We start from the raw sequence: 55,242 nt of genomic DNA on the forward strand, positions 1-55,242 counted from the left end.
TGCTGGGCCGGATCGGCCGGTCCTTCGACGGTGCCCGCGTGGGCATCTCGGGGTCGGGCAATGTGGCGATCTATGCGGCGCAGAAGGCCCAGGAGCTCGGTGCCACCGTGGTCACGATGTCCGACTCGAGTGGCTACATCGTCGACGAGAACGGCATCGACCTCGACCTGCTGCGTGAGATCAAGGAGCAGCGCCGCGGCCGGATCAGCGAGTACGCCGAGCAGCGTCAGGGCGTGAGCTTCTCGAGCTCGGGCTCTATGTGGGAGGTGCCGATGGCCGTCGCGCTGCCGTGCGCGACGCAGAACGAGCTCGACGCGGACGACGCGAAGGCGCTGGCGAAGAACAATTGCGTCGTCGTCGCCGAAGGCGCGAACATGCCCTGCACGCCCGACGCGATCACGATCCTCGACACCGCCGAGGTCGCCTTCGGTCCTGGGAAGGCCGCGAACGCCGGCGGCGTGGCCACCTCCGCCCTGGAGATGCAGCAGAACGCCGCCCGCGACAAGTGGAGCTTTGAGCAGACCGAGCGTCGCCTCGAGGAGATCATGGTCGGCATCCACGAGACCTGCGCCGAGACCGCCGAGGAGTACGGCAAGCCGGGCAACTACGTGCTGGGCGCGAACATCGCCGGCTTCATCGAGGTCGCGGACGCGATGCTCGCCCACGGGGTCATCTAGAGCCGGCTGCACGACACCCGCGGGAGCGGGCCAGGAAGGGACGACGCTCATGACGCAGAAACCGCTTCGGCTGGGATACAAGGCATCCTCCGAGCAGTTCGCTCCTTCGGAGCTGCTGGCGTACGCCGTCGAGGCCGAGCAGGTCGGCTTCGACTCGGTGTTCATCTCCGACCACCTGCAACCGTGGCGGCACACCGGAGGGCACTCCCCGGCCGCCCTGCCGTGGCTCGGCGCGCTCGGCGCCCGTACCGAGCGGATCCAGATCGGCACCTCGGTGCTCACCCCCACCTTCCGGTATCACCCTGCGGTGATCGCGCAGGCCTTCGCCACGCTCGGTTGCCTCTTCCCTGGCCGCGTCATTCTCGGCGTCGGGTCCGGTGAGTCGCTCAACGAGGCGCCGCTGGGGCTGGAGTGGCCCGCCGGCAAGGAGCGCTTCGCCCGCCTCAAGGAGGCGCTGCAGCTGATCGATGCACTGTGGTCGGGCGAGCGGGTCAACTTCGATGGCACCTACTACCAGACAGCGAACGCCACGATCTACGACCGCCCGGAGCAGAAGGTGCCGGTGTACGTCGCGGCGTCCGGCCCGGCCGCCACGCGGCTCGCCGGACGGGTCGGCGACGGCTTCATCACCACCTCCGGCAAGCCTCGCGAGCTCTACACCGACACGCTGCTCCCGGCGCTCGACGAGGGCGCCAAGAAGGTCGGCCGCACCGTGCACGACATGGACCTGATGATCGAGATGAAGGTCTCCTACGATCACGACGCGGCCCGCGCGCTGGAGGACACCCGGCACTGGGGTGCACTGGCGCTCTCCAGCGACGAGAAGACCGGGGTCGAGGACCCGATGGAGATGGAGCGGCTGGCCGACGCGCTGCCGGTCGAGCGCACGAAGTCCCGCTGGATCGTCTCCACCGAGCCCGACGAGCACGTCGAGAAGATCATGCAGTACGTCGAGTGGGGCTTCACCCACCTCGTCTTCCACGCGCCCGGCCCCGACCAGTCGCGGTTCCTGCAGCTGTACGGCGAGGAAGTGCTCCCCCGGCTGCGCAACATCGGCGTCGCATGAGCCGGGAGCTCAGTCGCGAGGAGGTCACCGAGCGGCTGCTGTCCTTCAAGTACGTCACCGTCGACCACGGCGTCCGCCGCCGCGCCGCCGTCGTCATCGCGATCGCCGAGGACGACGGCGTGCAGGGCATCTGGCTGACCAAGCGGCAGCCGACGCTGCGCTCGCACTCGGGCCAGTGGGCGCTGCCCGGCGGACGCATTGACGAGGGCGAGACCGCAGAGCAGGCAGCATTACGAGAGCTTGCCGAGGAGGTCGGCTACCTCGCCGAGCCCACCGACATCCTCGGTCGGCTCGATGATTACGTGACCCGTTCGGGCTACGTGATGACGCCGTACGTCGTGTGGGTCGGCGCGGGCGCGCAGTACCGGGTGAACCCCGACGAGGTCGTGCACCTGTTCGACATCCCGTTCGACGAGCTGGATGTCGACCCGATCTTCCTGCAGATCCCCGAGTCCGATCGTCCGGTGATCCAGCTGCCGCTGCTCGGGCGCAGGATCCACGCCCCCACCGCGGCGGTGATGTACCAGTTCCGCGAGGTCGTGCTGCGTGGCCGGCCGACGCGCGTGGGCCACCTCGAGCAGCCCGTCTTCGCCTGGAAGTAGCGGCCGGAAGGACCCGACGCATGGAGCTGCCGGCCACGGTCTCGCACTGGCTCTCGTCGCTGACCGCCAAGTCGAATCGGATCTGGCTCACGCCGGCGGTCTGGTCGGTGCTGGCGGTCGTCTTCGCGCTGCTGGCCTCCTGGCTGGGTCGCGTCGACCCCGAGGTGGGTCCCCGAGATCGAGCTAGCCACCCTCGAGGGCCTGCTGGACGTCGTCGCGTCGAGCATGCTGGCGGTCACGACCTTCTCGCTGTCCATCATGGTCGGCGCGTTCGCCAACGCGGCATCATCCACGACGCCGAGGGCCACAACGGTGGTCATGAGCGACGACGTCACGCACGCCGCGATCGCGAGCTTCCTGTCCGCCTTCGTCTACGCGGTCATCGCCAAGACGGCCCTCGGGCTGGGCTACTACGGCAACGCCGGCGGCTGGTGCTGCTGATCGGCACGCTCATGGTGCTGGTGCTGCTGATCGGCACGCTCATGGTGCTGGTGTGGCTGATCGTGATGCTGATCCGCTGGGTCAAGGCCCTGTCGTCGCTCGGCCTGGTCAGCAACACTCTCGACAAGCTCGAGCGCCAGGCCCGCGAGACGCTCGAGTAGCACCGCCGCGATCCGGCCATAGCTGACGAGGCCCGCAGGCAGTCGTCGCTGGCGATGGAACGTGCCCGCGAGAAGATCCCTACCGGCCACGAGCTCGAGTGGGTGAGCTCGGCGCAGCGTGCGGCGTGGGCGATGCCCACCTAGCCTGACCGGCGTCGGCCGGCGCGCTCAGCGCTCGCCGGGCTCGCCGAGCCCCAGCAGGTCGAGGATCTCCAGCAGGCGCCCTTCGAAGAACTCCTCGGCATCCTCCAGCGCCCAGTTCAGGTGCCCGAACGCCTCGGTGCACACCGCGCCGTACAGGCTCTGCCAGCAGTACAGGAACAGCACCGCGGCGTCGGTCGAGGCCGGCATGCCCATCCGCTTGATGAGCGCGTCGACCTGGTCGGTCAGCCGCTGCGGCAGCGGGTGGGGCCATCTCGGGCTGGCTCCCGAGGCGTAGATCTCTGCGAATAGCTCGAGCCACACCTGACCGAACGACGGCCCGGCTGCGTCGTGCTGATCCTTGTCGACCACGACCCCCGGGATCGGCGCGCCGAACAGCAGACCGAACTCGGACCGGTGCTCCAGCGCCCAACGCCTGAAGGCGCGTGAGGTCGCGACGAGCCTGGCGCGCACGCTCTCGCCGGGGGCGGCGTCCCGCGCCTGAACCAGGTAGTCGGCCAGCTCGAGGTAGAGGTCGCGGATGACCCGCTCGAGCAGGGCCTCGCGGCTCGGGAAGTACCGGTAGATCGCCGGACCGGTCATCCCGGCCCGCGCGGCGACCTCCCGAATCGTCACTGCTTCCGGGCCCCCGTCCACGACCAGCTCGCGAGCTGCGGCAGCGAGTTCGTTCTGGGTGTCACCGAATATTCGCTCTCGACGGGTCTGCGGGGGGTTGACGGCGGCCATCTGCTTATTATAGTTGATCGCGTACGTGAACAGCGTTAACTATCGATTACATCGTTCATTGGAGAAACCAATGTTCAACTGGCTCGCCGCTATCACCATCCGCTTCCGCAAGGCGCTGCTCGCGCTCACCGTCGTCGGCGCCGTGGCCTCCGCGGTCTGGGGGCTCGGCGTGTTCGACCGGCTCGGCGCCGGCGGCTTCGATGATCCCGCCGACGAGGCAATCCTGGCCGTCGAGCACCTCGACGAGTCCCTCGGACGGGACGCCGCCGACCTGGTGCTGATCATCGAGTCCCCCACCCAGACCGTCGACGACCCGGCGTACCGCGCAGACGTCCAGGCGGCTCTTGACCAGATTCCGCCGGACGCCTACGGATCGGCGCGCTCCTACTGGAGCACCGGTGCCGAGACCTTCGTCGGCGACGACCGACACGACACCTACGTCGTCGTCAGCCTGAGCTCGCCCACCGCTCTCGAGGGACGGACGCACGTGGTCCAAGACGTCGAGCAGGTCCTCGCCGACCGTGGCTACGAGGTGGCCGCGGGCGGCCAGGCCGCCACCTTCGCCGCGATCAACGAGCGAGTCGGGGCAGACATCGGCCGCGCGGAGGGCATCTCTGCGCCCGTGCTGCTGATCCTGCTGATCGTCGTGCTCGGCGGCGTGATCGCCGCATCCCTGCCGCTGGTGATCGGGGCGCTGTCGATTGTCGGCTCCTTCGCCGCACTCCGGCTGATCAGCGAGTTCACCGACGTGAGCTCCTTCGCCATCAACATCATCACGATCCTCGGGCTGGGTCTGGCCATCGACTACGGCCTGCTGATCGTGGGCCGCTGCCGCGAAGAGCTCGCGGGCGGGCACGATTCGAGGGAGGCCCCCCGCCGCACGGTGCTCACGGCGGGCAAGACGGTTGCCGTCTCGGCACTCACGGTGGCCGCGGCGCTCTCGGGCCTGCTACTGTTCCCGCTGACCTTCCTGCGCAGCATGGGCTTCGGCGGGGTCAGCGCGGGGCTGATCGCGGCATTCGCCGCGGGCGTGGTGCGGCCGGCGATCCTGGCCTCGATCGGCACCGGCGTGAACCGCTGGACGGTGCGCAAGGTCCGCAGCACCGAGTCTCCTGATGGTCGGTGGGCGCGGCTCGCCCGGACAGTGATGCGGCGTCCCGTCGTCTTCCTCCTCGCGGCCCTGGCCTTCCTGATGTTCCTGGCCGCACCGTTCCTCGGCGTCCGCTTCGGCGGCGTCGACGAGCGGGTGCTGCCGGCAGACGCCGAACCGCGCCAGGTCAGCGCCCAGCTCGAGGACCAGTACGGCGTGGTCGGCACCGACCCCATCGTTGTGGCGCTCGACCTGCACGAGCAGGCCACCTCGGGCGGCGGACAGCAGGCGATCGCCGGCTACCTCACCGACCTGCAGCAGCTGCCGGACGTCGAGACGGCGCAGCTCACCGGTGCCGCCGGGACGGTCGCCCGGGTCGAGATCGGCTACGCCGGAGAGGGCCTCGACGACGCGGCGAGGTCCGCGGTCGACCAGGTTCGCGAGCTCGGCCCGACCGCCGGCATCGAGCGTGTTCAGGTCGGCGGTCCGACGGCGGCGCTGATGGATCGTCTGGACACCATCGGCGAGATGCTCCCGTGGATGGCGCTGGTGGTGTTCGGTGCGACGTTCGTCGTGCTGTTCCTCGCCTTCGGGTCGGTGCTGCTGCCGCTGAAGGCGATCGCGTTGAACCTGGTGACGCTGGCCGCGACGCTGGGCGTCGTCACCTGGATTTTTCAGGATGGCAACGGTGCCGGCCTGCTGGACTTCACCTCGACCGGTTTCGTCGAGGCGAGCATGCCGCTGCTGGTGATGACGATCGTGTTCGGGCTCAGCATGGACTACGAGGTGTTCCTGCTGTCCCGTATTCGCGAGCAGTACGACCGCACCGGCGACAACTCCACGGCGGTCGCCACCGGGTTGCAGCGCACCGGCCGCATCATCACCTCCGCCGCGCTGCTGATCCTCGTCGTGATCGCGCTCTTCTCGACGTCGTCGATCTCGTTCATCAAGCTGATCGGCGTGGCGATGATCGTCGCGATCCTGCTTGATGCGCTCTTGGTCCGGATGATCGTCGTCCCGGCGGCGATGCGTCTGATGGGCGGGCTGAACTGGTGGCTGCCCGGGCCGCTGCGGCGGCTGTACGACCGGATCGGGTTCCGCGAGGAGCTGCCCGACGGCGACCGGCCGCGAGGATCTTCGCCGACGGATGCCGATGAACCCCACAGCGGTGGACTGCAGGCGCCCGAGCCCGAGCTCGCGACTCGCTGAGACAACGACGACGCCCCGGCCGGTTCGGCCGGGGCGTCGTCGAGCTTGGATCGGCGCTAGGGCTTGACCGCGAGCACGTCGCAGTTGGCATCGAGCAGGATGCGCTGCGAGTTGGAGCCCATGATGAGCTTGCCGACCGGCGAGCGGCGGCGCAGCCCGATCACGATCAGCTTGGCGCCGATTCGGTCGGCTACCTCGACCAGGTCACCGGCCGGGTCCTTGCCACGCACCAGGCCATGGACCTCGTGGTCGACACCGTCAGCCTTGAGCTGCTCGGTGATCTTCTCGAGCTCCTCGTCGAACTTCGCGCCTTCCTTGGCAAAGGCCTCCCCGCCCTTGCTGGACTCGACGACCACGAGCTTCTCGCTGCGAAGCTTGGCTTCCTCGATCGCACGATCGAGAGCGGCGCGGCCTTCCTTGGTGGGGATGAATCCAACGACTACGGGCATCTGAGCGTCCTCCTTGCCGGGCCGGAGGCGATCGCTCCGGCAGCTGGTGCCTGTGGGCGGTACTGCCGCAATGCTGTCACATGCGCTGTGGAATCGAAAACACTATGCGCGCCCGGCAGGCGGCCCGGGTGCCACGACCGCCTGGACGTCGAGCATCGGACGACCCGGCCGCACGATCGTCCCTCTACCGGGTGGCAGGGACGCGGGTCGTACGCCGAGTATCGGCCCCTCCTCCCCCGCGTTGCTGAGCACGAGGGCGTGGGCGCCGAGGTCCCGCAGCAGCGAGAGGGTGTCGTCATACAGCGCTCGACCGGCCCCGGCCGAGCGCCGGGCGATGCTCACCCGCAGGCCGATGTCCCCGGCGTACGGCAGGTATGCCCGCAGCGGCGCGAGCGTGGTCCCGCCGAGGGTGAGCAGGTCGTAGTCGTCCACGATCAGGTGCAGCTGCGGGCCGTTCCACCACGACCGGTCGCGGAGCTGCTCGGCGCTGAGGTCCGCCGGCGGCATGCGTCGCTGCAGCCCGGTCACCAGCCCGGCGAGGGCGTCGGACGCGGCTGCCGGGGTCGGGGCGTGCGCGAGCACGGCGTCCGCGGGCAGGTCCCCCAGCAGGGTGCGCCGTGGGTCGAGGACGACGAGGCGGGTGCCGCGTGCGGCGTCCTGGTGCCCCAACGACCGCAGCACGGAGGTGCGCCCGGAGCCTGGGTCCCCCACGACGAGCAGGAAGGGGTTTCGTGCGTCCAAGGTGATCGCGCCCAGGGTCGGCCGCTCGACGGCGATGCACAACCCGTCGTCGAGGACCTCGGGGGCGATGTTGGCCGGGGTGATCATCGCGGGGAGATATGGCAGCCCGGGAGCGCGCGGACCGCTCCAGCACCGGGTGATGGCCGCCGGTAGGTCGAGCCGTTGATCCTGTGGGCGCCCGCCGTGGGCGAGGATCAACGGCCGGCCGTCGGGACCGATGCCGTGCCCGGGCCGGCCCACCGGAACGAGGGCGGCCGCGCGGCGGTCGATCTCCGACTCGATCGGGTCGCCGAGCCGTAGCTCGATGCGGCTGGCCAGCTGGTCGCGTAGGGGGGCTCGTAGATCGAGCCACCGATGGGCGGTGCACAGCAGGTGTACCTGCACCCGTAGCCCGCGACGCGCGATATCGACGAGCACCGCCTCGAGGTCCTCGTGCTCGGCCCGTAACCGCGCCATCCCGTCGACGGCGAGGACCACGTCAGGGTGCGGCCCCGGATCGCGCTCGCGGTCGTCGATGATCCGCGCGACGTGGCGGATCACCGCCCGCACTCGCTCGGGCCGGCCGCCGGTGGCCAGCGCACCGACGTGCGGCAGAGCGGCCAGCGCGCCGAGCTCCCCACCCGACAGGTCGACCAGGTACAGGTGCAGCTCCTCCGGCGTGCTGCGCAGCGCGAGCGACAGCAGCAGGGCGTGCGCTGCGCAGCTCACCCCGCTGCGGGTCGCACCGGCGATGCCGACATGCCCACCACCCCCGCGCAGGTCGATCCGCCAGACGTCGATCGACTGCCGGTCCGGCCGGTCGACCCACCCGACGGGGACGACGAGCCGGTCGCCGGCGACGCTCCCGAAACCGCGACCGGGCCGCTCCTGCAGGTCGTCGTACAACTCGTCGAGCGTCGGTGAGCGGGTCGGTGGCGGCACCCAGATCGGTCGCGCCCGGGAGGTCGCGCCTCGGGCCGCCTCGACGGCGGAATCCAGGATGCTCGCTGCCTCGGGCTGCTGCCCGGCTGCCAGCGGCCGGCCGTTGGCATAGTGCAGCCGCCGCGTGCGCGCCGAGGGCGAGATTGCTGGGCGCTGCTCCGGCGACCCGCTGTATCCCGCGGTGAACCGGATTGGCTTGCCCCCGGCCGCGAGATAGCCGTGTCCGGGAATCATGGGCAGCTCGGCCGCCAGCGTGCGGCCGATGACCGCACGGGACTCGGCGGGGCTCTGGCAGCGCAGGGCGATCCGGTACGACAGGTGCGAGTCGAGCCCCTTCAGGCGTCCTTCCTCGAGCCGCTGGCTGGCCACGAGCAGGTGCACCCCGAGCGAACGGCCCAGCCGCCCGATCTGGGCGAGCACGTCGATCATCTCGGGTTGCTGCACGAGCAGCTCGCTGAACTCGTCGACGATGACCAGCAGCCGTGGCAGCACTCCGGGCGGGAGGCCGGCGATCGAGGCGGCCCCGTGGCCCTTGATCACCCGTTGCCTGCGGACGAGCTCGGCCGCCAGCGCCTGCTGGGCGCGCAGGACCAGCCCGGGGTCGTCCTCGAGGTTGGTGATCGCTGCCGCCACGTGCGGCAGACCCTCGAAGGGCGCGAAGGTAGCGCCGCCCTTGAAGTCGACGAACGCCATCGTCAGCTGGTCCGGCGAGTGCGTCTGCAGCAGCCGGCAGACCAGCAGCCGCAGCAGCTCGGACTTGCCCGAGCCGGTGGCGCCGATCAGCAGGCCGTGCGGGCCGACCCCGCCCTCGCCGGCCTCCCGCAGGTCCAGGACGACGGGACGGCCGGCGGCGTCGGCGCCGATGACCGGGCGCATCGGCTCGGACGTCGTCGTCCACGCCGGGGCTTCCGCGGGCGCGCCACCGCCGTCGCCGGTCGCCGCGGCCGCGCGCGCGGCGCTCTCCAGACGTGCCGGGCTGCACAGCCGCGGCACCGCCTCGGGGACCGCCGTCCCGTCGAGGCGGAGGACGCCGTCGGCGTACGCGATCGACGGGGTCTCGCCTTCGATCGCGGCCCGCACCGTCCACGTCACCCGCAGCGCGGCAGCGGAATCAGGGCGCGGGCGGTCATCGATGAGCAGCACTGGGCCCGGGACGTCGTCGAGCAGTGCCGAGAGCTCGGCGGTGGTGCGCGCGGCGAGGCGCAGCGGCCCGACATCATCACTGCGTCGGGGGTGTCGGTGGTGCGGCGCCCACTGCAGCATGCGCCAGCGCGAGATCTGCTCGGCGAGGACGGCCACCCGGACCGCCGCGCACGACGGCGACTGCAGCACCTCCGCCACGACCTGACGCAGAAGTGCGCTGCGCTCGGGACCACCCGCGTGCAGGGTGAGCGCTTCGCGGGCGGCCGCCTGCAGCGGCACCTCGGCGACCTGCTTTCGGCGCTCGACGAGAAGACTCGCCTTGGTCGCGCAGAAGGGATCCGCGTCCTGGTCGATCTCGACGGCGAGCGGCGGGTGCCGGGTGGCCGGACCGTCCGCGACCGTCACATAGAGCAGCTCCCCGTCGATGACTGCAGCGCCGCCCGCCCGGTGACGTTCGTCGTCGTCCGCGAGCAGCCCCCGGAAGGTCGCGAGCTCGGCGAGGTAACGACGCCGAATCGACCCGATGGACTCGCGCCGCTGCGCGCGTCCCCGGACCACGATCGCCACCACCATGCCCAGAGTGGTCAGCAGGAACAGCACGCCCGCTATATAGATGAACGGCGATCTAGGGGCCATCGCGAGCAAGCCGATCGATCCGAGGCCGCCGAGGGCCGGGAGTGCGCTCAGCCACAGCGGCGTTGCTGCGCCCGGCACCACTGCAGGCGGCGTCGGCACCTCCAGAGCGCCGGCGGGCGATCCCGCGGGCGCTGTCGCCATCCCTTGGACCTGCATGGCCGCGACCGTACGTGCGCCGCTGCACCGGCGGTGCGGTCATCCACAGGACTGCGGGTGGGACGCCGGTTGTCCACAGCCCGGCTCGTCCGGACACGTCCCAGGTCGCTCCCGCGGGCTAGCGTCCTGCAGGCCGGCGCAGCATCAGCCGGCAGGAAGGGGGATACGCGGTGGAGCTCACCTTGCTCGTGGCCGACCGGCAGCTCGACCTCTCGCTGCCGCCGCAGCTGCCGATCGTGCTGCTCGAGCCCGATCTGCGTTCGCTGACCGGGTTGAGCCGGCTGCGGTTGTGCTCGCTCACCGGTGCGCCGCTCGATCACGACCGGTCGTTGTCCGAGAACGGGGTGCGCAGTGGGGCGTTGGTGCGATGCGAGCCCGCCGAAGCCCGGCTGATGGTCTACGACGACCCGGTAGACGTGGCCCCGCGGCGCGAGACCGCGGCACCGAGCGTCCCGTTCACCGGCGGCGGGGTGTTCGCGGCCGTGCTCGCAGCTCACCTGCTGAGTGGGCTCACGGCCCCGATCGCGGAGGCTCTGGTGCTGCTCGGCGCGAGCGCGACCGGGTGGTGGCAACGCGGCGCGGTGCGGCTCTCCGGCGCGACACCCGACGACGATCCTCGAGACCCTCGGGCCCTCGGCCGGCTGGCGGTCGCCTCCCGCGCGGCCACGTGGGGTCGATGGGCCCTGGAGCTGCTGGCGCTCGCCGGCGGGCTGGCGCTGCTCACCCGGCCGGGCGCGTGGAGTGCGCCGGCCGGCTGGTGCTGCCTGGCGATGATCACCCTGCGCGCTCATGGGTCGGATCCGACGATGCTCCGAGTCGGTCTCGGTGCGCTGGCGGCCGGGCTGGCGCTGACCCTCCAGCTCGGCGTCCTCCCGGGCCCGGTCCTCACCGGGCTGGTCGGCGTCCTGGGCGTGCTGCTGGCGATCGTCGCCCGTCCGTCCGCCGGGCCGACCTGCGAGCTGTGGACGGAGCGGGGCGCTCTCGCGCTCACCATCGCCGCTCCGGCGCTCGCGCTCGTCGGTAGCGGGTTGCTGCCTGGGGTGCCGTGAGGTGGTCGACCGCCTGATGACCAGCCAGCTGCGCGCGAGTGAGGCGAGCCGATTCGGGCGGCGCCGGCTCCGGACGGCGATCGCCGGCCCGGCTCCCCGCGGCGGGATCGCTGCGCTCGTCGTCGCCGGCCTGCTCGCCGCTGCCCTGCTGGTCAACGACGCGGTTCGCTCTCGTTCTGCAGTCCCCTCGATCGAGGACGGCGCTGTGGTGCTGACCGAGCACGGCGAGCTCTACCTCGTCGAGGACGGCATCGCGCACCCGCTGCCGAACGTGACCTCGGCACGGCTGCTCGCCGACCAGGTCCGCAGCGTGCCGGGCGCGGCGATCGAGGGGCTGCCGCGCGGGCGGCCCCTCGGCATTCCCGGTGCACCGTCGTCCCTGCCCGCCCCGTCGGCACTGCTGGATGGCAGCTGGCAGCTCTGCTCGGACGCGGCGGCGGACGGCCCCGGGATCACGCTGACCTTCGGTGCCGCACCCTACCTCTCACCGGCGTCCGGTGAGGCAGTCGTGCTGGACGACGGCCAGCAGCGCTGGCTGGTGCACGACGGGCATCGCACGCCGGCATCGTCGACATCCACCGCGCCGGTGATCGTGACGATCCCGGAGATCGCGGAGGCGCTCCCGCTCGCTCCCGCCGGCTCGACCGGGAGTGACCTGAGGGCCGGCAGCCCCGGCACCATCGCGTGCGTGCAGTCCGACCCGGCCGCGCCCTTCGCGCGGCCGTCGGTCGCGGCCGTCGTCCGCTCACGCAGCAGCGACGGCGTCGTCATCGAAGGCATCCGCGGGCGGGTACGGCTGGTCATCCCCCGCGGCGCCGGAGTCGTCGCCCGTCAGCCGGACGGCGAGGGCTACTGGCTGCTTACGTCGTCCGGCGAGCTCGCGCCGGTCGCCGACGACCGTGCGCTGACCCAGCTCGGCTATCACCCTGCCTCGTCGGTGCGCATCCCGGTCGACCTGACCGCCCTGCTCCCGGCCGGGCCGGAGCTCAGCGTGCAGGCCGCTGCGGATGGCTAGCCACAGGCCGCCTGGTGCAAGGTCTCCCAGGTCTTCGGTCCGACGATGCCGTCGGCTTCGAGACCGAAGTCCCCCTGGAAGTCCTTGGCGACCTGCTCCACCCCGGCGGTGTACTGGCCGGTGGGGGTGATGTCGTACCCGAGGTAGGCCAGCAGGGTGGTCAGCGCCTCCACGGGCGCACCGCTGTCAGTCCCCCATTGCGGGTCGCTCGACACCCGGTTGCCTTCGCCGTCCGCGGCCCGCTTGCAGGCCGCGACCCGCTGCTGCTCGCTGATCCCGTTCGTCGTCTGCGGCGGTGTGCTCCCGGGACCGCTCGGCTCCGCGGCGGGCGGTTCCACGGTCGATGATTCCGCGGGCGGCACCTCGGACGACGGGGTCGGGTTCGGGGCGGCCGTGAACTGGTCGCCGGCCGAGGGGCTGGCGGACGGATCGCTCACGGAGGCTGCTGCAGAGGCGCTCTCACCCGACGTCCCGCCCGCAGACTTCTCGTCGTCACCGGGCCAGAGCAGCACCGCAGCGAGCGCGATCGCGGCGAGCAGGAAGACAACGAGGGCGGCGAGCAGCCAGGGCCGCACCGGATCTCTGCGGGGCGGCGGCGGGCCGGGCGCCGGAATGGCGGGCAGCGACGGCAGCGGCTCGCCGTACGGGTTGTTCGGGTTCACCACTCCTACCTCCGGTGCATCGAGCGTATCGCTCTGCCTTGGAGTGCCCTCACGACATTCCAGATCCATTTCTGCAACTTATTGCAAAGAGCGTTCGGCGGACGTTATCGTCGATCCATCCGCCCGACTCCAAGGAGCACACATGGCGCTGCCCGCCGCCCTCACCCGACCGATGTCCCTGCCAGTGCTCGGCTCCCCGCTGTTCATCATCTCCGGCCCCGAGCTCGTCATCGCCCAGTGCCAGGCCGGGGTGATCGGCTCCTTTCCCGCGCTCAACGCTCGCCCTCAGCCGCTGCTGAACGAGTGGCTCGAGCGGATCGAGGACGAGCTCGCCAGGTTCGCAACCGAGCACCCCGACAAGCCGGTCGCGCCGTACGCCGTGAACCAGATCGTGCACCGCTCGAACGACCGGCTCGATCAGGACGTGCAGTCCTGCGTCGACTTCAAGGTGCCGATCGTGATCACCTCGCTCGGCGCCCGCACCGAGGTGTACGACGCGATCCACTCCTACGGCGGCATCGTGCTGCACGACGTGATCAACAACGAGTTCGCGCACAAGGCGATCGACAAGGGCGCCGACGGCCTGATCGCGGTGGCTGCGGGAGCCGGTGGGCACGCGGGCACCCAGTCCCCGTTCGCGCTGCTGCAGGAGATCCGGCAGTGGTTCGACGGGCCGCTGCTGCTGTCCGGCGCCATCGCGCACGGCCGGAACATCCTGGCCGCGCAGGCCGCCGGTGCCGACTTGGCCTACATCGGCTCGGCGTTCATCGCGACCGAGGAGGCCAACGCCGACCCCGGCTACAAGCGGATGCTGGTGGACTCGGACGCTTCGGACATCGTGTACTCGAACCTGTTCACCGGCGTCCACGGGAACTACCTGCGCGGCTCGATCGTGAACGCCGGCCTTGATCCGGTCGCGCTGCCGGAGTCCGACCCGTCGAAGATGAACTTCGGCTCCGGCGGCAACATGAAGTCCAAGGCCTGGAAGGACATCTGGGGCGCCGGCCAGGGCATCGGGGCGATCAAGGACGTGCCACCGGTCGCCGAGGTGGTCGCCCGGCTCGCGCGGGAGTACGACGACGCGCGGGAGTCGCTGCTCGGCGCGGCGTCCGTCCAGCCCGCCCTCGCCGTCTGAGCGTGTCGCTGCGGTTCGCGATCCTCACGGCACTCTCCGAGAAGTCATCGTCCGGGATCGAGCTCGCCCGCCGGTTCGACCGGTCCATCGGCTACTTCTGGCCGGCTTCGCACCAGCAGATCTACCGCGAGCTCGACACGCTGCTCGGCGACGGGCTGATCGAGCAGCTGGACGACGGCACACCGCCCTCGCGAGGCAACCCGCGCACCTTCCGGGTCACCGCCGACGGGACGGCCGCGCTCCGCGCGTGGGCCGGCCGGCTTGAGGACCGGCCCAAGGTGCGGGACGCGCTGATGGTGCGGATCCGGGCAGCAGCGGCACTCTCGGACGTCGACCCGCGGGCGGCCCTGGAGCACCGGCTCGCCACCCACGAGCGCACGCTCGAGGCGTACGAGGCAATAGATGCTCGGCAGTTCACCGGCCCGCTCAACCGAGCCGCTCGTCTGCAACGCCAGGTGCTGCGCGCCGGCATCGCTTCCGAGCGAATGTGGGTCGCGTGGTGCCGCGATGCCCTCGCCGAGCTCGACCGGGCCGAATCCTGAGGCACCTCCGGACGCGGCGCCGCGGCGGAACCATTAGGTATCGATCTTGGCCAGGCCAACCGAGCGGCTGCCGTCGTCCGCGGTCTGCACCATCAGGCCGACCTGGGCGCGGGCCTGCTCCAGCACCGGGGTGCTCGGATCGAGCACGCCGAGGTACTCCTGATGCTCGGCGAGCGAACGCACCGCCGCCTCGACGTCGTCCTCGGTCACCTCGACGCGGTGAGTGGGGTACGGCCCGTTCTCGAAGGCCTGGACGCTGATGCCACTCTCACCGATCGCCTGTACGACGGCGTTTCCGAGCTCGGTGTGGTCGCTCTGGTTGGGCTGCCCAGGAGCCCACTCCGGGCCGCGGTACAGCGTGAGCACGACCTGCGGACGGCGCTCGGTGAGGGCATCGATGATGTGCCTGCGCAGCTCGGCGGAATTCTCGATGGCGCTGTCGGGGAATCCGAGAAAGTCCACTCGCGACACCCCGACGACCCGCGCCGAGCGCCGCTGCTCCTCCTCGCGCACCGGGCCAGCCTTCGACGGATCCATGCCCTCGATGCCGGCCTCCCCGCTCGAGGCGAGGAGGTAGTCGACCTCCTTGCCCTCGCGGGTCCAGCGGTTGACCGCCGCCGCCATGCCGTACTCCGGGTCGTCCGGATGGGCGACGACCACGAGGGCCCGCTGCCAGTCGGCGGGGAAGGTCTGCTGCTGCGTGGGAGTGCTCATTCCTCCAGGCTCCCGCAAGCCCCATAGCCTGTCCAGGGATCGTCGGTGATCGACGTCGCGCGCTTCTTCGCGCTGATCCCGACGCTCGCGGACGGCTCGGCCGCGACCGTCACCGGGACGACGGTCGCGACCGGGCAGTTCACGAAGGTGATCACCCGCGCGGCGGGGTGATCCGGACGCCGGTCACGACTGGCTGGTCGCGACCTGCTTGCCCTCCTTGGCCTCGCTCATGTCGATGATCTTGTCCCAGTTGTCGGCCATCTCCGCGAGCGTGGCGACGTGGTCGAACTGGTGGCCCTTGCTGGCGTAGTAGGCCACCCGCTGCACGAACCCGCCCCCGGCGATCAGCACCGACGCCGTGTCGGTCGACTCGTCGCTCATCAGGTAGCCGACGACCGGGGCGACGTGATCCGAGCCGAGCTGCTTGAGCCGCTCCTCGGGCATGAGATCGTTGGTCATCCGGGTGGCGGCGATCGGCGCGATCGCGTTGGCGTTGATGTTGTACTTCGCGCCCTCGATCGCCAGCGTGTTGATCAAGCCGACGAGGCCGAGCTTGGCCGCACCGTAGTTCGCCTGGCCGAAGTTGCCGTAGATGCCGCTGGTCGAGGTGGCGACGACGACGCGCCCGTACTTCTGCTCGCGGAAGTGCGGCCACGCGGCGCGGATGACGTTGTAGCCGCCGTAGAGGTGCACCTGTAGGACGGCGTCCCAGGCGGCGGAGTCCATCTTGCCGAACGACACGTCGCGCAGGATGCCCGCGTTGGCGACCACGCCGTCGATGCCTCCGAAGGCGTCGACGCAGGTCTGCACGATCGCCTTGCCACCCTCCTCAGTGGCCACGCTGTCGTAGTTGGCGACGGCCTCGCCACCCTCGTCCTTGATCTCCTGTACGACGGCGTCCGCCATGGCCGAGCCGCCGCCCGAGCCGTCACGCGCGCCCCCGAGGTCGTTCACCACGACCTGGGCTCCCTCCCGCGCCAGCAGCATGGCGTAGTCGCGGCCGAGGCCACCCCCGGCCCCGGTCACCACGATCCGTCGTCCGGCAACTCCGGTCATCTGTTCGTCCCTTCACATCGGGTTCGTTGTCTCTCCTAGAGCATCGTCGGTGGGCGCCAGCACGGCAAGCCGTGGCCGAACTGCGAGACGGCGCCTACGCTCGTGTGATGGCAGGCACAGACCATCCCGAAATCTCGACTGTCGGCGCGCTGCGCGCCAGCGGGCATCAGCACCGCACCGTCAAGCAGGAGCTGCGCGAGAACCTCGTCGCTCGCCTGCGCGCGGGTGAGACCACCATGCCGGGCATGGTCGGGCTCGACGACACCGTCCTCCCGGAGGTCGAGCGCGCCGTCCTCGCGGGCCACGACTTCGTCCTGCTCGGCGAGCGCGGGCAGGGCAAGACTCGCCTGATGCGCACCCTGGTCGGCCTGCTGGACGAGTGGACGCCGGTGATCGAGGGCTCGGAGATCAACGAGCATCCCTACGAGCCGGTGACGCTCGGCAGCATCGAGCGAGCAGCGCAGCTGGGCGATGACCTCCCGGTGGCCTGGTGGCACCGCAGCGAGCGGTACGGCGAGAAGCTGGCCACGCCCGATACCAGCGTCGGCGACCTCATCGGCGACATCGACCCGACCAAGATCGCTGAGGGGCGGCGCCTGGGTGATCCGGAGACGGTGCACTACGGCCTGCTGCCCCGCTTCAACCGGGGCATCTTCGGCATCAACGAGCTGCCCGACCTCGCCGAGCGGATCCAGGTCGGGCTGTTCAATGTGCTGGAGGAGCGCGACATCCAGATCCGCGGCTACGCGCTGCGGCTGCCGCTGGACCTGATGGTCATCGCGTCCGCCAACCCGGAGGACTACACGAACCGTGGCCGGATCATCACACCGCTGAAGGACCGCTTCGGCGCCGAGATCCGCACCCACTACCCCGAGGACATCGACGCGGACGTCGCGCTCATCGCCCAGGAGGCCGACCTCGCTGCCGCCGTCCCGGCGCATGTGCTCCGGGTGATCGCCGAGCTCACCTCCCAGCTGCGGGACTCGACCGCGATCGACCACCGTTCGGGCGTGTCGGCGCGGTTCGCGGTGGCGGCCGCCGAGGCGGTGGCGGCCTCCGCCCTGCGCCGTGGCGCGATCGTCGGCGAGAGCGGGCCGGTCGCGCGGATCGGCGACCTGCCGGCCGTGCTCGGCACGCTGCGAGGAAAGCTGGAGTTCGAGATGGGCGAGGAAGGCCGGGAGGACGAGATACTCGACCACCTCGGGCGCAGCGCCACCGCAGCGGTCTTTCGGGACCGGCTGGCCGGCATCGATCTGTCGCCGTTCACGGCGATCTTCGCCGACGACGACACCACCGTCGAGACCGGCGCGCTGGTACCGGCTGCCACGCTGCTTCAGCAGTTCGGCCGGGTCGAGGGGCTGTCACAGGTGCTCAGCGCGCTCGGCGTCAGCGAGGACGACGTCACGCCGGGCCAGGTCGCCGCCGCGATCGAGTTCGTGCTCGAAGGCCTGTATCTCACCCGCCGCATCTCCAAGCAGTCGGTCGACGGCTTGACGGTGTACGGCAGCTGAGATGGCACACCGCCCGAGCCGCTACCGATACGGCGCCTGGCGTGAGGGGCCTGATCCGCTCGCCTCGCCGTTTGACGTCCGCGAGGCGGTCGAGCGGCTCGGGCGGGAGATGCTCGGCGGCCGCAACGTGCGCGAGGCGCTGCGGGAGCTGCTTCGCCGCGGTGTCGGCGATCGGCCCGGTCTTGACGCGCTGCGCGAGCAGCTGCGCCGGCGGCGAGAGGAGCTGCGTCGCCGCGGCAACCTCGGTGGCGCGGTCGATCGGGCGCGCGCACAGCTCGACCAGGCCCTGGCGCTGGAGCGCGACCAGCTCGCGTCCGAGGACGGCGACGACGCTCGGTTCGCCGAGCTCGAGCTCGACACGCTACCGGACTCCGTCGCCTCCGCGATGCAGGCGCTGCAGCCGTACCAGTGGCACTCGGACGAGGCCCGCCAGATCTACGAGCAGATCAACGAGGGCCTGCGCAACGAGGTGATGCAGCAGCAGTTCGCCGGCCTGCGCGATGCCTTGCAGAACCCTGATCCGGCGGCGATGCAGCAGATCCGCGACATGATGGCCGATCTGAACTCGCTGCTGGCAGCGCACGCGCGCGGCGAGGACACGACCGACCAGTTCCGCGAGTTCATGGACGAGCATGGCGAGTTCTTCCCGGAGAACCCCAAGGACGTCGACGAGCTCATCGACCAGCTGGCGCGTCGCCAGGCCGAGACGGAGCGGCTCATGCGCTCGCTCACCGAGGAACAGCGCGAAGAGCTGCGATCGCTGATGCAGCAGGCATTGCAGGACGCCGACTTCGCCAGCCAGATGTCGCAGCTCCGTGACAACCTCCGCGCCCTGCGTCCTGGGATGATGCGCGGGCCGGGGATGCGCTCGACCGGCTCGGAGCCCCTGGGCTACGGGGAGGCTACCGGCGTGATGGGCGAGCTGTCGGACCTCGAGTCGCTGGAGCGCCAGCTCGCCCAGAACGACTTCGGCTCGACGCTAGACGACATCGACGTCGACGCGCTGGAACGACAGCTCGGCAGCGGGGCGGTCGCGGAGCTCGACGCCTTACGCGAGCTCGAGGCGCAGCTGCAGCAGCAGGGATGGCTGCGCCGCGAGGGCGACCGGCTGCACCTCACGCCGAAGGCGCTGCGGCAGCTGGGCGAGGTCACGCTGCGCCGGATCTTCGCCAACCTCGACGCACACCGGGCGGGCGATCACGACGATCAGCGGGCCGGCGCGGCCGATGAGCGCACCGGCGCCTTCCTGCCCTGGCGATTCGGCGTGGAGCGGCCGATCGACGCCGTCCGTACTGCCACAAATGCCGTGCTGCGCCGGGCTTCCGGCGAGGACGAACCGATGCTGCAACCCGAGGACTTCGTCGTCGCCGAGACAGAGAGCCGCACCCAGGCCGCCGTCGCGCTCTGCGTGGACCTCTCGTTCTCGATGGTGCAGCAGGAGCGCTGGGAGCCGATGAAGCAGACCGCGCTCGCCCTGGCCCACCTGGTGGACTCACGATTCCGCCAGGACGCCCTCCAGATAATCGGCTTCAACCTGGCAGCCCGCCCGCTGACGGCGCTCGAGCTCGCCGAGGTGGAGCCGGAGTGGGTGCAGGGCACGAATCTCGAGCACGCGCTGCTGCTCGCGGGGAGGCATGTGCGGCGCTTCGCGAGCGCGGAGCCCGTCGTCCTCGTGGTGACGGACGGCGAGCCGACCGCGCATCTGCTTGGGGGCGATCCGTGGTTCGAGTACCCGCCCAGCCCGGAGTGTATCCGCGCGACGGTCGCCCAGGTCGACGCGCTCAGCCGCTACGGCGCCACGCTGAACTTCTTCCGCCTCGGCGACGATCCCGGCCTCGCGCGGTTCATGGACGCCATCGCCCGCCGTGCTGGCGGCCGGGTGTTCGCGCCGTCCGTCGACCGGCTCGGTGAGTACGTCGTCGCCGACTATCTCCGCTCCCGCCGCCGCTGAGCTTTCACGACGCCGTCCGACGACGGCTCCGGGGATGTCAGCGACGCACCTCGGCGCGGTGGATCCACTCGGAGGCATCGGCGCGTTCGGAGCGCCAGTTGTTGATCGGGTGCGCGGTGTCCTCGTAGCCGATCGCCATCCCGCAGAAGATCATGACGTCCTCGGGGATGTCGATCATCTCGTAGGCGACCTGGTGCCAGCTGGTCCACGCCTCCTGGGCGCAGGTGCCGAGGCCGCGCTCTGTCGCCAGCAGCATGAAGGACTGCAGGAACATCCCGACGTCACTCCACTGCGGCGGACCCATCTTGCGCTCGATCCCCACCAGAAAGGCGACCGGAGCGCCGAAGAACTCGAAGTTCTTGCCGAACTGGCCGATCCGTGCCGCTCTGTCCTCTCGGGGGATGTCGATCGCGGCGTAGAGTTGCTGGCCGTTCTCGAACCGCCGGGTGCGGTAGGGCTCCCAGAGGTCCGGCGGATAGATGTCGTACTCCGGCCCCTGCCCCATCGGGAACTCATCGCGCAGCTCGACGACCCGGGCCTTGAAGGCGGCCAGGTCCTCGCCGGCCAGCAGCCAGACCCGCCACGGCTGCAGGTTGCCGCCGGACGGCGCCCACGCCGCCTCCTTCAGCAGCTCCTCGACGACGGCGAGGTCGACCGGCTGGTCGGTGAAGGCGCGCACCGACTTGCGGGCGGCCACCGCCTGGGCGACGGACATGGTGGTCATGGAGTGTCCCTTCGTGGTGGATCGTGGCGTGCAGGAGGGCTTCGCCTGAGCGAGCGGGGATTATTGCCCTCTCGCTCGGGATTTCCCCTCTCGCTCAGGATTTCCCCTCCTGCTCCGGATTTCCCCTCCTGCGTAGGCGAACCCTGATCGACGTCGAGGTCCGCGACGCGGACGACGACCTTGCCCGTTGCCCGGCGCTCGGCCATCCGCGCGAACCCCTCGACGACGTCATCGAGGTCGACGACGTCGTCCAACGCGGGCTGCAGCCTGCCCGCAGCGAGCCACTGCGCCAGCTGCTGGTTGATCGCCGCCCAGGTCTCCGGCTCGCGGGCGGCGACCTGCGCGATGTCGACGCCGACCAGCGCGGCCCCCTTCAGCAGCGCGATGTTGTAGCGCGCCGAGGGGATCTCCCCGGAGGCGAAGCCGATCACCAGAAGCCGCCCCCGCCACTCGAGCGCCCGGAAGGCCTCGGCGCCAAGGTCGCCGCCGACCGGGTCGAACACGATGTCGACCGCGATGCCGCGGTCCTTCAGCGCGGCCCGCCAGCCCGGGTCCGTCGTGTCGATGACCTCGTCGGCCCCGGCGTCCAGCGCGAACTGTCGCTTCTGATCGGTGGACGCCGCCGCGATCACGCGGAGGCCGAGGAGCCCCGCGACCGCGATCGCCGCCGTGCCAGTACCTCCCGCCGCGCCGAGCACGAGCATCGTCTCCCCCGCCTGTGCCTGCGCACGGTGCCGCAGGGCGAACAGCGCGGTCAGGTAGTTGACGCGGACGGCGGCGCCGACCTCGAACGAGATGCCGTCCGGAAGGCGATCGACCACGGACGCGGGCGCCACGGCGTACTCCGCGAGACCGCCCCGATCGATCTGTGCACTCACGCGGTCTCCCGGCGCGAGCCCGGCGACCCCGTCGCCGACCTGCGCGATCACGCCCGCGATCTCCGAGCCCGGCACGAACGGCAGCGGATCCTTGGTCTGGTAGCTGCCCTGCACCTTCAAGCCGTCGACGAAGCCGAGCCCGACCGAGGCGATCTGCACGAGCACCTCGCCGGGGCCGGGTGTCGGCCGCGGAGCCACGCCGACGGCGAGGGACTCGACTGGGCCGTACGCCGGGACGACCACCGCCCTCATCGGCTCCCCCACGGCCAGCACTCTGCGGTCAGGCGAAGATCTGTGCGAGACGCTCGGTCGCGATCTGCTTGGCCTCTGCAACGGTCCGGTCGATGAGCTCCTTGACAGTCGGGATGTCGTGGATCAACCCCGCGACCATGCCGCAGGACCATGCGCCGGCGTCCATGTCACCGTCCTGCATGACCTTCGGGTAGACACCAGCGACCTCGGGGGCGATGTCATCGAACTTGATGTCCTTGCCGAGCTCGGCTTCCTTCTGCAGCAGCCGCTCGACTGCTGCGTTGTTCAGCACTCGCTCGGTGTTGCGCAGCGGCCGCATGACCAGGCGGGTATCGAGCTCGGTGGCGTTCACGATCGCCTGCTTGACGTTCTCGTGCACCGGGGCTTCCTTGGTGGCGATGAACCGGGTGCCCATGTTGATGCCCTCGGCGCCCATCGCGAGCGACGCGGCGAGGGAACGGCCGTCGGCCATGCCGCCGGAGGCGATGAACGGGATCTCGAGCTCGTCCTGCGCGCGCAGCAGCAGGATCATGTTCGGGATGTCGTCCTCGCCCGGGTGGCCGCCGCACTCGAATCCGTCGACGCTCACGGCGTCCACGCCGATCGACTGCGCCTTCAGGGAGTGGCGCACGGTCGTGCACTTGTGGATCACCTTGATGCCGGCGTCCTTCAGCATCGGCATGAACTGCGACGGGTTGTTGCCCGCGGTCTCGACGATCTTCACGCCACCGTCGATCACGGCCTGAACGTACGCCGGGTAGTCCGGCGGGTTCAGCATCGGCAGGAACGTGAGGTTGACCGCGAACGGCTTGTCGGTCATGTCCCGGCACTTGGCGATCTCGTTGGCCAGGTCCGGCGCGCTCTTCTGGGTCAGCGCAGTGATGGTGCCCAGACCGCCCGCGTTGGACACCGCCGCCGCGAGCTCGGCGAATCCGACGTAGTGCATCCCACCCTGGATGATGGGGTAATCAATGCCGAGCATCTCGGTGATCTTGGTCTTCACGGCTCTCCTTGGTTCTATAGAAAATCTCACCTGCTGTCTACCATGACTGCCATCACACTACGATCGCGCCCCGGGCCGACTGACAGAAAGAACCACATGACTGACTACTCCGACATCACCTACGACGTCACCGACGGCATCGCGACCATCACCCTCAATCGGCCCGACCGGCTCAACGCCTTCACCGGTGACATGGCGCGGGAGCTGATCTCGGCGTTCAAGGCGGCCGACGCGGACGACGCCGTACGGGTCGTCATCGTGACCGGGGCGGGCCGCGGGTTCTGCGCCGGCGCCGACCTGGAACGCGGTGGGTCGACCTTCGACAACCAGGATGAGGCCCGCGCCGAGGAGCGCAAGGACTTCGGGACCATTGCCGGGGTCCCGCGGGACGGCGGTGGCGCGGTCACCATGACGATCGCCGCCTGCCGCAAGCCGGTCATCGCCGCGATCAACGGTCCCGCGGTCGGCATCGGCATCACGATGACCCTCCCGATGGACATCCGGCTCGCGGCCGAGTCGGCGAAGTTCGGGTTCGTGTTCGCCCGTCGCGGCATCGTTCCCGAGGCCGGGTCGAGCTGGTTCCTGCCGCGTATCGTCGGCATCTCCCAGGCCATGGAGTGGGTGGCCACCGGGCGGGTGTTCAGGCCAGACGAGGCGCTGGCCGGCCGCCTGGTCTCGCGGGTGCTGCCGGACGACGAGCTGCTGCCGAAGGCTCGGGAGATCGCCCGCGAGATCGCGGACAACACCTCGGCGATCTCAGTGTCGTTGGCCCGGCAGATGATGTGGTCGATGCTGAGCGCTGACTCTCCGTGGGACGGCCACCGCCTGGACTCGACCGCCATGTTCCACGTCGGCTCCGGCAAGGATGTCGCCGAGGGGGTCCAGTCCTTCCTGGAGAAGCGCCCTCCGGCCTTCCCGGCGAAGGTGTCGCTGGACTACCCCGCCGTCGTCGAGCCGCGGTGGCCGGCTCGACCGGACGACGTCGACTCCGACCTCTAAGCACCTGCGGTGGGTTAGGGGACCCGCTTGGCGGTGTCGTGGGGCGGTGTCTACCCGTCAAGCCGAGGGAGGATCGCGCCGGAAGCACCACCGCGGGATCAGCCCAGGGGTGTCGAGGTGGCCGACCATCTCGAAGCCGAGGTACTCGTACAGAGCCACATTGCGCTCATTGTTGGTCTCCAGCCGTATCGGACGGTTCTCGGCGTCCGCCCGGGCGATACCGGAGTCGATCAGGCGTCGCGCCAGCCCGCCACCTCGTGCCGCCGGCACATGGCAGGATCGCCCCATGCCCGCGAAGACACGGGACTTCTCGTACCTCCTCCACGTCGACCTGGACCAGTTCCAGGTCGCGGTCGAGCGCCAGCGTGACCCCTCGCTGCACGAGAAGGTGGTGATCGTCGGCGGCAACGGCGATCCGACGGAGCCGCGCAAGGTCGTCACCTGCGCGTCGTACGAGGCGCGGGCACTCGGCGTCCACGCCGGCATGCCGCTGCGCAGCGCACACCGCAAGGCGCCGGACGCCGTCTGGCTGCCCACCGACCACAAGACGTACGACGACTGGTCGGCCCGGGTGATGTCCACGCTGCGCGCAATCGCACCGGCCGTCGAGATCTGGGGCTGGGACGAGGCCTTCGCGGGCTGCGAGGACGACCCGGTGCAGCTGGCTTCCCAGGTGCGAGCCGCGATCGCCGACAGCACTGGGCTTTCGTGCGCGGTCGGCATCAGCGACAACAAGCAGCGCGCCAAGATGGCAACCGGTTTCGCGAAGCAGTCGATCGAGCGGGTGTTCGTGCTCGACGAGCACAACTGGCTGCCTCTCATGGGTGATCGGCCCTGCATCGACCTGTGGAGCGTCGGGCCGCGGATCTCCCGGCGGTTGGCTGCCCTCGGCGTCCACAGGGTTCACGACCTGATCGCCACCGACCGCGAGGACCTGGTGGCCGCCTTCGGCACACACCAGGGGAACTGGCTGTACGTCCTCGCTCGCGGCTGGGGTGATCGCAGCATCGTCGTCGAGCCGGAGGCGGCGAAGTCGCACAGCAAGGTCGAGACCTTCCCCCACGACCTGGTGGAGCCCGCGGAGATGCGCCGCGAGCTGTCGCGCCTCACCGCCGAGCTGCGCGAGCAGGTCGTTGCCGAGGGCCGTGAGGTGTTCCGCGTCGCAGTGACGGTCCGGACGGCGTCCTTCTGGACCCGCACCAAGTCGCGCAAGCTTCCAGAGCCGACGACCGACCTCGCCGTCCTCGAACCCGCCGTCCTGGCGCTCCTGGAGAAGTTCGAGCTGGACCGGCCGGTGCGGCTGCTCGGGCCCCGCTTCGACCTGGTCCCGCTCGACTGACTTACCGGCACGCGGTGGGTTCTACTACGCTAACGGCGATCTAGCTGTCAATAGCCACCGCATGCGAGGAACTGACGGGAGCCCGCCCATGCCGTTGTACGAGTTCGAAGGCACGTCGCCGACCATTCACGAGACCGCGTTCATCGCCCCGACCGCGAGCGTGATCGGGGATGTGACCATCGAGGAGGGCGCCTCGGTCTGGTACGGCACCGTCCTGCGAGCCGACTTCGGCCCGATCTGGATCCGCCGCGGCGCCAACGTGCAGGACAACTCGACGCTGCACGGCGGCCCGGACGGCGTGGAGATCGGCGAGGGCGCCACCGTCGGGCACAACTGCGTCGTCCACGGCGCCCGCGTGGGCAAGGAGGCGCTGATCGGCAACGGAGCGATCGTGCTGGACGGCGCCGTGATCGGCGACGGCACCCTGGTCGCCGCCGGAGCAGTCGTCACGCCGAGCACCGAGATCCCATCGGACCGGCTGTGGGTCGGCGCGCCTGCGAAGGACAAGGGCGAGATCAGCGGCTGGCCGAAGCAGTGGGCGACCAGCAACCAGCAGACCTACCGCGACCTCGCGCAGCGGCACAAGTCCACGGTCACCGAGGTCGAGAACTAGCCAACCGTCCCGGCCACACCACCGGTTGTTTTGTGCACCTTCCGGGCGACGTCGCCCGGAAGGTGCACAAATTAACCGGTGGCGGCTTCGTAGGCCTCGACGATCGCGGCGGGGACCCGCCCGCGGTCGTTGACGTCGTAGCCGTTGGCGCGGGCCCACTCGCGGATCGCGCCCGTCTCCCCGGCGGACGACGAGGCTGCGCCCGACCGGCCGGACGTCGAGAGCAAGCGCGCACCGCCGACCTTTACTCCTGCCTCGATGAACTCGCCGAGCGCGGCCCGCAGCCGCTGCCGGTTGTGCTCGGCGAGGTCGATCCGCCAGGTCTCGCCGTCCAGCGAGAAGGTCACCTCGCGGGCGTCCTCGCTGCCGTCGAGATCGTCGATGACGATGGTCTTGCGGGCCATCCATTACTCCTTCGGATCGGTCTGCACCCCAGCCTACGCAACTCGGCGTTCGTGCTCAGCGGGACACGGGCCACCGCGGCTGACCCGCCGATCGCTCTACCGGGCGGGCACCGGCTGCGCGTCGTAGATGGCGGCCGTCAGCAGACGGCGCGCATCACGCTGGGTCAACGGTTCGAAAGAGGTCTCGACGTCCGGTACGTCCAGGCCCAGGTGCTGCGCGCGGGAGCGCAGCATGGTGCCCTTGCGACGCGGCGGACGACGCTCGGCCAGCATCACCCGATCGGCGAGCTGGATGTCGAAGATCCCGTCACCAGTCAGCTGCATGTTCCACCTCCTCATGGTCTACGAGTGCTGCTAGTGCTTGACACGCCCAGTGTGCGGGCGGCGTGTTGCCGGCCGCGGCACCGAGCGTGTCATGTTGGTTAACACCTCGGGGATGCAAAAGATGCCCGCGCGGGCGATGATCCGCCTCACCTCTGGACGGATCGCGCCCTGCCGTACAGTCTGGGTTCGTGAGCACTGCGAAATTTCCCGGCCGGCAGGTGATCGCCGGCGGCTTCCTGTCGCTCACCGTGACCTCGGGGCTGTCCTTCTACGGTCTCGCGGTCTATCTCAACGCCTTCAGCAACGAGCGCGGCTGGAGCCTGTCCTCGATCTCGCTGGCCACGACCGTATTCTTCGTGACCGGCGGAGTGATCGGGCTGGCGGTGGCGCGGGCGATCTCGCGCTTCGACGTCCGCCACGTCATGCTGGTCGGCGCGGTGCTGGGCGCTGCGGCGCTGGCGCTGCTCGGGCAGGTCACCTCGCCGTGGATGCTCTACCTCGACTACGTCGTCTTCGCGATCGGGTTCGCCGCCGCCGGGCTGATCCCGGTCACTACGGTGGTGACCCGGTGGTATGTCACGGGCCGGTCGGTGGCGCTGTCGATCGCCTCCACGGGGCTGTCCGTCGGCGGCATGGTGCTGACTCCCACGGCGAAATGGCTCACCGACCACATAGGGCTCGCCGCCGCGACCCCGATCCTCGCCGCGATCTGGCTCGTGGGCACGGTTCCGGTCATCGTGTGGATGATCAAGCCCGACCCCCGTCCTCTGGGCTGGTTGCCTGACGGACGACGAGCGGCGCCCGATCACGTGCATCGTCCGCCGACCGGGGCGATCTTCGCCGAGGCGGTCCGCAGCCGGTTCTTCCGGCTCATCGCGGTGGCGTTCGTGCTGCTGATGGGCGCCCAGGTCGGCGGCCTGCAACAGGTCGTGAAGCTCACCGAGGAACGCGTGGGTTCGACGGCGGCGGCATTCATCGTGCTGGTCATCTCCGCGATGTCGGTGGTCGGGCGGTTGCTGGCCGGGCGCAACATCCACCGGGCGCCGATGGGGCTGGTCGCGGTCGTCCTCGGCGTGATCCAGGGCCTGATGCTCATCGCGCTGGCGTTCGCGACCGAGACCTGGCTGTTCTTCGCGATCGCGGCGGTCTTCGGCGCCACCATCGGCAATGTTCTGATGCTCCAGTCGCTGATCATCGGGCAGCACTTCGGCGTCCGCGACTACGCGCGCCTGTTCAGCCGGCTGCAGCTGGTGGTCGTCATCGGGACGGCCGGTGGGCCCTTCCTGCTCGGCTGGCTCTACGACCTCTCGGGCAACTACGTCGTGTCGTACGCCGTCGCCGGTGTCCTATCGATCCTGGGCGCTGCCGTCATGTGGCTCGCCGGCCCGGTCGACGACTACCCGGTCGACGACGACGAGGCCCCGTCGCAGTCACTCCCGTGAGCCGGCCCGCGGCCGCTAGATCGAACGGGTGGTTCGGATAGGCAGAGTGCATCGCGGGACGGCCCCAGCACGCACCGGACCGTCGTCCTCTGATCGGAGCGCTCGATGTCCAGCTGCTCCACGATGCGGCGCACGATCGCCAACCCCGTGCATCGACTCGTCACCGAGGTCGATGCACGGGGTGCCCGCCGCGGGCGGTCGGGTCGGTGTCATAGATCGCGACGATGCCGCACATGCTCGTTCTCAGTCTTCAGCTCGAAGGGGCCAACCTGCAGCCTACGTCGCACCGCGGCGGCATCCGGGCTAGATCGCACCGATCAGCTTGAGCACCCCGAACACCAGCAGCCCGACCATCACGAGCGCTGCGACGACGAACGCAACGACCATGAGCACCGCTCGCGTCACGTAGGCGCGGACGTCGGCATCGACGTGCTTCCCTTCTGCGACAGTCTTCTCGAGCAAGCGGTAGTTCTTGCGGTTGGCACGATGCGCGACGTCCGCGGCATCACCCACGACCGGCACGAATCCCAATCCGGTGTCGATCAGCATGTTGAATCCCATGCGCGCCAGGATGTGCAACGGAACCCGCTGACGGACGGCGTCCACCAGGATCGCGCTCGACAGGCCGGTGCCCACGAGATCGCCGACGCCTGGGACGAGCCCGATCAGGCCGTCCAGCCCGACTCCGAACTGGGTGCCGGGGACCTTGACGAGATCGTCGGTCAGCCGGGCCAGTGCACGGGAGGTGCTGATGTCGCCGTACTGCCGGGCCGGCGCCGATGCGGCCGACGGCACGGGCCGCGGGGATGTCATGAGTCAGACGGTAGTGCACCACGGCGCTAGGCTGCGGACATGGACATCAGCTTGTGGCTGCCACCCGACCGCCCGTGGCAGGAGCTTCGCGACCTGGCCACGCGCGCCGAGCAGGCCGGCTGGGACGGCTTGTGGCTCGCCGACCACTTCATGGCCAACACGCCGGAGCCGAACGACACGCCGGTCGGCGAGTGCCTGGCCCAGCTGGCGGCGCTCGCGGCCGTCGTACCGCGGGTCCGCATCGGCCCACTCGTCGTGGGCAACACCTACCGGCATCCGGCGGTGCTGATGAAGACCGCCGCCGCGATCGACGAGGTCAGCGGCGGGCGTTTCGTCCTCGGCGTCGGGGCCGGCTGGCAGGTCAACGAGCATGCGGCGTACGGCATCGACCTGGGCACCGTGCGCGAGCGGCTGGCGTGGTTCCGCGAGGCATGCCAGATCTGGACGTCGCTGCGCGACCAGCAGCGCACCACCGTCGCCGGCGAGCGCTACCAGCTCACCGATGCGCCGCTGCAGCCCAAGCCGGTCGGCCCGATGCCGCTGCTCATCGGCGCCAGCGGCGAGAAGGTGATGGCGCGGATCGTCGCCGAGTACGCCGACGAGTGGAACACCTGGGCGACGCCGGAGATCTTCGCCCACAAGACGGCGGCGTACTCGCGGGCCTGTGAGCAGCGCGGCCGGGACCCTCAGTCGTTGCGCCGCTCCACCCAGGCGCTCATCTTCATCGGCGAGGGCGCGGCGGCGAAGGCCGCGGAGGTCTCGAGGAAGCGGCCGGCGATCGGCGGCACCACGACCGAGCTGGTCGACATCCTGGGCCGGTACGCCGAGCTCGGCGTCGACGAGTTCATCGTGCCCACCATGGGCCGCGGTAGCACCGCCGAGATCAACGAATTCGCCGACCAGTTCCGCCAGGACGTCGCCGCCCAGCTCTAGGACGTCGTTCGGCCCGCTCTAGGACGGCGTCCGCCCCGGGGCGGCGGGCGGCCCCGGGCGAGCGGGCTTCGCGCGAGCGAGAGGGCTTACGGTGAGCAGGCGGAGATTAAAGCCCTCCTGCTGCCGACTACCCCTCTTGCCGACCACGAGTCCGCCCGACGGGATCGCCTCGTCAGCCCTTGTAGTAGACGATCTGATGGCTGCTGGCCAGCAGCGTGCCGTCGTGGCCCCACAGCTGCGCGGACTGGTCAAAGAACCCCCGGTCGAAACGCGCCCCCTTCGCGGTGGCGAGTAGATGCTCGCTGCCCTGCGCGGCGACCTCTGCAGCATCGGCATGGAAATAGACCGTCATCGATACCGTGCCGATCGGCATCTGCTGGCCGGTGCGCACGTAGACCCGTGGAAAGAACACATCGCACAGCGCCGTCAGCGAGGCGAAGTCCAGCGGACGCGGCGGCTGGTCCCGGGTCCACATGATCGTCGTCGAGCTGTCGTTGGGCTGGCCGGTGAAGCTGAGCGGGCCTTGAACGAAGCGCATCTCGTACTGCTGCGGCCACGCCATCGGCGGCTTCTCCGCCAGCGGGACGGCGTCCGGCTCGGGTGCCTGCGGAGGCCTCGCCTCCGTCTCGGACCAGGTATCGCGGTGGACGCCGGTCACCGCGGTGGCCGTCGCCACGACGTGGTCCTCCTGGGTCATCTCGATGATCCAGTGCTGGGTCGAGCGGTTGGTGCGCACGCACCGGGTGAGGATGTCGAACTCCCCCGGCGAGACGGCAGCGACGAAGTTCGTGGTGAATGCGACCGGGTCGCCCAGCCGCTCGTCCTGCAGCTCCACCGCGCGGAGCATCACCGCGGCGGTGACACCGCCGAACGGCCCGATCATGTTGGCGTAGGGCTCGGTCGTCCGCCCCCGCATGCGGCCCTCTCCGACGGCCTCCAGCGCCATCGCATCGTCGAACGCGTGGATGTCGGGCTGGTCAGGCATGAGGATCTCCGTCGGCGCCGGTGTCGGTTCTCGACCGCCAAGGTATCGCAGACCGCTCTGACGGAGACGTCGCCGTCGTCCCGAGCATGGCATCCTGGCCTCGGCACTGTCCCAGTGCGAATCGAGCAGCTCGAGCGAAAGGTCAAGAACCACAGTGAAGTACGACGAGGTGGTGCTCGGACGGCGCAGCATTCGCGGGTACAAGCCCGACCCGGTGCCCCGCGCGGTCATCCGAGAGGTGATCGAGATGGCGATGCGGGCGCCGTCCTCCCTGAACACACAGCCGTGGCACTTCTACGTCGTCACCGGTGAGCCGCTGGATCGCATCCGCGCCGGCAATACCGAGCGCAACCTCGCCGGCGTTCCGCACTCCCGGGAGTTCCGGGTCAGCGAGCAGTACCAGGGGGAGCACCGCGAGCGGCAGATCGAGATCGCCAAGCAGCTCTTCGCGGCGATGAGCATCGAGCGACACGACAAGGCAGCCCGGCAGGACTGGGTGCTTCGCGGCTTCCGTCAGTTCGACGCACCGGTCTCGATCGTGATCACCTACGACCGAGAGCTGCTCGACAACGACATCGCGCCCTTCGACTGCGGCGCGGTCACGAACGCTCTGGTGAACGCCGCGTGGTCGCGGGGTCTCGGCTGCGTGATCAACAGCCAGGGCATCATGCAGTCACCGGTCGTACGCGAGCACGCCGGTATCGCCGACGACGAGGTCATCATGATCTGCGTGGCCATGGGCTATCCCGATGAGACCTTCCCGGCGAATGATGTCGTCTCGCGCCGTAAATCAATCGAGGACGCCGCCGTCTGGGTCGGCTTCGATTCCTAAGCGTGGCCGGCTCGTGGTCCTTAGCATCGCGAATGAACTGAGACGGACGCCTCGACGTTAAATTCTTGTTTACCCCCGAGTAGCCTGCGAACCTGACATCGATGTAAAGAAACTATCGACGTCTGGAGCACACATGGGTCGCCTCGTCCGCACCACCGCCGGCCTCGGAATGGCCGCCACCCTCGTTCTCACCGGCTGCTCGACCAAGGCGAGCAACCAAGGTGGCGGTGACGGCGGTGATTTCAAGACGGACTTCGGCGTCACCGACTCCGAGATTCACCTGCTCGAGATCGAAGACCTTTCCGGCGTCTTCCGGGTGCAGTCCCTCGCCTACACGTACGGCATCAAGATCTGGGCCGACGAGGTCAACGAGGCCGGTGGCATCTGCGAGCGCGACATCGTCGTCAACGTCAAGGACTCCAACTACAAGACCGATCTGGCGGTGAGCCTCTACGAGGCCGAGAAGGGCAACTCCCTGGGCATGGTCAGCCTAGTCGGCTCCCGATGCTCGCCGCGCTGAAGACCAAGATCGATGCCGACAAGATGCTCACGGTGCCCGGCTCGTGGGCCTCAGTGAACCTGGACTCCGACGCGATCCTGATGCTCGGCCAGACCTACGACGTCGAGATGATCAACGGCCTTGCGTACCTACAGAAGGAGGGCCTCATCGCGGACGGCGACACCGTCGGGCACATCTACGTCGACTCGGAGTTCGGCCAGAACGGATTCCTCGGCGCGACCGAGTACGCCAAGCACCACGACATCAACCTGATCGGCGCCAAGATCTCGGCTACCGACACCGACATGACGGCGACCATCACAAAGCTGAAGGCGGACGGTGTCAAGGCGATCGCGTTGTCGGTGCCGCCGGCAGCCACCGGCTCCGTCGCGATCCAGAACCAGGTGCAGGGCCTGAACGTGCCACTGGTCGGCAACAACCCGGCGTACGCCCCGACCCTGCTCACCGACGCGGCCGTCGAGGCGGGCCTGGAGAACTTCTATCTCGTGCAGTCGACCGCTCCGGTCAGCACCGACATCGAGAAGGCGAAGGATCTGCTCGAGAAGTACAAGGGCATGTCGCAGGACCCGCCGAACATCGGCACCAACATGGCCTACGTGTGGGGCCTGACCTACGGCCAGGTTCTCAATACCGCGTGCGAGGACGGCGACATGACCCGCCAGGGCCTGCTCGACGCGCGCAAGAAGATCACCTCGGTGACCAGCGACGGACTGATGGGCGAGCAGGATCTCTCCGACCCGGGTGCGCCGTCCACCCGAGAGGCGTACATCCTCGAGGCCGACAAGGCCGCGGAGGGCGGCCTGAGCATCGTCGAGGATCTGCATGCATCCGACGAGGCCAAGGAGTACAAGACGCCGTACCAGAAGTAGCGGGCTACGACGAGAACTCACGATGCGGGGCTGAGAGCGAATCACAGCCCCGCATCGCGTTCGTTGCTCGGACCGACCGCGCTAGTCCTCGATCGTGATGGCCTGCTTCGGGCAGCGCACCGCGGCCTGCTCGACTGCGTCGTACAGGTCCTCGGAGGGGTTCTCCTGCAGCACGTGGAGGTAGTCCTCGTCGTCCAGCCTGAAGACCTCGGGTGCGGTCTCCATGCAGATCCCGTTCGACTCGCACACGTCGAAGTCAACGATCACCTTCATCACAGCGCCTTTCCCGTACCACCTGGGGTGAACTGAACCTTGAGTCGCTTCACCCCGGTCACCAAGGGCATCGCGGCCGGGTCGAGCAGCTCGGGCGGCTCGATTGCCTGAATATCGGGCAACCGGGCGAACAGCTTCTGGAACATGACCGACAGCTCGCGACGAGCGAGGTGCGCGCCGAGGCAGAAGTGCGGTCCCGGTCCCCCGAACCCGACGTGCGGATTGTGCTTGCGCAGCACGTCGAACCTGTCCGGGTCGCTGAACACCGCCTCGTCGCGGTTCGCCGAGCCGTAGAACATGACGACCTTCTCGCCCTTCGTGAACTCGCGACCGCCCAGCGTCGTGTCTCGCGTGGCGGTGCGGCGCATGAACACCACCGGAGCCCCGTAGCGGACGATCTCCTCCACTGCCGTCGGTGCGACCCCGGCCGGATCCTGCTGCCAGATTCGCCGCTGGTCGGGGTTTTGGCTCAGGTAGTGCATACCGTGGCTGATCGCGGTGCGGGTGGTGTCGTTGCCCGCCACGGCGAGCAGGATGAAGAACGGCGCTAGCTCCTCAGGGGTCAGCACGTCCTCGCCGACGTCCGCGTTCACCAGCTGGGAAGTCAGGTCGTCGGTAGGGTTCTTACGACGGTGCTCAGCGAGCTCCTGCATGAGCGCAACGAGTGTCAGCGCGCCGTTGAACGCGGCTTGCATGGGGTCTTCTTCGGTCCGGAACTCCGAATCACCGGCGCCCAGGATCTTGTTCGTGGCGTCGGCGACGGTCTTGAACTCGCTGCGCGGGATGCCCATCATGTCGCAGATGATGAGCAGCGGGAACGGGATCGACACCGACTCGACGAGGTCGATCTCGCCCTTGTCGATGATGCCGTCGATGATCTCGTCGGCGACGTCCGAGACATTGTCGAGCACCTTGGCGAGCTGGCGGGGAGTGAAGCGACGCGCGACGATGCCGCGCTGGCGCTTGTGCTTCGGGTCGTCCATCACGATGAACGACCCGAAGAACTCGTTGGCCTCGGCCGACAGATCGGTGACGGACGTCGATCCGAGCCCGGAGCACCAGACCTCCGGGGTGCGGCTGACCTCCATGACGTCGGCGTAGCGGGTGAGTGCCCAGTAACCGGGCCCCCTCGGGATGCCGAGCACGGGCGCGGGCTCAGGCTCTTCGAAGAACGCGATGGGTTTGTGGCGACGCAAGGCGGCGAAGCCGGCCTGACGCTGCTCGAGCGGCAATCGCCAGAAGTCCGGGTCGGTCAGGTTGATCGACTCGACGTCGATCTCGTTCTCGGTGGTCGTCATCGAGGGTTGCTCCTTCTCGGGCCCCAGCGGCAGACCGCACGACCGGGTTACCGGGTTGACGCCCCGCGGCTGCGATCGGCATCGGTGTGGCGTAGATCGCACCTTAGTTCGGGGTGCGCCCCGAGACAAGGCCGGCTCTGGGGCAGCGCCACCTCCGACGCGGAGGCGGGCCGACGCGGTGAAGGTACCCTTGCCTGGGAGGCGAGGAGGGCTCATGCGACCGGTAGGCGGGACGCCGCGCCACTGGCCTCGTGGTGACGCACGCTGATGTTCGACGAGATCCTCTCCTGGCCGTTCGCGTTCGTTCTGCCGACACTCTGGGCGATCGGGTTCGCTCGGGCGAACGGCACCTATTGGGTCGGCCGCGGCGCCAACCGCGGCTACCGCGAGGTCCGTTCCGAGCGCCGGGAGAACCCGACCTACCAGCGCGCGATCGTACTGCTGCATCGGTACGGCGTCGTCGCCGTCGCGCTGTGCTTCGTCACCATCGGGCTGCAGACAGCGGTCCTGCTGGCCGCCGGCGCCACCCGCATGCCGCTGCGGCGGTTCATCCCCGCCACGGCGGTCGGCGCGACGCTCTGGTCAGTTCTCTACTCGACCGTCGGCCTGGCCGTCGTCCACGCCTGGCTGCTGGCGGTCGCCGGCAGCTGGTGGGCGGCCATTGGGCTCGTCGCCCTGGTATTCCTCGGCGGGGTAGCGCTGTTGCTGCGCCGCCGCCGGCAGCGCATCGACGACGCCGTCGCAGCCGAGACGGCCAAGCACATCCCCGCCGACTAAGCCGGCGCGATGAAAACTACGCAGATCCGGCACCCAAAGAGCACATTGCACTCGACGGTCCAGATCTGCGTAGTTACGGTCGACACCCGACCCGATGACCGCCCTGGGAGCTAGCCAGCACTGCCGTCGTACAGCGCGACCACCTGCCGCTTGACGAGCTTGCCGGTCGGGGTCCGCGGTAGCTCGTCGACGAAGTCCACCGAGCGCGGAAGCTTGAAGCCGGCGATCCGCTCACGCAGGAAGTCCACGATCTCCCGGGCCAGCTCGTCCGATGGCGTCACATCCTCGCGGGGCTGGACGACCGCCTTGACCTGCTGGCCCATCTCTGGGTCGGGCAGGCCGATCACCGCGACGTCGTACACCGCCGGGTGCAGGGCCAGCGCGTTCTCGATCTCCTGCGGATAGATGTTGACGCCGCCGGAGATGATCATGAACGCCTTGCGGTCGGTCAGGAACAGGAAGCCGTCCTCGTCGAGGTACCCGATGTCGCCGACCGTCGTCCACAGCGGGTTCTTCGGGTTGCGCGACTCCTGGGTCTTCTCCGGTGAGTTGTGGTACTCGAAGATCTCCTCATCCCGCTCGAAGTAGACCATGCCCGCCTCGCCAGTCGGCAGCTCGTTGCCCTCATCGTCACAGATGCGCACGGTTCCCAGGGCTGCTTTCCCGACGGTGCCCGGCTTCTGGAGCCAGGCCTCCGAGGTCACGATCGTCATGCCGGCACCCTCGGTCGAGGCGTAGTACTCGACCAGCACCGGTCCCCACCAGTCGATCATCGCCTGCTTGACCTCGGGCGGGCAGGGAGCGGCGGCGTGGATGCACACCCGGAGCGTCGAGTGGTCGTACTGCTCGCGCACCTCCTCCGGTAGCTGCAGCATGCGCACGAACATGGTGGGCACGACCTGGGTCGCGGTGATCTGGTACTTCTCAATCGCGGCCAGCATCGGCTCCGCCTCGAAGCGCTCCATCATCACCACCGTGCCGCCGAGCGCCTGGACGGTGGCACACCACCGCAACGGCGCGGCATGATACACCGGCGCGGGGCTGAGGTACACGGTCTGGTCGTCCATTCCGAAGAACATGGAGGCGAGCACGACCAACGCGTTGCCGGGCTCGTCGATCCGCCGGTCGGGGAGGGCGGCCTTGATCCCCTTAGGACGACCGGTCGTGCCCGAGGAGTACAGCATGTCTGCTCCGCTGGGCATGTCCTCCAACGGCTCCCCCGCGCCCGCGATCAGGGCATCCATGTCGGTAAAGCCCTCGATGGATCCAGCGAACGCGATCCGGTGCTCCACCGCGGCGACCTGGTCCGCCGATCGGCTGGCGAGCTCGCCGACCGAGCCGCTGGCGAAGACGGCCTTGGCGCCGCAATCCTCAAGTATGTAGGCGATCTCGCCGTCCGTCAGGTGAAAGTTAATGGCCGTGATGTAGAGCCCGGAGCGCAATGCTGCCCAGTAGGCAACGAAGCACTCGGCCTGGTTGTCCGACACCATCGCGAACACGTCACCCTTGCGCAGCCCCAGGTCGTGCAGCGCCCGGGCCAGCTTGGCCGACTTCTCCTCGAGCTCGGCGTAGGTCAGCTGCTCGCCGGAACCGGCCATGATGATCGCCGGCTTATCCGGGGTGGTCTGGGCATGGGCACCTGGGTACATGGGCACGCTCCGCTGGTCGGTCGAGTGGATTGTTTGACCGCAGCATAGACATAACGTGGGCTGCGCCACACCCTTCGCCGCGCTTCAGTTATGATTGAAATATCAACCAAGTGTCTAGGGGGAGGATCGCCTCACCTCCTCCAACCAGCTCAGCCTCACTACGCGACATTGGCGCCGACGCCACCGATGTTGGTGGCGTAGGCGCCAATGCCCTTTGGGCGGCGGGGATCAGCGGCGGGCGTCAGGTCGTGAAGCGGTCCCGGACGGCGGCTGCGACCGCTTCCGGGGTCGTGTCCACCATGGCCTCGTCGTGCAGCTTCTCGAAGTAGGTCACATCGCTGCGGTACATGGGATCGGCGTTCGAGCGGCTCACGATCCGCCACAGCAGCGAGTACTTGTCGCTGCGCCGGGGCCCACCTCCGTACAGCGCCCAGTTGAACGAGGTCAGATTGAGCTCGTAGTAGGTGCCGAAGACCGCCGACATGGTCGCCGCGAGGTCGGCCACGTCGTACTCGGTGAGGTCGGTGATGTCCTCGCAGCCGTCGACGATCGCCCACACCTCGTGAAAGCCCAGCGGCGCCCACGGGGTGAGCACCGACACCCGACCGCTCTGCCCGATCCACCGCGGGCCACCCTCCTCTGCCTCGATCAGGTCGGACCAGTACGACTCGCCCGACCACTCGTTAGACAGCTGGACCAGCCGCCGCTGCGTCGATGTGCCGAAGTCGTCGTGCGCGGACTGCGCATGCGGGTGCACCAGGCTGCTGCCGCTCGGCGGGAGGTAGTTGGCGTTGACCGACGACCACATCGGACGCAGGGCGTGGACGCCCTTGGTGTAGGCGACGAACCCGTTCATGAGGTCCTCGACCCGCTCGGCAGTCAGCTCGTCGAGATCGACGAAGTGTCGCGTGGTGTCGTACAGGCCGACCGACGAGAACTCGGAGTACGCCATAACGTTGGGCACGATCGCGCTCGCGCCGCGCCGGATTCGGCCCTCGTCCGTGATCGCCGCGTCGAAGATGCCGGTCGCCATCTCGATCTTGCTCTCGCAGAACGGGCAGAACGGCGGCTCGGCGATAAGTGCGGAAAGGTCGGGGCGCTCGGTCGGGGCCAGCTTGGTGCCGGTGATCAGGCGCGAGCTGCGGCCCGACAACGGATCGATGCGGATCGTGAGGGGCACCTCGATGATCGACGTCGGGTTGGTGAGCTCGGGGACGCGCGCGGTGATCTCATGCTGAACGAATGCGATGTCGGCCATGCGTTCACCCTATCCGCAGGACGCCGCTGCACAACTGGATCGTCCGCGCGGCCCGACGGGCCGTCTGGCCGGCTGGGCGGCCGGTCGCTTGGCGGGTGTGAGGCTGCGCCGCGATCTGCGGGTTCGGCGGGCGACGCCGTCCGAGAGATGGTAGTTCTGGTTGCATGCCCCGATCCAGTAGCGATTCTCCGTCCCACGACTCAGTATTCGAGCTGATCGGTGACTGGAGCGGACAGCTCGTCACCACCGCCATCCACACCGGCCACGACCTACGCAGCGCGGTCGCCGATGCGATGGTGCTCGACGAGCAGACCAGATTCCGCGAAGAGGACCCCTTCACCGACCGGATCGGTGAGCGGATGCCCGCCCGGGTGATCGTGCATCGCTCTCGCTTCGAGATCGACCTGAACCGTTCCCGCGAGGAGGCCGTCTACCGCACGCCGGAGGACTGCTGGGACCTGGAGGTCTGGCGCGAGAACCCGCTCGACGAGAAGCTGGTCGAGGGCAGCCTCGAGCTGTACGACGACTTCTACTCGAAGCTGGCGGCGCGGCTCGACGAGGTCGCGGCCCGCGGGCCGTTCGTGCTGTACGACGTCCACTCCTATAACCACCGGCGGGACGGCGCCGAGGGCGACCCTTCTCCGCAAGAGGACAACCCCGACGTCAACGTCGGCACCGGCTCGCTCGATCGGGACCGGTTCGGCCCGGTGGTCGATGCGTTCATGACAAGCCTCGGGCAGGTCGAGACCTCCACTGGGCAGATGGACGTGCGCGAGAACGTCCGCTTCAAGGGCGCCAACCTGGCCCGGTGGACGCACGAGCGCTACCCGGGCGTCGGCTGCGCCCTCGCCTTGGAGTTCAAGAAGACGTTCATGGACGAATGGACCGGCGTCCCCGACGAGGCCCGGCTCGACGAGCTGGCGGCCGCGCTGGAGAAGACGGCTGCGCCGGTACTCGAGGCACTGAAGCAGATCCGTGGATAGAAAAGGGACGACACTCTCTGAGCACGACCTGCAGATCGACGCCCAGCTGGCAGAGCTCGCGGGCAGTTTCCAGTTCCTGCTCGGCGTGTCGCCGACCAACGCCGATCACTTCCGGGACGAGTTCGTCGCCGGCAAGCTCACCGAGCCGGACTTCGACTACCGTCCGCTCGCGATCGACCCGGCAGAGCTCAAGCGGCGGCTGGCGAGGATCGACGTCTCGCAAGTCGAGGACAGCACGCTGGGCAGCCTGCTGCGCGCCAAGCACCATGAGATCGAGCTGCAGCTCGACATGCTCGAGGCTCGCTGCACGGAGGACTTCCTGACGTTGAGCATCGAGCTGTACGGCGCGATCACCCCGACGCTGCGCAGGCAGGCGGAAGGAGTGCTGCAGGCAGTCAGCGCACCCTCGCCGAAGCAGAACGTCCTGAACGCCCATGAGTTCCTAGACATGGCCTGCGACGAGCTCAACCGCTACCGGGCCGAGGCGCCGGGAATCGACGTGGACGCCGAGATCCGCGACGACGTGGTCGGCGTGATGGTCTCGGGCAACATGCTGCTCATCGGAGCCGACCTTACGGTGACCGGTCAGCGCGCGTACGCCCTGCTGCAGCACGAGGTCGGCACGCACCTGGTCACCCAGATCAACGGGGCCGACCAGCCGATCACCTGCCTGGGAACGGGGCTGGCCGGCTACGACGAGACCCAGGAAGGTTTGGCCGTCCTCGCCGAGATCGCCTGCGCGGGCCTGACTACCGCGCGGCTGCGTCAGCTCGCCGGCCGAGTGCTGACCGCGCACCGGCGGGTCCACGGGGCGAGCTTCGTTGAGGCCTTCCAGGCGCTGCTGGACGACGGCTTTCAGAGCCGCGGCGCGTTCATCACGACGATGCGCGCCTACCGCGCCGGCGGGATGACCAAGGACGCGATCTACCTCCGCGGGCTGGTCGACCTCCTGGGGCACCTCCGCAACGGCGGCCCTCTTGAGCTGTTGTGGCGCGGCAAGTTCGCCCTTGAGGATCTCCCGCATATCGAGGATCTCGCCGAGCGCGGCATCCTCCGGCCCGCTTTGGTACGACCGCACTATCTGGAGGATCCGAAGAGCACCACCCGCCTCGTCGAGGCGGCACGGGTCACCGACCTGACAGCCCTCACTCAAGGAGCAGCATGAAGATCGGCTTCGTCGTAAACGACGTCAGCACCGAGAAGCACGTCTACACCACCACCCGGCTCGCGATGACCGCTACTAACCTCGGCCACGAGGCCTGGCTGATGGGCATCGGCGACTTCGCCTACGAGCCGGATGGGTCGCTCTCGGCGATGTGCCGCAAGAGCACCGCGAAGTCGTACAAGTCGCTGGAGAAGTACCTCGCCGACGTCCAGAAGGGGCGCGGTCACCAAAAGTGCATCGACGAGTTCGACGTCGTGATGCTGCGCAGCGACCCGGCGGACGACGCCGAGAGCGCTCCGTGGGCGAACAACGCGGGAGTCGCATTCGGCCAGCTGTTCGCGGCGGCCGGCGTCCTCGTGGTGAATGATCCGAACAGCCTCGCTAACGCGCTGTCGAAGGCCTACTTTCAGCACTTCCCGGAGATCGTCCGGCCGCGGACGCTGATCTCCCGGGACGAGGGCATGATCAGTGACTTCGTGAAGGACCTGGGCGGCAGGGCCGTGCTCAAGCCGCTGCAGGGCTCTGGCGGCAGTGGCGTCTTCCTCGTCAACAGCAAGGAGTCGCCCAACCTGTCGCAGATCATCGAGGCGATCTCGCGCGACGGTTACGTGGTCGCGCAGGAGTTCCTGCCCGAGGCCAAGAACGGCGACATCCGGATGTTCGTGATGAACGGCAGCCCGCTGAAGGTCGACGGGAACTATGCCGCGTTCCGGCGGGTCAGCCAGAGCGCCGACATCCGCTCGAACATGTCGGCGGGCGGCACCGCGGAGGCGGTCGAGGTCACCGACGAGATGCTGCAGATGGTGGACGTCGTCCGCCCGAAGCTGATCGCCGACGGCATGTTCCTGGTCGGGCTGGACATCGTGGGCGACAAGCTCATGGAGGTCAACGTCTTCTCCCCCGGCGGGCTCGGTAGCTGCCAGTCGCTGTACAAGACCGACTTCGCGCCGGCGATCATCGAGGATCTCGCCCGCAAGGTAGCGATCCGGCAGCACTACGGCATCTCGCTGGACAACTCCCAGCTCGCCACCATCTAACGACACGCTCCTCTATGTCGGCTGGCCGGCAGAGACGTCTCAGCGTCAACGATGCCAGCAACCAGGTCGCTGAGCGCTCGTGGTTAGCACTCGGTCGATCGGGTAGAAGTACCTGCAGACCTGAACCCGAGACTGATCGGAGCGTTCCATGGCACGCAAGATCGCATTCCTCGTCGCCCCTGAAGGTATCGAGCAGCAGGAGCTCATCGATCCGTGGCAGGCGGTCACGGATGCCGGTCACGAGCCGGTGCTGCTGAGCACCGAATCCGGCGAGGTGCAGATGTTCAAGCATCTGGACAAGGCCGACACTCAGCAGGTCGACGCGCTCGTTGCGGACGCCGAGCCTGCGGAGTACGACGCGCTTGTACTGCCGGGCGGGGTGGCCAATCCCGACGCGCTGCGCATGGACGAGAACGCCGTCGAGTTCGTGCGTGAGTTCGTCGGCAGCGGTCGACCGGTCGCCGTGATCTGCCACGCGGCCTGGATGCTGGTCGAGGCGGACGTTGTGTCCGGACGCAAGCTCACCTCGTGGCCGAGTCTGCAGACCGACGTCCGCAATGCCGGCGGCGAGTGGGTCGACGAGGAGGTCGTCATCGACGAGAACCTCATTACCAGCCGCAAGCCCGACGACCTGCCTGCGTTCTGCGACGCACTGCTGGAGGCGATCGGCGAGTAGGCCGACCGGGTGCTCGGCACGAGGATCCCCTAGGCTCTCGACCATGCGCCCTGCCGAGCACCGCGATAACGACTCACCCTTCGAACGATTCGCCGCCGCCACCGCGATGAGTAGATCGGCCGGCGGCGAGTGGGCCGGGCGCATTCACGACGGCTGGGACATCGTGGGCAACGCCAACGGCGGCTACCTGCTCAGTCTGCTGGCGCGGGCGTTGCGCGACGAGAGTGGCCGCCCGGACGTCGTGTCGATGACCGCGCACTATCTCTCCCCCGGCCGACCGGGTCCGGTCTTGGCGCGGCCGCGGGTGCTGAAGTCGGGCAAGTCGTTCACGACGGTCACTGGTGAGATGTACGCCGGCGACCGACTATTGCTCCACGCGACGGGCGCCTTCGGGGATCTGGACGAGACCTCTGGCAGTGTCGAGCGAGTGAATGCCGGGCCACCAGAGCTGCCTGCGCCGGAGCATTGCGTACGCGCCGTCCCGGGCGAGAAACCCTTCCCTCCGCCGGTTATGCACAACTATGAGCTGCGGTTGCATCCCGACGATGTCGGGTTCCTGCGTGGCGAGCCGCACGGCGAAGCGCTCGTTCGCGGCTGGTTCCGGCTGCTGGACGACGAGCCGATGGACTCGATCGCTTTGCTGCTGGCGATCGACGCGTTCCCGCCGACTGCGTTCAACGCGGCGCTGCCGGTCTCGTGGACACCGACCGTCGAGCTCACCACGCACGTCCGCGCGCGGCCGCGGACCACCTGGCTGCGCTGCGAGTTCACCACCCGGTTCGTCAGCAACGGCTTTCTCGAGGAGGACGGCGTGGCGTGGGACGACAACGGCTGGATGGTGGCGCAGAGTCGCCAGCTCGCCCTCGTCCCCCGCGGCTGACTCCACGGCCGTCGAGCGAGGGAGCGCCAGCGACCGACGCCGACACGCCGCACCCTCCCGGCAGCACCACACCCCACGGTCGCCGAGCGAGGGAGCGCCAGCGACCGACGCCGACACGCCGCACCCTCCCGGCAGCACCACACCCCACGGTCGCCGAGCGAGGGAGCGCCAGCGACCGACGCCGACACGCCACAACCTCCCGGCAGCACCACACCCCACGGTCGTCGAGCGAGGGAGCGCCAGCGACCGACGCCGACACGCCGCACCCTCCCGGCAGCACCACACCCCACGGTCGTCGAGCGAGGGAGCGCCAGCGACCGACGCCGAGACGCCGCACCCTCCCGGCAGCACCACACCCCACGGTCGTCGAGCGAGGGAGCGCCAGCGACCGACGCCGAGACGCCACACCCTCCCGGCAGCACCACACCCCACGGCCGTCGAGCGAGGGAGCGCCAGCGACCGACACCGACACGCCACACCCTCCCGGCAGCACCACACCCCACGGTCGTCGAGCGAGGGAGCGCCAGCGACCGACGCCGAGACGCCACAACCTTCCGTCAGGACCACCTGCGGATGAACTCCGCTGTCGCGGCGTTGACCTCGGTCGGGTGCGAGGCGCTGAGGAAGTGCTGGCCGTCGTCGATCACCTTCAGCTCGGCGTTCTCGGATCGAGTGAACCGCGCGATGCCGTCCTCGGCGTTGGGCACCGAGTACACCGCGTCGGCCGTACCGTGCAGCCAGAGCATCGGGCAGCGCACTTGGTCGAGGCGGCCGAGGAGGCCGTCCCGGTCGCGGAGGTTGATGCTGATGGTGCGCAGCCGCTGGCGGCCGTCGTCTCCGCGGTAGTTCTGCTGGTGGGTCTCGTGCCAGAACGTACGGTCCTCGTCGCTGACCGTGTCGCCCAACCCGGCCTCGAGGACGGCGTCCACCAGTTCGGTCGGGATCACCCAGTCGTCACCGACCTCGACGGCGAGGGAGTCGATCGCGGGCGTGCAGAACTCGATGCCGTCCCAGCAGCCGAGCTCGCGGCTGCGCTCGCTCTCGTAGTCCATCGAGGTGCCGAGCGGCACGATTCCCTTGATCCGGCTCGGCGCCAGCATCGCCATCCTGGCGGCGATCCAGCCGCCCTGCGAGGTGCCGAGCACGAAGGCGTTCTCGATACGGAGCGCGTCGAGCACCTGGATGTTGGCGATCGCGCTGTCCCAGTAGGTGAAGTCGTGTAGGCCAGCGCGGGTCAGGCCGTGGCCGTAGGGCTCGATCGCCAGCAGGTTGGCGGTCTGGGCCAGCTCGTCGTCCTCGAACTGCGGACGGTAGAGCTCGGCCGAGGTGCTGAACGAGTTGGACATGACCAAGGTGGGCAGCGTCGGGTCGTATGCCTTGCCGAGCCGGTAGCCGAGGGCGGACCCGCCGAGGTGGGTGATCTCCATGGTCTCGCTGTCGCTGGTCATGCTTCCTCCCAAAGTGGGCGGCGGACGCCCGAATGGATGAGTTGCTCTGCACAACCCTGTCAAGCGGTCGATCGAGCGTCAACCGCCGCCAACCCCCGTCGACCGGCGTCGTCCGACAGCAGACCCATCAGCTGGTCGTCGACCTCACCGCGTCCGAAGGCGATCGTCGCGGCGTCCTGGCAGCGCCAGAACGGACTCGTGAGCAACTCGCCCGCGGTGATGGCGTGGGCCGTGAATGCTGCTCCCAGATTGGCCGCCTGCTGTTCTCCCTCGGCCGACAGTAGGCGTTGCTGCTCCCGCGGGTCGTTCACATCGCCAACCCCGCCCCGGTCTGTCGCCGGATGTCGAAGAGAGCGTCAGACAGCGAGTCGTTGATGAGTCTTTGCCCCCAACCTATGAGCGCGCCGTGCCGGGCGTCGAATCCATCCGGACTTCACACGGCCCGGCCTAGCGTGGGGGCATGAGTCTTCCACTCACCCAGGAACTGCTGCTGATCGCGCTGGACGACGAGTCGGGCAAGAAGCATAAATCGGACACGATCGACTACGGACTTGCCGGCGCCGTCGTCGCCGAGCTCGCCCTGCTCGGTCGAGTCGACCTGACCGATGGCCAGGTCACCGTCGTCGATCCGAGTCCTACCGGCGATCCGGTCATCGACGAGCTGCTCGCCGCGGCGGGTGAGAAGCGCCGCAAGACGAAGTCCTTCGTCACCAAGTACGGACGGAAGATGAGCGCGAAGGTGGCCGAGCAGCTCATCGACGCGGGCATCGTGACGGAGGGGAGGCGCCACTTTTTCGGGATCATCCCGTCGAGTCGTCATCACCCCACGCAGGCCTCGCCGGAGCGGGAGATCCGGACCCGACTCAACGCCGTCGTGCTCCAGCAGATGCCGGCCGACCCGCGCACTGCCGCGCTGGTCGCGCTGATCGAGGCGACCGAGCTGCACAAGCAGGCCTTCCCGGACGCCGACAAGCGCGACGTCAAGGAGCGGATGAAGGCCATAGCAGCCAGCGACGCGAGCGGACGGGCGGTTCGCAAGGCCATCGACGACGTGCGCAGCGCGATCATCACCGCGGTCACCGTGTCGGCGGTGGCCACCACGACCTCGTCGGGCTCGCCCTAGCCCGCACCCGCGCTCAGTAGCGTTCGTCGTACGCTGCGGTGCGGCCTTCGGCGAGCTCCTCGTACGTCGCAGCGATAACGTGACCCTCAGCTCGAATGGCCGGATCGCTGGGATCCAGCAACGCGGCGGCGCGCGTCAGGGCCGAAGTCGAGAGGATGACCAGCAGCGCGACGGCCGCGGGAATCCGTCTCGTAGTCCGGCCGGATCGCCCCGGCCTCGCCCACCACTGCCTCGGTGAAGTAGTCGAAGGTGCCTGACTCCTCCGGGCGGCCGTAGAGCCCGATTTCCTCGTCCGGCCAGTCGGGGTTGACGTCGGACCAGCTCGTCACCTCGGAGTCGGGTTCCCAGATCTGCTTGAGCTCGTCGAGGGTGATGTCGTCGACGTCGGTGTTCTCGGCGTTCACGACGATCGCCAACGAGTCGAGCGCGATTGGCAGCTCGCTGGTCATCATGGTGGTCTTCGGCGCGACCGTAGATGAGCCGGAGATCTGGATCGGACCCGTCTCGCTCTCCCTTGTTGGAGCTGGAGCAAGCGGTCAGCCCCGTGACGAGACCGATGATGGTGGCCGAGACGAGAACCTTGGTGCACACGTCGTCCTCCTGTTGCAGACATAGAGTCGTGCGCATGAGACTGAGACGGGTCGACCCTCGATCCCCCGGCTGGAGCCGGCGGCGGGCGGGACGGGGCTTCTCCTACCGCGACCAGCACGACAAGCCACTGTCCGCTGAGGACGTCGACCGGGTGAAGTCGCTGGCCATCCCGCCGGCCTGGAAGGACGTGTGGATCTGCCCGATCGCCAACGGCCACATCCAGGCGATCGGCACCGACGACGCCGGACGGCGCCAGTACGTCTACCACCCTGCGTGGCGGACGAAGCGGGACGAGCTGAAGTTCGATCGCGTGAAGGACGCCGGCGTGCGGCTCGCGCGTGCCCGCACCCGCATGATCGCGGATCTCACGACAGACGGCATGCCGCTCAGTCGCGCAGCCGCGACGGCCACCCGGCTGCTGGATCTCGGCTACTTCCGGATCGGCAGCGACGCGTACGCCGACGCGAACGGATCGTTCGGGCTGACCACCCTCCTACGCAAGCACGTTCGGCGGCGCGGTGACGATCTGGTGTTCTCCTTCGTCGGCAAGTCCGGGATCGAGCACTCGATCGTGATCAGCGACCCAGTCGTCATCGACTCGCTGAACCTGATGCGCAGGCGGCGCGGCGGGTCGGATCGGCTGCTGGCCTACAAGGGGGCCGCCGCGTGGGCCGACCTCGACGCGACCGCAGTGAACGAGTACATCTCGCAGATGGTCTCGGAGGATCTGACGGCGAAGGACTTCCGCACCTGGCACGCCACGGTTATCGCCGCGACGGCGCTGGCCGAGAGCGACGAGCCGGGTGACACCAAGGCCTCTCGTAACCGGGCGATCAAGGCCGCCGTCGAGGAGGTCGCGGCGTACCTGGGCAACACGCCGACGATCGCCAAGAAGTCCTACATCGACCCGCGAGTGATCGAGCAGTACGAGGACGGGGTCACCATCGCGCCGACGTTGGCCCGCAAACTCAAGGATCCCGACAAGCACCTCGCCGCCATCGAGCGCGCGGTAGCGCGGCTCATCGACGGAGCATAAAGGCCCCGCGCCCCACCCCCAGCTACGCCGTCCATCGGACGACCGGTCAGAGCCACACGCTCGTCGACGACGGCCGCAGGCCGGCAGAGACGACGCAGGACAACGATGCCCGCCACCACCGACAACGACCGCCGGCGCTGGCGAACCAGCACGCGGGGCCGGCTAGGCCGTGATGGCCGCAACGATGTCGGCGTACGCCGCCTCGGCGTAGGCGCGCATCTCGTCGTCTGTGCGGTCCTGGATCGGGTGCGGGGTGAAGACCCGCGCCGCAGAAGGAAAGCCGAGCGAGACGGCCTGCACCTCGGCAGCCGAGACGAACTCCGCTGAGGCGGCGAAGACGCCGGGGATGCCTCGCAGCTCGAGGTCGCTGATGTCATGCACACTGCACGACGTGCAGCTGCCTCAATCGGCGAGCGCCTCGATGACCGAGTCGCACTGGGTGGCGATCTCGTGGCGCAGGTCGACCGGCGCGGGCTTGGTGAAGGTCGGCTTGGCGTAGCGGGTGACGCGGGCGCCGTCCGCAGTCAGCAGTTCCTCAAGCCGGTCGAGGAAGACGTTGCCGCGGGGCTTGGAGATGTCCAGGAGCGCGATCCGGAGTCCGTCGATGGACGGTGGGCGATCCAGGAGCTGGCGCTCGGATACGTTGCGCTCTCCCGTTGGGTCGAGCACGAAGCGTCCGGCTGCACTCATTTGACTACCTCCTTGGTGACGGGGTCGGAGCCGGTGGCCCCGTTGACCCATCCGGCGATGATCTCAGAGAACAGGCCAGCCTCGCCGCCCGCGTACGCGAGCAGGATCCCGTTCTTGCGGAACTTCGGGACGGTGCCTCCGGCGCTGTCGCCGGTATCGATGCTGCCACCGATCGCGCCGGACCCGGCCGCGACGTCGATGCCCTCAGCCATGCCGCCGGCGCCGATCGCCACCTCATCGAGGGGAAGCTGGAGGTGGGAATGCAGCTCGTCGAGGATCCGCTGTCTCGACCACCCGGCGTCGGTGAACACGCGCCCGTGCTCGGGCCCGATCACGAGAATCGCGTCGAATCCGAGCGGCAGCTTGGGGTGATGGACGGTGCGGAGCGACGCGGCCAGCGAGCGCACGAGGCTCTCGGGGTCGCGTGACTTCTGGTCGACGACGCACCGGGGGCCTTCGCCGGCGAAGACGGTGAGAGCATCCCTGCCGGGGGCGGCGCCGCGGCTCTCAGCGAGGGTCCCGAACGGCGAGTCGGGGCGCTCGGCAAAGCAGAACGAGAGCTTCCCGGGGTTGCCGTGCGTGGCACGGTCCACCTCACCGGGACGTCCACCGCCGACGTTGCGGACGACGAGCTGGACGGCGCGCCCGATCGTGAGGTTCGCCCGATTGCCCTGACCGAGCGCGTTGACGCCGGAATTCATCCCGATCGCCTGCGTGCCTGGGCCGCTGCAGACGATGACCGGGCCGACCGGCATCGTCGTGGCGAGCACGCCGTGCATGTTGAACTCGTCAGTGCAGACCGCTTCGAGCGCGGCAAGCACCCACGGGAGGTGCTCGGGCAAGCAGCCGGCCATGACGGCGGCGATGGCGACCTTCTCGACGGTGCACTCGACGAGATCGGGCGGGACGAGGCAGACGACGTCCGACGGGTCACGCGTGGTGCCGTCGAGCATGCGGAGGACACGCTCCTCGGTGGGCGCGACGACGGGCAGGCCGTCGGTCCAGCCGCGGGCGAACATCGCCTCGTGCTCGTCCTCGAGGTCGGCCAGCTCGATCCGTCGCGCGTGCAGCACGCCTCCTTCGAAGCGCACCCGCAGCTCGTCGACCTTGTCGGGATCGACCGACATCGACCCGCAGCCCGGGCGCATCACCGGGAGGTCCCTGCCCAGGTCAGCGATGCCGGTGATCCGCTGCCAGTCGTCCTGCGACCAGCCAATCGTGCGCTCGACCTCCTCGCCGTCCACGACACGGATCAGCGTCGGCACGGTCTCGATGTCGTGGTGCCAGCTGACGGCCAGATCGTCATCGTGGATGGGATCGGTACCGGCAGGGAATGCCGGATCGTCCTGCGTGTAGACGGTCGCGCTGGGCAGCTCGGCAAGGAGCGGGGCGACGAGCTGACAGGTGGCGCACTCAGACTTCACAACCACCACCAGGCCGTCCGGAAGCGTAGGTGTCTCGCTCACTCGCATCGTCCTCCGTGTTGGGTGCCTGCTACACAGTGTCCATCGTGCAAGCGGGATTGTACTGAGCAAGAGGGCATTATTCCCCCCGCTCACGCCCACCCCTCCCTCTCGCCCGATCCTCTCACCGCGCGCGGGCCTCCTTCTGACGGGATCGCAGGCTGCCGCCTGTCCCGGCCCGGGGCCGTGGGCTGGCGCCCCTTCTGACCGGGATCTCGTTCTGATGGAAATCTAGGCTGTGCCGCCGGACGCCGCAGCCGCAGGCCTGGGCCTCGGGGCGGGGAGGGAGGCTCGGGCGCCGGAGCGGTGGGCTCGGGAGCGGGCTGCTCGGTCCGTGCCGTCGGCGACACCGGTGGCGCCGTGGTTGGCGCCGGCTCCGAACGGCCGCCGGTCGGGCCGGACGGCGGAGCAGTGGTGCCCGACGCTGGCCCATCCGGATTCTGCGGGACGTCGGTCGACGTCTCGCCGCCATCAGGCCCGTCGTTGACCACCCGGGTGATGGAGGTTCCGCGCTCACCCGAGAGCGTCTGTCCGGCGATCGCCTCGTACGCGGTGATCAGCCCGAGAGCGACCAGAAAGGTAGCAGCGGCACCCAGCAGCACCAGGCGCCATCTCGATGCCGGAATCCTGTTCCACTTCCGCAGCGGGATGCGCTGCTCTTCGTCCACGGGCTCGTCCGCGGGACGTTGCGCCGTCGGGTCGGAGTCGCCAGTCGCGGCGGGCACATGCGGGCCCCCAGTCATGACGCTCGTGCCTCTATCGCCGGACGACGCGAGCAGGTCGCCGCGCGTCCGCAACTGTGCCGCCCGGTCGTAGGCCTCGCGGAGGCGGGCGCGGCCATCCTGCAGCGAGACCCGGAAGATGGCGGCTGCGACGGCCGAGATGAGACTGCCTACGCCGGCGCCGATGATGGTGCCGGCGACGCCGAGCTGGGCACCGAGGGCAGCGGCGGTGATCGCGGCCAGCGATCCCGCAGTCAGGCTGCTAAGCGACAGGTCGAGCTTGCGCTTGGCGTCACGTGGTTCGTCGGACGGGGCTGCCGGTGTGGCGCCGGCCGCAGCCTCGGTAGTGGATGTTCGGTCGGACAAAGAGGACTGCTGGGTCATCAATGAATCAACTGTATCCGTCGCGCTGGGGTTCAGGTCGTCGTCCATCGGCGCCGTATGGCGCGCCTCGGACGGTCGACCACCATACGCCGTTTGATCACGGAATGGTAACGACCGTGAACGGCCTAACATCTCGCTGTAGGTCCAACCTCCGGTTGGACCTAACCGCCGGGGGTCATCGAAGGCTGCCGGGCGACATCGAAGGCGATCGGCGAGAAGGTCGGGACCGCATATTGTTGAAACGTGCGACCTGAAGTCGTGCTGGTCAGCGCTTGCCTCGCGGGGCAACCCTGCCGTTATGACGGCAGGGCACGCCCTGACGATTCCATCGTGGAAGAGGTCAAGGCCGGTCGTGCGATTCCCGCATGCGCCGAACAACTCGGCGGGCTGCCGACACCAAGAGCTGCCGCTGAGATCTTCGGCGGTGACGGGCACGATGTGCTTGACGGTGAAGCGAAGGTCCTAACCATCGACGGCGAAGACGTAACTGCCCCGTTTGTCGAGGGCGCCCAGATCGTTGCTGGCATTGCCGCTGAGCACGGCGCGACTCACGCAGTGCTCCAAGCCCGTAGCCCCTCGTGTGGGTGCGGTGCCGTCTACGACGGCACTCACACAGGTCAGCTCATGGAGGGTGACGGTGTTGTAGCGGCGTTGCTCAAACGGCAAGGCCTGATGATCACGACGGTCCGGGGTCGATCCCAGCATCGATAGTCGCTCTTCAAGAAGAGCTCTCCGTGCCTGCCGAACCCGCCGTCCGCGTCCTCGCCCACGTGACGTCGACGTCCCAGGACGGCTGATCTCAGAAACGAATCTGCCCCGCCACCAGGCGGGGCAGATTCAACTCTCCCAGCTGTGGAGCTAAGGGGATTCGAACCCCTGACCTTCTCATTGCGAAGGCGTTGCGGCGAACTATTGGACGATTCCAGTGCCGTAGAACCGGTTGCATCCGTTGCCTGAGATCGCTCGATTTCGTTGGCGGGGGCCACCGGGGGGCCACGAGCTGACGCTGACCTGTGTAAGCACGTTGGCGCGACAACTGACTGGACTGGTTTGGGCGCTTCGACTTGATCGGGGCGCCTATCGTTGCGACCGGTCTCCCGGCCCGCGCCCGGAACGGCCGAAGGCCGCACGCCCTGCACGGGCCGGGAGACCGTTGCGCGCGGAGCGCGCCTTGAATCAGTAAAGAAACTCCTAACACATGATGGCAGGCCGCAACGGGCATCTACCGAAATGGCTCGAATCAGCCTTCAAACAGCCCGATGCGGCCACCGTGTCACTTCAAACGGATCAACCGCAGCAGTAGGTCAGTCACACGTTCGCGACCGACCTTCGCGGTTAGCGATTCGCCGAACCAGTCGTACCACACCCTGTCGATGTCATCGGACGACAGCGAAGGCTTTGACCTAAGCAGGGTGGCAATATCTCGAGCTTCAAGGTCGTACTCGTTGGCAGGCGCCCCGCCCTCCGCTCCGGGGCGCAACCCATACGGATCGAGCGAAGCGAGTTCCAGTGAAACCAATTCGCTCAGCCGATCGTCTGGTCGTGTGCCATTCATCGCGACCACTAGTACACCGTTACGCAATAGCCGTTGGTGTTAAGTACAACGCGAAAGTTCGCCATTCCTGTTGGGTCATGGTACAGCCACGTTGAATTGTCGGCTTGCCACTCGGCGGACAGGTAATGGTTAGCCACGAGCGACTGCAACTGCGTTGCGCTGATGTTGCGCTCGTTCATTCGGTCGTAGCAATGATTGGAGTATCCGCTGACGACGCGCGGTGCTGTCGACTGAACTTCCGCAGACGTCACTGGATCCGCTGATGCCGAAGGGGCAGTCGCTGGCCCAAAGCTCCATCCGAGAATCCCGAACGTCGCGACGACGAGCGCGCCCGCCTTAGTTGTGACGCGCCTCATGAAGATTGGACGTGCACAAGATAAGCGTCAGCGATCGAGCCGTAGCCAGTGAGGGCGAACTCTTTCGTTACTCCGTTCGGACAAGCCCGTGGGCTGTACTTAACGCTGCCGTCGGCAAAGTGGGCGCGCACGACAGCACACTGGCCATCTTCGTCCGTGTCCTTCACCCAACCCTTAACGGTGATTCCACCGCCATCGCATTCCAACTTCCAGTACGCCTCGCCACCCGGGATCGTTGGATTGAAGGACTGTCCGCAAGAGCCCTGAGTGCCGGCCTCATCTGCGCTCGCTGTTACTGCTGGTCCGCAAATCAGTCCTGCCGCGCCTATCACGATGGTGCCGATCGTTCCGAATGCTCTTCGCTTCATGTCGCACTACCTTCCGTTTGACCTGGGCTTCTCCGCATGTGAGCTACGTTACCTAGTTGTACTGACCACGGAGGTTGGGTACGGGATCGGGGTGTCGGCGTGACATGAGGAAGACCTCCGGGTGAGGTGTGGAGCTGTCAACGCAAACCACGCCATCAAGATCCCGGAGGTCTTCATGTCCCACCGTAATGCCCCGCTGTCGGAGACCGGTCGTCTGCGTCTTGCCAGGTGCGTGGTCGATGACCGGTGGCCGTTGCGGCGCGCGGCCGAACGGTTCAACGTCTCGGTGACCACGGCCAAGCGGTGGGCCGACCGGTACCGCGCCCAGGGAGCGGCCGGGATGTCTGATCGCTCCAGCAGGCCCTCGACCTGCCCGCACCAGACCTCCCGCCGACGGGAGCGGCGCGTGGTCGGGCTGCGCGTCTCTCGCCGATGGGGACCGGCACGGATCGCCTACCACCTGGGCATGCACCCCTCCACCGTCCACAAGATCCTCACCCGGTACGGGTGCCTACGGCTGTCGTGGACCGACCCGGCCACCGGTGCCCCGATCCGCAGGCAGCAACGCGCGATCGTCCGGTACGAGCACAGCGCCCCAGGAGACCTGGTCCACGTCGATATCAAGAAGCTGGGCAGAATCCCCCACGGCGGTGGGCACAAGGTACTGGGGCGCGCGGCCGGCTGCCGGAACCAGCGCACCGGAACCGGGTACTGGTTCATCCACAACGCCGTCGATGACTACTCCCGCCTGGCCTACAGCGAGCTGCTGGAAGACGAGCGCAAACAGACCGCCAGCGCGTTCTGGGCACGCGCCCAGGCCTTCTTCGCCGAGGCCGGGATCACCGTGAAGCGGGTGCTGACCGATAACGGCTCGGCCTACCGATCACGCATGTTCGCCGACGCCCTCGGTGAGGACATCACGCACAAGCGCACTCGCCCGTACCGGCCACAGACCAACGGCAAGGTCGAACGCTTCAACCGCACCACCCTGGAGGAATGGGCCTACGCCCGCCCCTACACCAGCGAGAGCGAACGAGCCGCCACTGAATCGTCCTAGGTTCTGTGCCGCTTCTATACGGGGAGCGGTTCTCGGTTGAGACTCTCGTAGTAGGCAGCCTCGTATTCGGCTGGGCTGCTCATGCCGAGGCTACCGTGCAGCCTGCGGTGGTTGTACCAGTCGACCCAGCCGGCGGTCGCGTACTCGACGTCAGCGATCGTCTTGTACGGGCCGTCGTGGAAGATCGTGGTGCGGATGCACTCGGTCTTGTAGAGCCCATTGATGGTCTCCATGAGCGCGTTGATGCTCCTATAGTTGTCAACTGCGGATCTCGCCGGTGTGGGGGTCCGTTTTGACCAGGTGGTAGACCTCTCGGATTACGTAGCGTTTCAAGCATCGGATAATGTCGCGTTTGGACTTGCCCTCGGCGGTGCGGCGGGCAACGTAGGCGATCGTTGGTTCGTGGAATCTCATCCTAACGATTACGGTGCGGTAGATCGCGGCATTGAGCTGTCGGTGCCCGCCACGGTTGATGCGATGTTTCCCGCAGGTCATCCCTGACCCTGCCGGAATGGGACTGATGCCGGCAAGTTTCGCAAACGCTGCTTCACTTTTGATGCGCTCGGGGTTGTCGCCGACGACGATGAGGATCTCCGCGGCGGTATCAACGCCGATGCCGAAGCGATCCAGCAGATGCGGTGCCCGCTGGGCCACGAGGTCCTTGATCATGGCCTCTAGCTCCGTGATCTCGTCATTGAGTGCGATCCAGCGTTTCGCGATCGAACGCAGTACGTGGCGGTTGGCATCCTCCGGGGTATTCAGCCCGCGTGGACGCAGGAGAGCACAGTGGCGAGCGATCATCTTCTGGGTCTTCCCGGCTGTTTCACGGCGCAGGTCTTCTGAGGCGTGGACGAGCATGGCTTTGAGCGTGACCATCGCCCCGGTCCTGTCCTTGACCGCTGTATCGTGAGCGACCTTCAGCTGCCGGATCATCTCTACCGCACCGTCGGCGCTCTTGGGGACTGCGGTGGCGAATCCCGCCAGTACGGCCCGGGCGGCGTTCTCAGCATCCAGGGTGTCTGACTTGCCGTTCAGGCGCCGTAGCCGGCGATCCGGCCGGGCGACCTCGATGACTTTGTGGTCATGCCGCCTCAGGAATGAGGTGAGTGCAGCCCCATAGGAGCCAGTTCCCTCGATGCCGAAGGCCATGATCTTCCCGAACCCACTGGCCCAGTCCAGCAGCTGCTTATAGCCCGCAGCATCAGTAGCGATCGTGAGCGTGGCCAGGATCCCGCCGATAGAATCCATCACAGCAGCGACGTGGATGTGCTTGTGGGTGTCGACCCCGATGACGACGTGCCCGGATCGGGCGGCCTCTATGGTGGCCATAGCTTCTGGTCCTCCTGCCGATTAGCGTGGGTATCACGCTGTCGCCGGCGGGCGGACAGGACTGTCATGGGGACGCTTTGACCAGGCTGCTCCAGGCTCCTATTAGGTCACGCCCGATCCGGCGGCAGCGCTTGCTGCGCGCCCGGCCGGAGGCTCGACAGATCAACGCTGAGGCACCCTGCGGGCCAATCGTAAGCATGGGTCAGAGCACTCCGGCCGGGACTACCCGATTCTTGCGGAACCCGGTAGAAACAGACTGACAGTCGTATGCGTCGCCGACAGTCCCGATCGACGGCGCGATTCCATCCAGAGCGAGCTTCTCGGTATACGCCACGGAGGTGTACTGAGACCCGGCATCGGAGTGCGCGATAAGCTGCCG

At 68.5% G+C, this 55,242-nt stretch carries 56 protein-coding genes and 3 pseudogenes (2 of these 59 only partly in view); 31 read left to right on the forward strand and 28 right to left on the reverse strand.

Annotation, left to right across the window (positions count from 1 at the left end; genetic code table 11):
• The 5 genes from gdhA to DAA40_RS16465 form a co-directional block, all read left to right on the forward strand.
• Positions 1-677: the 3' portion of an NADP-specific glutamate dehydrogenase gene (gene gdhA / locus DAA40_RS11260; protein ID WP_106849805.1), read on the forward strand. The gene continues 670 nt to the left of window position 1, outside the view; only the last 677 of its 1,347 coding nucleotides appear in the window; its start codon lies off the left edge, out of view; its stop codon occupies positions 675-677.
• Between the two features lie 49 nt (positions 678-726).
• A complete protein-coding gene (gene fgd / locus DAA40_RS11265; protein WP_106849806.1) occupies positions 727-1,743 on the forward strand; it encodes a glucose-6-phosphate dehydrogenase (coenzyme-F420) in 1,017 nt (338 codons plus the stop codon).
• A complete protein-coding gene (locus DAA40_RS11270; RefSeq protein WP_106849807.1) occupies positions 1,740-2,345 on the forward strand; it encodes a CoA pyrophosphatase in 606 nt (201 codons plus the stop codon). The genes fgd and DAA40_RS11270 overlap by 4 nt, the downstream gene beginning before the upstream one ends.
• Positions 2,346-2,522: 177 nt before the next feature.
• The gene (locus DAA40_RS16460; RefSeq protein WP_255413598.1) at positions 2,523-2,786 is read left to right on the forward strand and encodes a DUF2254 family protein; all 264 of its coding nucleotides are present in this window, start codon (positions 2,523-2,525) and stop codon (positions 2,784-2,786) included.
• On the forward strand, positions 2,777-2,947 hold the full coding sequence (locus DAA40_RS16465) for a hypothetical protein (protein ID WP_199849712.1): 171 nt from the start codon (positions 2,777-2,779) through the stop codon (positions 2,945-2,947). Before DAA40_RS16460 ends, DAA40_RS16465 begins: the two co-directional genes overlap by 10 nt.
• Before the next feature lie 168 nt (positions 2,948-3,115).
• Here DAA40_RS16465 and DAA40_RS11280 read toward each other — a convergent pair whose 3' ends face one another.
• Positions 3,116-3,835: a TetR/AcrR family transcriptional regulator gene (locus tag DAA40_RS11280; RefSeq protein WP_106849808.1), complete on the reverse strand. Its 720-nt coding sequence runs from the start codon at positions 3,833-3,835 to the stop codon at positions 3,116-3,118.
• A gap of 70 nt (positions 3,836-3,905) precedes the next feature.
• On the opposite strand from DAA40_RS11280, the gene DAA40_RS11285 reads away from it, so the two are divergent.
• Positions 3,906-6,134: an MMPL family transporter gene (locus tag DAA40_RS11285; RefSeq protein ID WP_106849809.1), complete on the forward strand. Its 2,229-nt coding sequence runs from the start codon at positions 3,906-3,908 to the stop codon at positions 6,132-6,134.
• Positions 6,135-6,190: 56 nt separating this feature from the next.
• Here DAA40_RS11285 and DAA40_RS11290 read toward each other — a convergent pair whose 3' ends face one another.
• Together DAA40_RS11290 and eccCb are read right to left on the reverse strand one after the other, a co-directional pair.
• Positions 6,191-6,583, reverse strand: coding sequence for a universal stress protein (locus DAA40_RS11290; protein WP_106849810.1), 393 nt, complete (start codon positions 6,581-6,583; stop codon positions 6,191-6,193).
• 102 nt (positions 6,584-6,685) lie between these two features.
• Complete coding sequence (gene eccCb, locus DAA40_RS11295) at positions 6,686-10,180, reverse strand: type VII secretion protein EccCb (RefSeq protein ID WP_106849811.1); 3,495 nt, start codon at positions 10,178-10,180, stop codon at positions 6,686-6,688.
• Between the two features lie 170 nt (positions 10,181-10,350).
• Between eccCb and DAA40_RS11300 the strand changes: the two genes are divergently transcribed.
• Complete coding sequence (locus DAA40_RS11300; RefSeq protein WP_158716389.1) at positions 10,351-11,229, forward strand: EsaB/YukD family protein; 879 nt, start codon at positions 10,351-10,353, stop codon at positions 11,227-11,229.
• 16 nt (positions 11,230-11,245) lie between these two features.
• A complete protein-coding gene (locus tag DAA40_RS11305; RefSeq protein WP_158716390.1) occupies positions 11,246-12,244 on the forward strand; it encodes a type VII secretion protein EccB in 999 nt (332 codons plus the stop codon).
• Here DAA40_RS11305 and DAA40_RS11310 read toward each other — a convergent pair.
• Positions 12,241-12,906, reverse strand: a complete 666-nt coding sequence (locus DAA40_RS11310; RefSeq protein WP_158716391.1) for a peptidoglycan-binding protein — start codon at positions 12,904-12,906, stop codon at positions 12,241-12,243. The two genes, DAA40_RS11305 and DAA40_RS11310, sit on opposite strands and share 4 nt — an antisense overlap.
• Before the next feature lie 142 nt (positions 12,907-13,048).
• Between DAA40_RS11310 and DAA40_RS11315 the strand changes: the two genes are divergently transcribed.
• The gene (locus DAA40_RS11315) at positions 13,049-14,041 is read left to right on the forward strand and encodes a nitronate monooxygenase family protein (RefSeq protein WP_106849815.1); all 993 of its coding nucleotides are present in this window, start codon (positions 13,049-13,051) and stop codon (positions 14,039-14,041) included.
• Between the two features lie 2 nt (positions 14,042-14,043).
• Positions 14,044-14,583 carry a PadR family transcriptional regulator gene (locus tag DAA40_RS11320; protein ID WP_106849816.1) on the forward strand — a complete coding sequence of 180 codons (540 nt, stop codon included), beginning with the start codon at positions 14,044-14,046 and terminating at the stop codon, positions 14,581-14,583.
• Positions 14,584-14,616: 33 nt separating this feature from the next.
• Here the strand turns inward: DAA40_RS11320 and DAA40_RS11325 are convergent, their stop codons facing one another.
• Positions 14,617-15,297 carry a PIG-L deacetylase family protein gene (locus tag DAA40_RS11325; protein WP_106849817.1) on the reverse strand — a complete coding sequence of 227 codons (681 nt, stop codon included), beginning with the start codon at positions 15,295-15,297 and terminating at the stop codon, positions 14,617-14,619.
• A 45-nt stretch (positions 15,298-15,342) separates the two neighbouring features.
• On the opposite strand from DAA40_RS11325, the gene DAA40_RS16870 reads away from it, so the two are divergent.
• Entirely contained in the window at positions 15,343-15,468 is a 126-nt protein-coding gene (locus DAA40_RS16870; RefSeq protein WP_255413555.1) for a hypothetical protein, read from the forward strand.
• A 12-nt stretch (positions 15,469-15,480) separates the two neighbouring features.
• Here the strand turns inward: DAA40_RS16870 and DAA40_RS11330 are convergent, their stop codons facing one another.
• Positions 15,481-16,353, reverse strand: coding sequence for an SDR family NAD(P)-dependent oxidoreductase (locus tag DAA40_RS11330; protein ID WP_106849818.1), 873 nt, complete (start codon positions 16,351-16,353; stop codon positions 15,481-15,483).
• 107 nt (positions 16,354-16,460) lie between these two features.
• On the opposite strand from DAA40_RS11330, the gene DAA40_RS11335 reads away from it, so the two are divergent.
• Together DAA40_RS11335 and DAA40_RS11340 are read left to right on the forward strand one after the other, a co-directional pair.
• Positions 16,461-17,864 (forward strand): magnesium chelatase, encoded by a 1,404-nt coding sequence (locus DAA40_RS11335; RefSeq protein WP_106849819.1) that lies wholly within the window; start codon positions 16,461-16,463, stop codon positions 17,862-17,864.
• 1 nt (position 17,865) lies between these two features.
• Positions 17,866-19,815 carry a hypothetical protein gene (locus DAA40_RS11340; RefSeq protein ID WP_106849820.1) on the forward strand — a complete coding sequence of 650 codons (1,950 nt, stop codon included), beginning with the start codon at positions 17,866-17,868 and terminating at the stop codon, positions 19,813-19,815.
• Positions 19,816-19,852: 37 nt separating this feature from the next.
• Here DAA40_RS11340 and DAA40_RS11345 read toward each other — a convergent pair whose 3' ends face one another.
• From DAA40_RS11345 to DAA40_RS11355, 3 genes are read right to left on the reverse strand one after another with little or no spacing between them, the layout of a single operon-like run.
• Positions 19,853-20,539 carry a nitroreductase gene (locus tag DAA40_RS11345; RefSeq protein ID WP_199849713.1) on the reverse strand — a complete coding sequence of 229 codons (687 nt, stop codon included), beginning with the start codon at positions 20,537-20,539 and terminating at the stop codon, positions 19,853-19,855.
• Positions 20,536-21,681 carry an NADPH:quinone oxidoreductase family protein gene (locus DAA40_RS11350; protein WP_199849714.1) on the reverse strand — a complete coding sequence of 382 codons (1,146 nt, stop codon included), beginning with the start codon at positions 21,679-21,681 and terminating at the stop codon, positions 20,536-20,538. Before DAA40_RS11350 ends, DAA40_RS11345 begins: the two co-directional genes overlap by 4 nt.
• A gap of 16 nt (positions 21,682-21,697) precedes the next feature.
• The gene (locus DAA40_RS11355) at positions 21,698-22,672 is read right to left on the reverse strand and encodes a nitronate monooxygenase family protein (RefSeq protein ID WP_106849821.1); all 975 of its coding nucleotides are present in this window, start codon (positions 22,670-22,672) and stop codon (positions 21,698-21,700) included.
• Positions 22,673-22,768: 96 nt separating this feature from the next.
• Between DAA40_RS11355 and DAA40_RS11360 the strand changes: the two genes are divergently transcribed.
• Entirely contained in the window at positions 22,769-23,671 is a 903-nt protein-coding gene (locus tag DAA40_RS11360; protein WP_106849822.1) for a crotonase/enoyl-CoA hydratase family protein, read from the forward strand.
• Positions 23,672-23,728: 57 nt separating this feature from the next.
• Here DAA40_RS11360 and DAA40_RS11365 read toward each other — a convergent pair whose 3' ends face one another.
• Entirely contained in the window at positions 23,729-23,959 is a 231-nt protein-coding gene (locus DAA40_RS11365; RefSeq protein WP_158716392.1) for an N-acetyltransferase, read from the reverse strand.
• On the opposite strand from DAA40_RS11365, the gene DAA40_RS11370 reads away from it, so the two are divergent.
• Together DAA40_RS11370 and DAA40_RS11375 are read left to right on the forward strand one after the other, a co-directional pair.
• Complete coding sequence (locus DAA40_RS11370) at positions 23,958-25,010, forward strand: DNA polymerase IV (RefSeq protein ID WP_106849824.1); 1,053 nt, start codon at positions 23,958-23,960, stop codon at positions 25,008-25,010. The genes DAA40_RS11365 and DAA40_RS11370 overlap by 2 nt on opposite strands.
• An 88-nt stretch (positions 25,011-25,098) precedes the next feature.
• A complete protein-coding gene (locus DAA40_RS11375; protein WP_106849825.1) occupies positions 25,099-25,623 on the forward strand; it encodes a gamma carbonic anhydrase family protein in 525 nt (174 codons plus the stop codon).
• 71 nt (positions 25,624-25,694) lie between these two features.
• Here DAA40_RS11375 and DAA40_RS11380 read toward each other — a convergent pair whose 3' ends face one another.
• A complete protein-coding gene (locus DAA40_RS11380; protein WP_106849826.1) occupies positions 25,695-26,027 on the reverse strand; it encodes an Lsr2 family protein in 333 nt (110 codons plus the stop codon).
• 96 nt (positions 26,028-26,123) lie between these two features.
• Positions 26,124-26,351, reverse strand: a complete 228-nt coding sequence (locus tag DAA40_RS11385) for a hypothetical protein (RefSeq protein WP_106849827.1) — start codon at positions 26,349-26,351, stop codon at positions 26,124-26,126.
• A 188-nt stretch (positions 26,352-26,539) separates the two neighbouring features.
• Here DAA40_RS11385 and DAA40_RS11390 point away from each other — a divergent pair, with 188 nt between their 5' ends.
• Positions 26,540-27,793, forward strand: a complete 1,254-nt coding sequence (locus DAA40_RS11390; RefSeq protein ID WP_158716393.1) for an MFS transporter — start codon at positions 26,540-26,542, stop codon at positions 27,791-27,793.
• 303 nt (positions 27,794-28,096) lie between these two features.
• On the opposite strand, the gene DAA40_RS11395 is transcribed toward DAA40_RS11390, so the two are convergent.
• Positions 28,097-28,606 carry a DUF4112 domain-containing protein gene (locus DAA40_RS11395; protein WP_106849829.1) on the reverse strand — a complete coding sequence of 170 codons (510 nt, stop codon included), beginning with the start codon at positions 28,604-28,606 and terminating at the stop codon, positions 28,097-28,099.
• A 39-nt stretch (positions 28,607-28,645) separates the two neighbouring features.
• On the opposite strand from DAA40_RS11395, the gene DAA40_RS11400 reads away from it, so the two are divergent.
• Positions 28,646-29,539, forward strand: a complete 894-nt coding sequence (locus DAA40_RS11400) for an LLM class flavin-dependent oxidoreductase (protein ID WP_106849830.1) — start codon at positions 28,646-28,648, stop codon at positions 29,537-29,539.
• Positions 29,540-29,711: 172 nt separating this feature from the next.
• Here DAA40_RS11400 and DAA40_RS11405 read toward each other — a convergent pair whose 3' ends face one another.
• Positions 29,712-30,524: an acyl-CoA thioesterase II gene (locus DAA40_RS11405; RefSeq protein WP_106849831.1), complete on the reverse strand. Its 813-nt coding sequence runs from the start codon at positions 30,522-30,524 to the stop codon at positions 29,712-29,714.
• Between the two features lie 154 nt (positions 30,525-30,678).
• Between DAA40_RS11405 and DAA40_RS11410 the strand changes: the two genes are divergently transcribed.
• The 3 genes from DAA40_RS11410 to DAA40_RS11420 all read left to right on the forward strand — a co-directional run bounded on the left by DAA40_RS11410 (position 30,679) and on the right by DAA40_RS11420 (position 32,745).
• Entirely contained in the window at positions 30,679-31,356 is a 678-nt protein-coding gene (locus tag DAA40_RS11410; RefSeq protein WP_106849832.1) for a nitroreductase, read from the forward strand.
• 133 nt (positions 31,357-31,489) lie between these two features.
• Positions 31,490-31,876 (forward strand): hypothetical protein, encoded by a 387-nt coding sequence (locus tag DAA40_RS11415; RefSeq protein ID WP_106849833.1) that lies wholly within the window; start codon positions 31,490-31,492, stop codon positions 31,874-31,876.
• Positions 31,861-32,745: an ABC transporter substrate-binding protein gene (locus tag DAA40_RS11420; protein WP_106849834.1), complete on the forward strand. Its 885-nt coding sequence runs from the start codon at positions 31,861-31,863 to the stop codon at positions 32,743-32,745. Before DAA40_RS11415 ends, DAA40_RS11420 begins: the two co-directional genes overlap by 16 nt.
• An 81-nt stretch (positions 32,746-32,826) precedes the next feature.
• Here DAA40_RS11420 and DAA40_RS11425 read toward each other — a convergent pair whose 3' ends face one another.
• Positions 32,827-33,018: a ferredoxin gene (locus DAA40_RS11425; RefSeq protein WP_106850139.1), complete on the reverse strand. Its 192-nt coding sequence runs from the start codon at positions 33,016-33,018 to the stop codon at positions 32,827-32,829.
• A complete protein-coding gene (locus DAA40_RS11430) occupies positions 33,018-34,316 on the reverse strand; it encodes a cytochrome P450 (RefSeq protein ID WP_106849835.1) in 1,299 nt (432 codons plus the stop codon). Before DAA40_RS11430 ends, DAA40_RS11425 begins: the two co-directional genes overlap by 1 nt.
• A 267-nt stretch (positions 34,317-34,583) precedes the next feature.
• Here DAA40_RS11430 and DAA40_RS11435 point away from each other — a divergent pair, with 267 nt between their 5' ends.
• Complete coding sequence (locus DAA40_RS11435; RefSeq protein WP_106849836.1) at positions 34,584-35,093, forward strand: DedA family protein; 510 nt, start codon at positions 34,584-34,586, stop codon at positions 35,091-35,093.
• Between the two features lie 110 nt (positions 35,094-35,203).
• On the opposite strand, the gene DAA40_RS11440 is transcribed toward DAA40_RS11435, so the two are convergent.
• Entirely contained in the window at positions 35,204-36,742 is a 1,539-nt protein-coding gene (locus tag DAA40_RS11440) for an acyl-CoA synthetase (protein WP_106849837.1), read from the reverse strand.
• A gap of 241 nt (positions 36,743-36,983) precedes the next feature.
• Positions 36,984-38,000 carry a hypothetical protein gene (locus DAA40_RS11445; RefSeq protein WP_106849838.1) on the reverse strand — a complete coding sequence of 339 codons (1,017 nt, stop codon included), beginning with the start codon at positions 37,998-38,000 and terminating at the stop codon, positions 36,984-36,986.
• Positions 38,001-38,164: 164 nt separating this feature from the next.
• On the opposite strand from DAA40_RS11445, the gene DAA40_RS11450 reads away from it, so the two are divergent.
• The 5 genes from DAA40_RS11450 (at position 38,165) to DAA40_RS11470 (ending at position 42,741) form a co-directional block, all read left to right on the forward strand.
• The gene (locus DAA40_RS11450; protein ID WP_106849839.1) at positions 38,165-38,983 is read left to right on the forward strand and encodes an N-formylglutamate amidohydrolase; all 819 of its coding nucleotides are present in this window, start codon (positions 38,165-38,167) and stop codon (positions 38,981-38,983) included.
• On the forward strand, positions 38,976-40,148 hold the full coding sequence (locus tag DAA40_RS11455) for a flavohemoglobin expression-modulating QEGLA motif protein (RefSeq protein WP_106849840.1): 1,173 nt from the start codon (positions 38,976-38,978) through the stop codon (positions 40,146-40,148). The genes DAA40_RS11450 and DAA40_RS11455 overlap by 8 nt, the downstream gene beginning before the upstream one ends.
• Positions 40,145-41,185: a glutathione synthetase gene (locus DAA40_RS11460; protein WP_106849841.1), complete on the forward strand. Its 1,041-nt coding sequence runs from the start codon at positions 40,145-40,147 to the stop codon at positions 41,183-41,185. Before DAA40_RS11455 ends, DAA40_RS11460 begins: the two co-directional genes overlap by 4 nt.
• 148 nt (positions 41,186-41,333) lie before the next feature.
• On the forward strand, positions 41,334-41,861 hold the full coding sequence (locus tag DAA40_RS11465) for a type 1 glutamine amidotransferase domain-containing protein (RefSeq protein ID WP_106849842.1): 528 nt from the start codon (positions 41,334-41,336) through the stop codon (positions 41,859-41,861).
• 43 nt (positions 41,862-41,904) lie between these two features.
• Positions 41,905-42,741: a thioesterase family protein gene (locus tag DAA40_RS11470; RefSeq protein WP_199849715.1), complete on the forward strand. Its 837-nt coding sequence runs from the start codon at positions 41,905-41,907 to the stop codon at positions 42,739-42,741.
• A 557-nt stretch (positions 42,742-43,298) separates the two neighbouring features.
• On the opposite strand, the gene DAA40_RS11475 is transcribed toward DAA40_RS11470, so the two are convergent.
• Both DAA40_RS11475 and DAA40_RS11480 read right to left on the reverse strand, forming a co-directional pair.
• Entirely contained in the window at positions 43,299-44,189 is an 891-nt protein-coding gene (locus DAA40_RS11475) for an alpha/beta fold hydrolase (protein ID WP_106849843.1), read from the reverse strand.
• A gap of 59 nt (positions 44,190-44,248) precedes the next feature.
• The gene (locus tag DAA40_RS11480; RefSeq protein ID WP_106849844.1) at positions 44,249-44,500 is read right to left on the reverse strand and encodes a histidine phosphatase family protein; all 252 of its coding nucleotides are present in this window, start codon (positions 44,498-44,500) and stop codon (positions 44,249-44,251) included.
• Between the two features lie 149 nt (positions 44,501-44,649).
• Between DAA40_RS11480 and DAA40_RS11485 the strand changes: the two genes are divergently transcribed.
• Entirely contained in the window at positions 44,650-45,312 is a 663-nt protein-coding gene (locus DAA40_RS11485; RefSeq protein ID WP_106849845.1) for a GPP34 family phosphoprotein, read from the forward strand.
• Between the two features lie 86 nt (positions 45,313-45,398).
• On the opposite strand, the gene DAA40_RS11490 is transcribed toward DAA40_RS11485, so the two are convergent.
• Complete coding sequence (locus tag DAA40_RS11490; RefSeq protein ID WP_234356347.1) at positions 45,399-45,764, reverse strand: substrate-binding domain-containing protein; 366 nt, start codon at positions 45,762-45,764, stop codon at positions 45,399-45,401.
• A gap of 173 nt (positions 45,765-45,937) precedes the next feature.
• Between DAA40_RS11490 and DAA40_RS11495 the strand changes: the two genes are divergently transcribed.
• The gene (locus tag DAA40_RS11495; RefSeq protein WP_106849847.1) at positions 45,938-46,939 is read left to right on the forward strand and encodes a DNA topoisomerase IB; all 1,002 of its coding nucleotides are present in this window, start codon (positions 45,938-45,940) and stop codon (positions 46,937-46,939) included.
• Between the two features lie 162 nt (positions 46,940-47,101).
• On the opposite strand, the gene DAA40_RS16910 is transcribed toward DAA40_RS11495, so the two are convergent.
• The 3 genes from DAA40_RS16910 to DAA40_RS11515 all read right to left on the reverse strand — a co-directional run bounded on the left by DAA40_RS16910 (position 47,102) and on the right by DAA40_RS11515 (position 50,198).
• Complete coding sequence (locus tag DAA40_RS16910; protein WP_304529203.1) at positions 47,102-47,629, reverse strand: UGSC family (seleno)protein; 528 nt, start codon at positions 47,627-47,629, stop codon at positions 47,102-47,104.
• Entirely contained in the window at positions 47,626-49,095 is a 1,470-nt protein-coding gene (locus DAA40_RS11510) for a thioredoxin family protein (RefSeq protein ID WP_234356348.1), read from the reverse strand. Before DAA40_RS11510 ends, DAA40_RS16910 begins: the two co-directional genes overlap by 4 nt.
• An 89-nt stretch (positions 49,096-49,184) precedes the next feature.
• On the reverse strand, positions 49,185-50,198 hold the full coding sequence (locus tag DAA40_RS11515) for a hypothetical protein (protein WP_106849851.1): 1,014 nt from the start codon (positions 50,196-50,198) through the stop codon (positions 49,185-49,187).
• 258 nt (positions 50,199-50,456) lie between these two features.
• Here DAA40_RS11515 and DAA40_RS11520 point away from each other — a divergent pair, with 258 nt between their 5' ends.
• Complete coding sequence (locus DAA40_RS11520; RefSeq protein WP_234356370.1) at positions 50,457-50,909, forward strand: DUF523 domain-containing protein; 453 nt, start codon at positions 50,457-50,459, stop codon at positions 50,907-50,909.
• A 562-nt stretch (positions 50,910-51,471) separates the two neighbouring features.
• On the opposite strand, the gene DAA40_RS16210 is transcribed toward DAA40_RS11520, so the two are convergent.
• A complete protein-coding gene (locus tag DAA40_RS16210) occupies positions 51,472-51,762 on the reverse strand; it encodes a hypothetical protein (RefSeq protein ID WP_158716394.1) in 291 nt (96 codons plus the stop codon).
• 890 nt (positions 51,763-52,652) lie between these two features.
• On the opposite strand from DAA40_RS16210, the pseudogene DAA40_RS11525 reads away from it, so the two are divergent.
• Positions 52,653-53,519, forward strand: a pseudogene (locus tag DAA40_RS11525) (IS481 family transposase); the annotation flags it as partial.
• Positions 53,520-53,548: 29 nt separating this feature from the next.
• Here the strand turns inward: DAA40_RS11525 and DAA40_RS11530 are convergent.
• The 3 genes and pseudogenes from DAA40_RS11530 to DAA40_RS11540 all read right to left on the reverse strand — a co-directional run.
• Positions 53,549-53,776, reverse strand: a pseudogene (locus DAA40_RS11530) (integrase core domain-containing protein); the annotation flags it as partial.
• Positions 53,777-53,792: 16 nt separating this feature from the next.
• Positions 53,793-54,863 carry an IS110 family transposase gene (locus tag DAA40_RS11535; RefSeq protein ID WP_106848344.1) on the reverse strand — a complete coding sequence of 357 codons (1,071 nt, stop codon included), beginning with the start codon at positions 54,861-54,863 and terminating at the stop codon, positions 53,793-53,795.
• A 262-nt stretch (positions 54,864-55,125) separates the two neighbouring features.
• Positions 55,126-55,242: pseudogene (locus DAA40_RS11540) on the reverse strand (IS3 family transposase) (its annotated part continues 944 nt past the right edge of the window); the annotation flags it as partial.

Source organism: Blastococcus sp. Marseille-P5729 (genome assembly GCF_900292035.1).
Taxonomy (GTDB): domain Bacteria; phylum Actinomycetota; class Actinomycetes; order Mycobacteriales; family Antricoccaceae; genus Cumulibacter.

What these genes read in the sequence shown, in the direction of transcription:
- DAA40_RS11285 (WP_106849809.1), top strand. Translation starts at nt 3,906, where the DNA reads ATGTTCAACTGGCTCGCCGCTATCACCATCCGCTTCCGCAAGGCGCTG.
- DAA40_RS11535 (WP_106848344.1), bottom strand. Translation starts at nt 54,863, where the DNA reads ATGGCCACCATAGAGGCCGCCCGATCCGGGCACGTCGTCATCGGGGTC.
- DAA40_RS11515 (WP_106849851.1), bottom strand. Translation starts at nt 50,198, where the DNA reads ATGACCCAGCAGTCCTCTTTGTCCGACCGAACATCCACTACCGAGGCT.
- DAA40_RS11490 (WP_234356347.1), bottom strand. Translation starts at nt 45,764, where the DNA reads ATGATGACCAGCGAGCTGCCAATCGCGCTCGACTCGTTGGCGATCGTC.
- DAA40_RS11365 (WP_158716392.1), bottom strand. Translation starts at nt 23,959, where the DNA reads ATGGGGCGATCCTGCCATGTGCCGGCGGCACGAGGTGGCGGGCTGGCG.
- DAA40_RS11465 (WP_106849842.1), top strand. Translation starts at nt 41,334, where the DNA reads ATGGCACGCAAGATCGCATTCCTCGTCGCCCCTGAAGGTATCGAGCAG.
- DAA40_RS11330 (WP_106849818.1), bottom strand. Translation starts at nt 16,353, where the DNA reads ATGACCGGAGTTGCCGGACGACGGATCGTGGTGACCGGGGCCGGGGGT.
- DAA40_RS11395 (WP_106849829.1), bottom strand. Translation starts at nt 28,606, where the DNA reads ATGACATCCCCGCGGCCCGTGCCGTCGGCCGCATCGGCGCCGGCCCGG.
- DAA40_RS11495 (WP_106849847.1), top strand. Translation starts at nt 45,938, where the DNA reads ATGAGACTGAGACGGGTCGACCCTCGATCCCCCGGCTGGAGCCGGCGG.
- DAA40_RS11415 (WP_106849833.1), top strand. Translation starts at nt 31,490, where the DNA reads ATGGGTCGCCTCGTCCGCACCACCGCCGGCCTCGGAATGGCCGCCACC.
- DAA40_RS11400 (WP_106849830.1), top strand. Translation starts at nt 28,646, where the DNA reads ATGGACATCAGCTTGTGGCTGCCACCCGACCGCCCGTGGCAGGAGCTT.
- DAA40_RS11370 (WP_106849824.1), top strand. Translation starts at nt 23,958, where the DNA reads ATGCCCGCGAAGACACGGGACTTCTCGTACCTCCTCCACGTCGACCTG.
- DAA40_RS11420 (WP_106849834.1), top strand. Translation starts at nt 31,861, where the DNA reads ATGCTCGCCGCGCTGAAGACCAAGATCGATGCCGACAAGATGCTCACG.
- DAA40_RS11460 (WP_106849841.1), top strand. Translation starts at nt 40,145, where the DNA reads ATGAAGATCGGCTTCGTCGTAAACGACGTCAGCACCGAGAAGCACGTC.
- DAA40_RS11470 (WP_199849715.1), top strand. Translation starts at nt 41,905, where the DNA reads ATGCGCCCTGCCGAGCACCGCGATAACGACTCACCCTTCGAACGATTC.
- DAA40_RS11315 (WP_106849815.1), top strand. Translation starts at nt 13,049, where the DNA reads ATGGCGCTGCCCGCCGCCCTCACCCGACCGATGTCCCTGCCAGTGCTC.
- DAA40_RS11305 (WP_158716390.1), top strand. Translation starts at nt 11,246, where the DNA reads ATGACCAGCCAGCTGCGCGCGAGTGAGGCGAGCCGATTCGGGCGGCGC.
- DAA40_RS11425 (WP_106850139.1), bottom strand. Translation starts at nt 33,018, where the DNA reads ATGAAGGTGATCGTTGACTTCGACGTGTGCGAGTCGAACGGGATCTGC.
- DAA40_RS11430 (WP_106849835.1), bottom strand. Translation starts at nt 34,316, where the DNA reads ATGACGACCACCGAGAACGAGATCGACGTCGAGTCGATCAACCTGACC.
- fgd (WP_106849806.1), top strand. Translation starts at nt 727, where the DNA reads ATGACGCAGAAACCGCTTCGGCTGGGATACAAGGCATCCTCCGAGCAG.
- DAA40_RS11280 (WP_106849808.1), bottom strand. Translation starts at nt 3,835, where the DNA reads ATGGCCGCCGTCAACCCCCCGCAGACCCGTCGAGAGCGAATATTCGGT.
- DAA40_RS11335 (WP_106849819.1), top strand. Translation starts at nt 16,461, where the DNA reads ATGGCAGGCACAGACCATCCCGAAATCTCGACTGTCGGCGCGCTGCGC.
- DAA40_RS11445 (WP_106849838.1), bottom strand. Translation starts at nt 38,000, where the DNA reads ATGGCCGACATCGCATTCGTTCAGCATGAGATCACCGCGCGCGTCCCC.
- DAA40_RS11340 (WP_106849820.1), top strand. Translation starts at nt 17,866, where the DNA reads ATGGCACACCGCCCGAGCCGCTACCGATACGGCGCCTGGCGTGAGGGG.
- DAA40_RS11405 (WP_106849831.1), bottom strand. Translation starts at nt 30,524, where the DNA reads ATGCCTGACCAGCCCGACATCCACGCGTTCGACGATGCGATGGCGCTG.
- DAA40_RS11380 (WP_106849826.1), bottom strand. Translation starts at nt 26,027, where the DNA reads ATGGCCCGCAAGACCATCGTCATCGACGATCTCGACGGCAGCGAGGAC.
- DAA40_RS11450 (WP_106849839.1), top strand. Translation starts at nt 38,165, where the DNA reads ATGCCCCGATCCAGTAGCGATTCTCCGTCCCACGACTCAGTATTCGAG.
- DAA40_RS11485 (WP_106849845.1), top strand. Translation starts at nt 44,650, where the DNA reads ATGAGTCTTCCACTCACCCAGGAACTGCTGCTGATCGCGCTGGACGAC.
- DAA40_RS11440 (WP_106849837.1), bottom strand. Translation starts at nt 36,742, where the DNA reads ATGTACCCAGGTGCCCATGCCCAGACCACCCCGGATAAGCCGGCGATC.
- DAA40_RS11360 (WP_106849822.1), top strand. Translation starts at nt 22,769, where the DNA reads ATGACTGACTACTCCGACATCACCTACGACGTCACCGACGGCATCGCG.
- DAA40_RS11435 (WP_106849836.1), top strand. Translation starts at nt 34,584, where the DNA reads ATGTTCGACGAGATCCTCTCCTGGCCGTTCGCGTTCGTTCTGCCGACA.
- DAA40_RS11270 (WP_106849807.1), top strand. Translation starts at nt 1,740, where the DNA reads ATGAGCCGGGAGCTCAGTCGCGAGGAGGTCACCGAGCGGCTGCTGTCC.
- DAA40_RS11385 (WP_106849827.1), bottom strand. Translation starts at nt 26,351, where the DNA reads ATGCAGCTGACTGGTGACGGGATCTTCGACATCCAGCTCGCCGATCGG.
- DAA40_RS11345 (WP_199849713.1), bottom strand. Translation starts at nt 20,539, where the DNA reads ATGACCACCATGTCCGTCGCCCAGGCGGTGGCCGCCCGCAAGTCGGTG.
- DAA40_RS11290 (WP_106849810.1), bottom strand. Translation starts at nt 6,583, where the DNA reads ATGCCCGTAGTCGTTGGATTCATCCCCACCAAGGAAGGCCGCGCCGCT.
- DAA40_RS11375 (WP_106849825.1), top strand. Translation starts at nt 25,099, where the DNA reads ATGCCGTTGTACGAGTTCGAAGGCACGTCGCCGACCATTCACGAGACC.
- DAA40_RS11325 (WP_106849817.1), bottom strand. Translation starts at nt 15,297, where the DNA reads ATGAGCACTCCCACGCAGCAGCAGACCTTCCCCGCCGACTGGCAGCGG.
- eccCb (WP_106849811.1), bottom strand. Translation starts at nt 10,180, where the DNA reads ATGCAGGTCCAAGGGATGGCGACAGCGCCCGCGGGATCGCCCGCCGGC.
- DAA40_RS11475 (WP_106849843.1), bottom strand. Translation starts at nt 44,189, where the DNA reads ATGACCAGCGACAGCGAGACCATGGAGATCACCCACCTCGGCGGGTCC.